This window comes from Larkinella ripae (assembly GCF_054780775.1).
The window spans coordinates 1-57,671 of record NZ_BAAGVR010000022.1 but is presented as its reverse complement, the minus strand read 5'-3'; the positions used below and the strand labels follow the sequence as shown (position 1 = coordinate 57,671).

Here is a 57,671-nt window from a genome sequence, read left to right as displayed (position 1 = left end):
ACGTCCCACAAAACCGGAAATCCCGACCAGGTCACCACCTGCGCTCCGATGGCCGGACCGGTAATCTGCGCAATCGCATACGTCATTGAATACAACGCTAGGTACTGCCCCCGGTTTTGGACTGTGGCCCGCTCCACCGTAAAAGACAGCATGAAAGGCATCGCCAGCATTTCGCCCAGGGTGTTGAATAGGACGCAGACAACGGCCAGAAAAACCCCGGAACCGGCGTTCAGCAGCAGATACGAAAAACCGACCAGCAACACGCCGATGGCAATAATCAGCACTTTCAGCCGGGCGTATTTTTTCTCGATGGTATACACCAGCGGCATTTCGATCAGCACGATCATCAACCCGTTCATCGTCATCAAAAGGCCAATGTGGCTTTCGTTCAGGGACAGAACCTGCTTGAAGTACAGCGGAATCATGCTGAACAATTGCCAGAAACCGATGGCAAAAAGCGTGGTGGCGACGGTGAATACCAGAAACAGGCGGTCGCGGTAAGGGGAGCGGGCTTTGGGTACCGTCAGGTCCGACGGATCCGGTGTCGGTTCGGCGCGATTCGGAACCGGCAGGAAAACCCGCAGCACAAGGGCGGCCACGATGCAGGTGATTCCGTCGAACCAGAACAAAAGCGGGTAGGCAATGCTGGCGAGATACCCGCCCAAACCGCCCCCGAGCGCCCAGCCGAGGTTAATGGCGAGCCGGTTGAGCGAGTAGGCGCGGGTGCGGTTTTCGGGGGTGCTGTAATAAGCCACCGCCGACGATAAAGCCGGGCGGAAGGTTTCGCCCAGCACCGTATAGACGAAAACAACCGCGCACATGGCGTAGAAACTTTGGGCGAACTGCAGGAAAATCAGGAAGAAACCCGAAATCAGCAGGCTCCAGAACTGAACCGGATAGAACCCCAGCCGGTCGGAAAGGCGACCGCCGAGAAACGTGCCCGCCAGTGCGCCGGTTCCGTAAACCGCCATCACCACCCCCGCATCCGTGACGCTGTAATGCAGGTGTTGGGTCAGGTACAGCGTCAGATATGGCAACACCATCGTGCCGCTGCGGTTGATGAGCATGACACCGCCCAGCAGCCACACCGGCGCCGGAAGTCCCCGGTACGCATCCCGATACAAACGCAAGCTACGGCCAATCATGCCGCAAAGGTCAGCCGTTGGCGGGAGATAAAAAAGAAGGATTGAGCGTAAGGAAACTTATTTTTTGGCCAGTTCCTGCAGGCGAATGTTCCGCCAGCGCACCTCCATCGGGCGCTGAACTTTGGTGCCGTGCACCTGAAGGGCGATGAACCCTTTGGTTTCGAGCGTGTCGGTGTAGTCGGTGGTTTTGACGCCGTTGAGGTAAATTTTTACGGTTTTGCCGACGGCTTCGATCCGGTATTTATTCCAGTCGAATTTCTTGAACGCCTGGCGACCTTCGGGATTGTTTTTCAGATCGACCAGCCAGCCGCGCCGGGCTTCGTCGTATAAACCGCCACTCCAGGCGCGGGCAGCCGGGTCAATCTCGGCCTGATACCCGTGCACCCGGCCATTTTTGAAATCCGGGCGGCTTTCGCTGCGAAACTGAATGCCGGAGTTCATGCCGGTATCCACTTTCACCTCCAGCTCCAGAATAAAATCGTCGTAATTTTTGGTCGTGCACAGAAAGGTATTCTGGGAGTTGGGTTTCGAAATGCCGACTACTTCGCCGTTCTCAATGCGGTAATCGTTTTTGACCTGTTCCCCGCGAATGGTCCAGCCGCTGAAGTCTTTGCCGTTGAACAGCTTGACCCACTGTTCTCTCTGAAAAGAACAGAAGAAGAGTGAAAAAGAAAGGGTGGTGAGGAGAAGGGCTTTTTTCATAAGTTCTGATGAGTTATTTCGCAGCGTTTGGTGAAGTAATAAAAAGAGAAGCGGAACCTCTGCTAAACTCCCTTTTTCTCTGTTAAACTCCGCGAAACAACTTTTTCTACTCAGTCCGGATTTACAAAAATCTTCGGATCGGTGATCAATTCCCGGTGTTCATCCAGAAATTGCTTGAAAAGCCGGATTTCTTCCAGTTGTTTTTCAATCGGATGCGTGAGCGAATAACTTTCGACGTACACGTCCTTGAAATCCGTGATCAGGTACTCCATCAGCCGGATGCCGCGTTTTTTCAGGGCGTGCAAATACAGATTCTGGTGGTTGAAGGTGTAGCGCGGGTGCTGGTACGAAGCCGTGGTTTTGATATCGACGGCTTTGAACTTCCCGATCAGATCGACGTACCCGTAGAACAGCACATCGTCGATTTCGTACTGACAATAGACCTGTGTTTCGACAATGGGCCGGGGCAAAAACCGCCGGAATTTTTCCAGGATTTCGGGGTTGAACCGCTCCTCGTCTTCGCCTTTCACTACGGCATCTTCAAACCGCACCCCGCGTTCCTGGGCCGCCGTCGTGGGGCTTGGCACGCGGTTGATGGTGTCGAGCAGTTGCTGCTGTGAGAAGTTTCCCCCGCTCAGGTAGCGGGAAAAAACATTCAGCAACGTTGGATAAAACCGGTATTTGATCATAGCTCCAGACCCTAATTCTTCACCACCAGCGTAACACCCAGCACGATCAGCAGCACACCCGCCAGCCGCCAGGCGGTCAAACCGTGTTCTTTAAACCCAAGCAAACCGTAATGATCGAGGACCACGGCCGCCAGCAACTGACCGGCCACGCTCAGGCTGAGCAGGTTGCCGGCCCCGATGCGCGGCACCGTGATGATGACGGTTGTGACGTAAATCGCGCCCAGCAGGCCGCCGGTCCATTTCCACCAGCTGATTTCCCGTAAGGCGTCGAACGTGGGCACGGGCGCACGAAGCACCAGACTCACCACGGTCAATACCAGAAAACCGGAACCGAACGAAATCAGGGCCGCCAGAATCGGATGGGCTACCACCTGCCGCAACTGCGAATTCACACCCGACTGCACGCTTGTGGCCACCCCAACCAGAAAGGCGAAAATGAAATAGATTAAATTCATAGAGAACGATGAATTATAAATGATGAATTATGAATGGGCGGGCGCAGAGAATCCATCGTTCATCATCCATAATTCATCATTACGTTTAGGGAACGTATGATTCCAGAACCGTCATGTCGCCGTCGGGAATAAGGGTGACCTGGGCGGTCGTCGCGGGAAGCAGCGCGCATTGCCCCATTTTCAGCGGGATGCGGTAGCCATCGCCGGTTTCGACCGTCAGCGAGCCGCCTACGCACACCAGAATGACGAACGAATCCAGGTGCGTATAATCGTGCAACACTTCCTGGTCGAAATTCAGGACGTTGGTAACAAAATAATCGCTGGTTACGGCATTGACGCTTTGATTCGGCTGCGGATCATACTGCGTTTTGTAATGGTCGTAAGGCTGGTAGTCGATGGCGTCGACGGCCAGTTCGGTATGCAGTTCGCGTTTCTGGCCCTTATCGTCCGTTCGGTCGAAGTCGTAAATCCGGTACGTGATGTCGGAGGTTTGCTGAATTTCGGCCAGCAGGATGCCTTTGCCGATGTAGTGAACCCGACCGGCGGGCAGGAAAAACACGTCACCGGCCGCCACTTTTTCGATGTTCAGCATGTCCATCAGCGTGTTGTCAGCCACGGCTTTCACGTACTCGTCCTTCGTCACTTCGCGGTTAAAACCGGAGTTGAGCGTGGCGCCTTCGTCGGCTTCGATGATGTACCACATCTCGGTTTTGCCGAAACTGTTGTGTCGTTCTTTGGCCAGTTTATCGTTTGGGTGCACCTGAATCGACAGATCGTCGTTGGCGTCGATGAACTTCACCAGCAGCGGAAATTCGTTGCCAAACCGCTCGTAAACGTGTTTACCCACCAGTTCTTCCTGATACTGCTCCAGCAATTCCCGCAGCGTTTTGCCCTGCAGCGGACCTTCGGCTACCACCGAGATGTTGCCGGCCACACCGGAAATTTCCCACGTTTCTCCACAGTTGGGCAGCGGTGAAAAGTCTTTGCCCAGCACGGTTTTTATTTTCTGACCGCCCCAGATTTTGTCTTTAAAAATGGTTTCAAACGTGAGTGGGTGAAGCATGATTTACAGGATTTGTTCCAACATTCGAATATACAACTCAATTCCCTGTTCAATTTCCCGCAAATAAATAAATTCGTCGGCGGTGTGTGAGCGTTCGGAGTGGCCGGGGCCGCATTTGAGCGAAGGGCAATTGAGCAGGGCCTGATCGGAGGTGGTGGGCGAACCGTAGGTTTCGCGGTTTAGCGACAAACCGGCCTGCACAATCGGGTGATCCAGCGGAATGCTCGACGGTTTGAGCCGGATCGAGCGCGGCTGCACCGTTGAACGAAGGTTCCGGCGCACGGTTTCAATAATTTCTTCGAGCGTATATTGCTCCGTCACACGGACATCGACGGTGAAGGTGCAGGTGTCGGGCACCACATTGTGTTGCGATCCGGCGTTGATGATCGTCACCGACAGTTTCACCGGTCCCAGCGTCGGCGACAGCTTTGGAAAGGGGTTGCTCGTCAGCCAGGCGATGTCTTTGATGGCGTAATAAATGGCGTTGTCCCCTTCGTCGCGGGCGGCATGGCCGGCTTTGCCTTTGGCCGTGCAGTCGAGCACCAGCAGGCCTTTTTCGGCAACGGCCAGGTGCATTTGCGTCGGTTCACCCACGATGGCGAAGTCGATGGGCGGCAGGTCGGGCAAGATCAGTTCCAGCCCTTCGCGTCCGGAAACTTCTTCCTCGGCCGTGGCCGCCATAACGATGTTGTAGGCCAGGTCTTTTTTGGGGTAGAAATGACAGAAAGCCGCCAGGAGCGATACCAGACAGCCTCCGGCATCGTTGCTGCCCAGGCCGTACAGTTTGCCGTCGCGTTCGAGGGGCTGAAACGGGTCGAGCGTCCAGGAAGCATTGGGCCTGACGGTGTCGTGGTGGGAGTTAAGCAGCAGCGTGGGCTTCGCCGGATCAAAATGGCGGTTGTGCGTCCAGATGTTGTTTTTGGTCCGTTTGAATGGGATGTTCTGCTGCCGGAAAAACTGCTCGATCACCAGTGCGGTGCGGTCTTCTTCACGGCTGAACGAGGGCGTTGCAATGAGCCGTTTGAGCAGGTCGATGGCCAGGTCGGTTTGTGTCTCCAACGAATACGCCGTTAGTTGTGAAATCATTACGTTTCTTCAGTTCTGTTACGGTATAGGCACTCAGGTACAAAAACCGGGCAGGTTTTTATCCCTCATAATACTTGATATTCAATTCCCGGAGGAATTTTTTAATGATGTCAACGTGAACACACTGGCCAACGTTCAAAAACGGGTAGTTCGACACGCGACTCTGGCGGCCGTTGACGATTACTTCGCGGTCTTCAATGTCGAAACCGAGGTGCAAATGGCGGGTTGAGCTCTGCATGCCGTAGATAATACCGCTGGTATCGAAAAGTGGGCCACCGCTCTGGCCGCGTAAACCGGGGGTGCTCATTTCAATGCCCACCACTTCGTTGTTTTCGCCCCGCAGGCGGGTGATGATGCCGTCGATCGGAAACCGGGGGGTGTTGCTGCGTCCATCGTTCGTCCACTCAATGTCGTCGAGCTCGGGATTGTAGCGGTAATTGGTAAATTCCGGGAACGGATAACCCAGTCGGCAAAGGCTCCGGCCCTGCTTGATTTTACCGCTGTCGCGCAGAAAAACCGCACAGGAGTTGTATTTAATCTGGTTGTAGCCCCGGAACTGAACGACCGCCAGATCCTGCGTGGGGTGAAGATGGTAGGTGATTTCGGAAAACTGATCGACCGAATTGACGAACTGGTTTTTGATGCGGATGATGCTTTCCCGGCGCAGATCGTATTTTTTTTCCAGCTCCTCCTGCCGACGGGTCTGGGTTCGATCCCGGGGAAGTGAACGGCGCTCCCCCTGAAATTTCATGTAATTCTGGTGGATGCTGTCCGAATTGATGAGTTGCTCGGCCACGTGTTTGCAGGTGATGGCACAGGCAAACTCGTTCACGAAAAACATGGTCGAACAGGCCGGAATCACTTCACTGCTACCATACCGCCGGACAATGGATAAAATAGGACGTACAAAAGGGTCGACCCGCTCGATGGCTTCAACAAACATAACTACGGAATAGTAAAACGGGAGCGCAAGATAGCAAATCCCGGCAGCTACAACTCCGATTTTTTATCGAGCAAACTCAGAAAATCCTCGAATCTTTCCCGGTAGGCCGCCCCAAGCGGTATTTTCGTCGAGCCCACCACAATATTCCGGTAGTTATAACTGGTGATTTTGGCCAGATTCATCAGGTAGGATTTATGAATCCGGAGAAATTTCTGCTGGGGCAGCAGTTGCTCCAGGTGGGAGATGATTTCGTTGACGACGATTACTTTCTGGTTGACGTATACTTTGCAATACGTACCGAAAGCCTGGATGTAGTCGATCGTGTCGTAATCGAAACGCTGCATCGAGTGCCCCACCTTTAAGAAAATGAACTCGCTTTCGACCAGGCTGTTTTGCCCCACCTGAACCCCCAACGCCCGGTGGACAGCTTTCGTAAACCGGTTAAAGGTAAACGGCTTGACCAGGTAATCCGCCACGTCGAGATCATAACTGTCGACGGCAAATTCGGTGTGGGCCGAGGTCACAATCACGGGCAGCTGCCTGGGAAAGTACCGCAGCAGCTCGAGTCCGTTCTGATCAGGCAAGTGCATGTCCAATAATATCAGGTCAATGGGCTGCTGTTGCAGGACAGTCATGCCGTCTTTTACCGTGTTGCAGATTTGGGGAGGCATAAAGAAGGGTAGTCTGGCAATATATTCTTCTAAAATAGCTACAGCCACTTCTGAATCGTCTACAATGAGACACTGACGTGATTTCATACGATGCGTTATAAAGCTGATCTCGCAGACGGATACTTTCGGTTACGATTAGTAAAAATAGGTAAACTACTTGTTTGCTCAAAAAATATACTGGTTAACAATTCACCCACTTAGGTTACGGTTTGAATATAAAGAGTTTGTATGGCAAAATATACTATTTGAACTGAAATATTGTCGATTTGTACTGTTTCAGACGATTTTAACCCGCTTAAGTCTGCTATTTGGCCAAAACGTGAGTATTTATACTCTTACTTGTTCAGTTGGTAACGTTAATGTATACGTTCGTGCGGTTATCAGTGCAGATTGGCTTATCTGGCGGGGAAATTGTGTTTAACAGTCACGTAAAATAAGTAACATCGCCGTCAGTTGCAGTCTGATAAAGTGAAGCCAACGTGGCCCGGTGTTACGGATCAGTACCTGACTAAAGCGCAATCAACTCGTAACGGTAATTAAACTCTCTCTGTCTGATGAAACGTACATTAAGGGACGAAGAACTCATTGTTTCCTACCTCTCCACCCGCCGGGCCGACTGCCTGGATGCGCTCTACAAGCGCTATGTAAACAAAGTGTATGGGAGTTGCCTGAGCTTTACCCGCGATCCCATCAAGGCCGAGGATTATACCCACGATATTTTTCTTCAGGTTTTCAGCAAGATCGACCAGTTTCAGGGACGCTCCGCCTTTTCGACCTGGTTGTTTTCGATTTCCCAAAACTATTGCCGGCAAAAAATACGGATTGCGAATCGGCTGGTTACGGTGGCACTCGACGAGGTTGACCTTGAAAATCTGCCGGATTCGGAAACGAACGATATCGCCCATACGATGCTGAATCAGCTGTCGGTGGTCATGGAAAAACTTTCGTCCGATAAGGTCGCGCTGCTCCAGTTGAAATACGTGGACAACATCGACATTACCGAAATTGCCCGGCAGTATAACATCAACAACAGCGCCGTCAAGATGCGGCTCAAACGCACCCGTGATCATGTCGTGGATGTTTACCAGAAGCAATTTATGGCGGACTGATTTGGCAACACTCTACTCATCCATCCGGACGATTTTGGGCTGAAACTGTCCTACGACATCGACCAGCCCGCGCTGGAACTGCATGACCTGGTTGATATCTTTGTAAACCATCGGCGCTTCGTCGACCCCACCGCCCAGGAGCGTAATCCCGTTCTGGTTCAGCACGTCCTGCACCTGCGACCACGTCAGGCTGTTTTTGGCGGCCGTCCGCGACATCCTTCGTCCGGCTCCGTGCGAGGCCGAATCGAGCGAACTGGCGTCCCCGCGTCCCCGGACAATAAAACCGGGTTGCGTCATGGAACCCGGAATGATGCCCAGAACGCCCTGACCGGCGGGGGTGGCGCCTTTGCGGTGGACGATCAGCTCCTGCGGTTCGGAACCCGGACCGGCGTGGTGTTCTTTCCAGGCAAAATTGTGGTGATTTTCCACCATCGCCAGCGGTTTTACGCCCAGCGCCTTCGCAATCTTGCCATGAATCTGGTGGTGGCAGGCCGAGGCATAATCGCCCGCCAGATTCATCGCCAGCCAGTATTGCTGCCCTTCCTCCGAGTCGAGCGACAACCACGCCAGGTGTTTGGCCTGACGGGGCAGGGGTGTTTTTTCCATCGCTACTTTGGTAAAATAGTTGGCAATGGAAGCGCCCAGCCCGCGCGAACCCGAATGCGACAGCAGGGCCAGGTACGTGCCAGCCGGAACGCCAAATTCGTTCCGGGCATCCGTAATGTCAGCAATCCCAAACTCGACAAAGTGGTTGCCCGAGCCCGACGTGCCGATTTGCCGGACGGCTTTGTCGTGCAGCCCCCGCAGCAGCGGCACCTGCCGGAATTCCGGCCGTTCGAGCACCTCATCGTCCAGCGGTTTGCTAAATTCCCGGCCCGCGCCGAAGAGCGTTTCGCGTTGCAGAATGTTTTTGAGTTTGCTGGTTTCGCTGTAGAGTGTATTTTCCGGCAGGTCAAAGATGCTCAGGCACATCCGGCAGCCAATATCGACGCCGACACCGTACGGAATCACGGCATTCCGGGCCGCCAGTACGCCCCCAATCGGCAATCCGTACCCCTGATGCGCGTCGGGCATCAGCGCCCCGGCCACCGTAACCGGCAGGCGCATGGCGATTTCCATTTGATTGATGGCCCCGGCTTCGATGTGATCGGCGCCAAAAACCGTGTATTCTTTCCGGTCTTCGCTGAGCGGGATTTCGTCGGGAATTTCGGGTTTGGTTTTTTCCACCAGCTCGGCCGCAATGGTGCCCAGCGTCTCGTTTTTGAGGTAATCAGCCGGTTTTTGCAACACGTTCGCCAGCACTTTCAGGGCTTCGGCCGGGGCCGTGTGCGTAAAGAATCGTTGCATCACGCTGATGGCAATGCTGATGACTTTTCCTTCCGGGTATCCGATTTTACGGAGATCCTTGCCGGTTAATTTTAGCTTCATGACTGCTGGGGATGGATCAGGGTAACGCCTTCTCGAACCGCTCGTACACCTGCCGATACCGCCGGTGACGGTCGGCATCCGGTTCGAACGTCTGGCCAAAACCGACCTGTCGCGTGGCGTCGACCAGGGAGGAAACCCGCCCGGTGGCCTTCATGGTTAACAAAACCGCGCCAATGGCCCCGCTTTCGTTGCTTTCGTTGAGCCGGACCGGAACGCCAAAAATATCCGCCATCATTTGCACCCAAAACGCGGATTGCGCAAAACCGCCGTTGGCGTGAATCACCCGGGTTGGGCCGGTATGCCGCGACAGAATCCGCTCGATCCGAAGCAGGTTAAACAAGACCCCTTCCAGCGCGGCCCGGACAAAATGCGCCCGCCCGTGCTGCCAGTCGACGTTCAGGAACGATCCGCGCACCCCGGCATCCCAGAGCGGGGCGCGTTCGCCCTGCAAATACGGCAGAAACAAAAGGTCGTCGGAGCCCGGCGCAACGGTTTCGGCTTCGGACAAAACCGCATCGGTTTCCGATTGGGTTAGTTTTTCCGACACCCATTGCAGGACATTCGCGCCGTTGTTGGTGGGGCCGCCCACGACGTAGTAGTTTTTATCGGTGGAGTCATCGACGTTCAGGATGTAACTGAACAACCGGCCCTGACCGTCGCGCAACGGGCGCTGAACCGTCCGCCGGATGGCCCCGCTCGTGCCAATGGTAATGGTCGTAACGCCCGATTCGATGGCTCCGGCTCCCAGATTGGCCAGACAGCCGTCCGACGCGCCGATGTAGAGTTTGGCGTTGACCAGGCCTTCGGTGATGGTTTTTGGGAGACGCTGACGGCTTAGTTGACTGGCGTAGGTCGTTGGCACCGGTTCCGACACCTGCTCGATCCGGATACCGGCATATTCGAGTGCGGGCAGGTACCATTCTCTCCGCTGGCTATCAAACAGGCCGGTGGCCGTGGCCATGGAATAGTCGATCTGGTAATGGCCGGTCAGTTTGTGCCAGATGTACTCTTTCAGCGAAATCCAGCCGGTGGCCCGGCGCAGCAGCCGCAGATCGTGTTCGCGAAACCAGGCCAGTTTGCACAGCGGAATCATCGGATGCAGGGGTGTTCCGGTGCGCTGGTAAATGTCCTTCCCCAGGGCCGCCTGTTCATGGCGCAGGAAATCCGCCTGTTTTTCGGCCCGGTTGTCGGACCAGAGAAGGGCGTTGGTCAGCGGTTTTCCGGCTTCATCGACCGCCAGGGTGCTGTGCATGGCCGAACTAAACCCAACGGCCTCAAGCTGTCCTTTCTGCTGGCTGACTTCCCGGCAAACTTCCTCCAGCACCTTCACCAGCTTGTTCCAGACCTCGTCGGCATCCTGCTCCGCATAACCCGGCTGTGGATGCAGCGTGGTCAGGGGCGCCGACGCCTGGGCGATGATGTCGCCGGTTTCCGGTTGAAAAGCAAGCGCTTTAACGTTGGTTGTGCCGATGTCGACGCCAAGAATGCAGTTGATCATAGGGAAGGGGCGGGCTGAGTGCCGTGCAAAGAAATGGGAAAAAAGATAGCGACCGAAACGGTTTCGGCCATTTTTTGAAAAACAAGCGGTTTTGTGATAAATTTGTTGGCGCTTTTTTTATACAATGTCTTTCCAGAGATCAATTTCGTTTTTTATCTTTTTGTGGGTTGGGTATTGGGTCGTCGCGTGCAACCAAAAACCGCAATCGAGCCTGCCAACAGAGCCTTCGGGCCTGGAGGGGCGGGAACTGGCCCAGAAATACTGCAACAACTGCCACGCTGTTCCCAGTCCGGATTTACTGGAGAAAGAGCTCTGGAAACGCAAGGTTTTGCCCCAGATGGCGCTTCGGATGGGCTTTTTTGCGGATTCGCTGTCGCCGTTCCGGCAGATGAGCGACCCCGACGAAATCGAGCGGGTGCTGCATTCCAGCGCTTTTGCCGACACGCCGATGCTCCATCCCGACGACTGGCAGAAACTGACGGACTATTACCTCCAGAACGCCCCGGACCAACCGTTGCCGCAGGCGCCCAAACCGGCGGTTTCGTACCAGTTACCCCTTTTCAAAATTCGTAAACCGGAACAGCCGGTCGATAATCTGGTGACCCTGCTGACCTACGAGCCGCAAACCCGGCGGATTGCCGTGGGGAGCCGGCGGGGAAAACTGGTTTTTCTGAACAATACCCTGCAACCGGTGGATTCGGTCGTCACCTTCAATCCGCCGTCCAGCCTGCGGGTGCGGGCCGACGGCAGCCTGGACGTGCTGACGATGGGCAACATGGATCCCAACGACCGGATGAACGGCGAATTGCTCCACATCACCCGAAATCCGGCGACGCAGAAGGTGGATCGGCGGACCTTGCTGACCAAGTTGCAACGGCCGGTTGAGGCTACCTACGCGGATTTGAACGGCGATGGCCGGGAGGATATTCTGGTGTGTCAATTTGGATTTTACCTGGGGCAACTCAGCTGGTTCGAAAATACCGGATCGGCCTACACCGAGCACGTTCTGGAACCGGTTCCGGGGGCGCTCCGAACCGTGGTGACGGATATGAACGGCGATGGCAAGGCCGACATTGTGGTGCTGCTGTCGCAGAGTGACGAGCAGGTGGCGATTTATAACAACGAGGGTGGAGGCCGGTTCTGGAAAAAAACCGTGTTGCGTTTTCCGCCGGTTTTTGGGTCGATTCACCTCGATGTCGTTGATTTTGACAAGGATGGCGATATGGATCTGTTGTACACCAACGGCGACAATGCCGATTATTCCAATTCACTGAAACGTTACCACGGCATCCGGCTCTTCCGAAACGATGGCAATTTCAAATTTAGGCAGGTTTGGTTTTACCCAATGTACGGGGCCATGAAAGCGCTGGCGCGTGACTTCGACGGCGACGGGGATCTGGACGTGGCCGCGATTGCATTTTTTCCGGATTTTTCGCAGAAGCGGCTGGAGAACTTTGTGTTTCTGGAAAACCGGGGCAAAAACCGGTTTCGGCCGAAATCATTTCCGGAAGCAGAACAGGGCTCGTGGCTGACGATGGATGCCGCCGACGTCGATCAGGATGGTGACGAGGACCTTCTGCTGGGCTCGTTTGCCTTCCGGGTCACGCCCACGCCGAAAGAGCTGCTGCAACGCTGGCGGCAATCGAAAGCCGGGGTGATTTTGCTGGAAAACCAGACGAAAAACCGGAAGTAAGGCTGGCCGGCACCCGGTGCCGGCCAGCCTTTGCAAAACCGGGATGTATTCGCTTACCACGAAATCGCTTTCAACCGAACGCCCTGCGGATTTTCGGCGTCGGATAATTTAAGGGCGGTTTTGCCGCTTTCCACCTGGTAATTCATGGCCTCCTGCTTCAGCTCATTGGGCCGGGCGTCGCGGTTGATGTTGCTTTTAGGCGCACAGGCGTAAAAACCGCGGTAGTTGCCACTGCTGGGCGTGATGACAAACGTGTGATCGGCTTCGTTGACTTTCACCGTTCCCTTGAAAAAGGTGTACGCTTCCGTTCGGCAATTGTAGCTGGTGGTGGAGTTGATGACGTATTCTTCGTAGGTGCCGTTGGCATGAAACTCAAAAACCAGGGCCTGTTCGTAGGCATTGCCGCTGTACTTGCCGGTATAATCCCAGAAGTTGGTGGGGGAGAAAATACCGTACGACCATTTGCCGACTAACTCGCTTGGGATTCGGCCCGAGCCACCGGACGGTTTTTCGCCGGTTTCGGGATCAATGCCAGCATTACTGCCTTTTTTGCAGGCCACGGAGAGGAGGACCAGCGCCATCAGCGCCAGAAAACGCATTTTCATACTGTTCAGTTGTTTTTGTTGTTGGTTCTTCTGTTTGCCAGAATGGGTGCAAAACAAGCCAAACAAACGCCGGGCGCCAAAAACCGGACTCCCCAATAAACCAAACCGGTACCTGAATTGACGAAAGTGGCGCCTGAATTGAAGCGGTTGAGATCTGGGACGTCGGGTCTGTTCAGCCCGACGCCGTCAATTCAAAAAAATAGCAACTTTTTTCAAAAACCACTAAGGGTAAAATTGTGCAATTAAGTCTTTGATTCGTTTTAGAGAACTTGTGCTAATGGCTACCTTTACTGCGTTGTCCCCTGATCCTTCACCCGACCCCTGGCCGGCGCCATCCGCAAACGGCGAAAAGCCGACGTCGGCGGTATCCGATTCGGAACTCTTTCTGCGAAAAGCCTTTGAACAGGAACCCCGCAAAGGCTTCGAGTTGCTGTTTCGGCAGTATTATACGCCCCTGTGCAGCCACGCCGTGCGGTTTGTGTATTCGCGGCAGCTGGCGGAAGACCTGGTGAGTGAGGTTTTTTACCAGTTTTACCGCTCCGAAGCGTACCGGAACGTTCATTCGTCGTACATCAGCTACCTGTTTACGGCGGTGCGAAACGAAGCCTACACCTACCTGCGCAAGGAATTTGGGAAAACCGACTCCATTGAGCTGGCGACCGAAAACCACCTGCCCGGCAACCAGCCGCTGCCCGATTCGGAAGTGCATTTCAACAACCTGTTCCTGGCCGTCAACGATGCCATCAGCCAACTGCCCGCCCAGTGCCGCCGGGTGTTTCTGCTGAGCCGGTTCGAGAACAGAAAATACGACGAAATCGCCACCGAATTGCAGATTTCGCCCCGAACCGTGGAGGTGCACATCTCCAAAGCCCTGAAACACCTGCGCCAGACGCTGCGGGACGAGTGGGCGATGCTTTGCCTGCTTCCTCTTTTTATCCAGTGAACTAAGGGAAAAACCGGCTCCCGGAGTCTCCCGTTCAAATTCCACGAAAATGAACCAATTCGTATCAAAACATACCCTGTTTTCCTATCTGGCGGGGCAGGCCACTCCGCTCGAAAGGCAGAGGGTGGAGGAGTGGCTGAAAAATCCGGCCAACACCGAAACCTTCCACGTCTGGCTGCTTGAGTGGGAAACGCGCTCCCTCCAGTTTACGCCGGATCCGGAAGCGGCTTTTGCGAAACTGACGCACCGCCTGGATCAGCCCGAAACGCCGAACGCAGCCGATGAGTCGGCCCCGGCGCCCAAACCGCTGTTGCGCCTGTGGAACTGGAAACCGTATCTGATGGCGGCCACGGTTTTGCTCACGCTGGGGCTGCTAACCATTTTCCTGAAAAACCGGCTCCTGTACCAGACCTACCAGACGGTTTCGGCGCAGGAACAAACCATCCGGCTCGAAGACGGAACCGATGTGAAGCTGAAAGCCAATTCGGCCCTGCACGTGCCGCGCTTTGGGTTTCAAAACGACGTTCGCGAAGTCCTGCTAACGGGTGAAGCCAGCTTCTCGGTGACGCACAAGCAGAATCACCAGCGGTTTGTCGTCAAAACCTCCGACCAGTTTCAGGTGGAAGTGCTGGGCACCGAATTTACGGTGTACGCCCGGAAACGGGGAACCAAAGTGGTGCTTGATCGCGGAAAGATCCGGGTCGATTATAAAACCGCCACCAAAAAGCAGCAGCTGATCATGAAACCGGGTGAGGTGGTGATGCTGAGCCAGCGAGGAACGATTCAGTTGCGGAAACTGGCGCCCGTCAGGATGCTGGCTGAAGAGGAAGAGCACCTGTTTCTGTTCCGCGACACCTCGCTCTGGGAAGCCTGCTACCTGATTGGCGAACATTTTGGCAAGAAAGTGGAGATCGCCGACGATTCGCTGGCGCACCGCACCATCTCCGGTAACTTCCGCGTCCGCACCGCCGACGATCTGCTGGAACTGCTGACGGCCACCTCCAGTCTCCACATTGATTCCACCGGAAATACGCTCCTTCTAAAAGATAATTGATTGTTCCGACCCTTTTCTTACGAATAAACCAATGAAAAAAACGATTTACCACTTGAGTTTCCTGGCGGTTGCCCTGACGGGGTACCCGGTTAGCGGGTTTAGTCAGACGCTGGCTTCGGCGCAGGCCGTGCAGCGCCCGGCGAACCGCGCTGTGCAGGCGCAGCTGAAAACGATTCTTCTGGATTTGCAGCGCCATTACCGGGTCGAAATTGTGTTTGAAGACCGGCTGATGGTGGGCCGCAACGTGCCGGCAAACGCCCTGAATCTGAATGCCTCGCTGGAAAAAAACCTGACCCACCTGCTGAAAAACACCGGTTTACGGGTCCGGAAAATCCGGAAAGACACCTACGTCATCGTTGAAACGCAACGCGAAAAACCGGATGTATCGAGCCGCAGCGATGAGGCCACCGAACCGGCGGCTTCGGCCACGGTTCCCGGCGACCGAACCAACCTGAACGCACCGGAACCGACCGCAGCCCCCGTAGCCGAAGTGGCCGACATCAGCATCAGCGGTACCGTCACCGACGAAACCGGCTCGGGCTTGCCGGGCGTGAGCGTGGTTCTGAAAGGCACGACGCGCGGCACTACCACCGACGGCAAGGGGTTTTACCAGCTCACTATTCCCGACGAGAATGCGGTTTTGGTCTTCAGCTTTGTCGGCTATCTTTCGCAGGAAGTAACGGCCGGTAAACGCACGGCCGTCGATGTAAAGCTGGAAAACGATACCAAATCGTTGTCGGAAGTGGTCGTGGTGGGCTACGGAACGCAGAAAAAAGTAAACCTGACGGGGGCGGTTTCGTCCATTTCCAGCGAAGACATTGTGCGTCGGCCCGTCGGTCAGACCTCGGCGGCCCTGCAGGGTCTGATGCCGGGTGTGACCGTAACCCAGCGGTCGGGGCGGCCCGGGGGCGATGCCGGTTCGATTCGGATTCGCGGGGTTGGGACGTTGGGCAACTCGGACCCGCTGGTGCTGATCGACGGAATTGAAGGGTCCATGAACAGCATTGACCCCAACCTGATTGAGTCGGTTTCGGTGCTGAAAGATGCGGCTTCGTCTTCCATCTACGGATCGCGGGCGGCCAACGGCGTGATTCTGATTACCACCAAACGGGCCAAAGGCGACCGGATTTCGGTTAATTACAACAACTACGTGGGCTGGCAGACGCCGACAAATCTGCCCAAAATGGCCAACGCCATCGACCACATGCTGCTGACCAACGAAGCGTACGTCAACGTGGGTCGCGCGCCCCTGTATTCCGACGATCTGATTCAGAAATACCGCACGGAAGGCCCCAACAACCAGGATCTGTATCCCGATACCGACTGGCAGAAAGAGGTATTGACGGGTTCCGGTCTGCAACAGAGCCACTTCGTCAGCATCAACGGTGGGAGCGAAAAAATCCGGTTTCTGACCTCCGTGGGGTATTTTGATCAGAAGGGCGTTATTGAAAATGCCGCCTTCAGACGCTTCACGCTACGGAATAATGCGGACATTCAGCTTTCCAGGAAATTTAGCGCCCGCGTTGACCTTCAGCTGGTGGCGGCTACCACGATCGAGCCGGGTCGGGAGTCGGAATCGGTGTTTCACTGGATGAACCGGATTCCGGCCAACCAGGCCGGGATTAACGCGAACGGAAGCTGGGGGGAAGGCTGGAACGGCGATAATCCCATTGCCATGTCACGCGATGGAGGAACCCGAAAGAACAACAGCCCGTATGCGTTTCTGAACGCTGCGCTGACGTATAAGCCGACGTCCTGGCTGACGGCGGAACTGGCTTATTCGCCTAAATACGCGCTCTCGATCGATAAAAATTTCAACAAGGCCGTTCAAACGTACAAACCCGATGGAACGCTGAGCTTTCTGACACCGGCCCGCACGACCCTGACCGAATCGGATAGCCGGGCCCTGTACACCACCCTGCGCGGAACAGTGACCTTAGACAAAGCGTACGGCGATCACGGCTTGAAGATATTGACCGGTTTTTCCCGCGAAGATTACCGCAACGACTACATATCGGCCTACCGGGAAGGCTTTTTATTGCCGGACTACCAGGTGCTGAACGCCGGAAACTCGGACATTCAGCGGAACACGGGCGGAGCCGCCGAATGGGCGTTGCAGTCGGTTTTTGGCCGGATCAACTACGATTACAAACAGAAATACCTGCTCGAAGCCAATGCCCGGTACGACGGCTCATCCCGGTTTGCCAAAGGACGCAAATACGGTTTTTTTCCGTCGGTGTCGGCGGGCTGGCGGATATCCCAGGAAGCGTTTATGCTGCCGCTTTCGGATGTCATCAACGAATTTAAAATCCGGGCTTCGTGGGGGCAGCTGGGCAATCAGCTCATTGGCAATTACCCCTTTATGTCGTCCCTGCAATTTGGGCCGTATGCCTTCAATAAGCAGATTGTCAACGTCGTAGCGCTCAACACGCTGGCAAATGCGGATATTTCCTGGGAAACGACGCAGATGACGGATATTGGTCTGGACATGACCCTGTTCTCCAACCTGTCGATCACCGCCGACTATTTTTCCAAACGGACCAGCGACATTTTGCTGGCCCTGGATATTCCGGCCATCATCGGCCTGGGAAAACCGTCGCAAAACGCCGGTATTGTGGATAACAAAGGCTGGGAACTCGGGATCAACTACCGGGGAACGGTTCGGGATTTCCGGTACGATGTCGGCTTCAACATTTCGGACGTCAAAAACACCGTGGTCGATATGCGCGGGGTTGACCTGACCGGGCTGACTGCCAACCGGGAAGGCCATCCGTTCAACTCGCTTTTTGGCCTTCAGGCCGACGGTTTTTTCCAGACGGCGGACGAAGTGGCCGCCCATGCGCAGCAGTTTGGGGTGGTCAAGCCCGGGGATATCAAATACCGGGATCATAATGGCGACGGCATCATCAACGCCGATGACAACGTCGTTTTCGGAAATACCATCCCGCGCTTTACCTACGGAAGCACCTTGAACGGATATTACCGGGGATTCAGCCTGAACATTGTTATTCAGGGCGTTGGCAAAGCCGATGGCTATCTGAACGAACAGGGCATCATGCCGTTTTTTCTCGGCGGGACGGTTCAGGAGCAGCACAAAGATCACTGGACGCCCGAAACCCCCAACGCCACCTTTCCCCGGCTGGCCTTCAGCGAATCCAACAACGAGCGCAACTCGAGCTTCTGGATGCGGAACGCGGCCTACCTGCGGCTGAAAAACATTCAGATTGGCTACAGCCTGCCGTCTGTTCTAACCAAGAAAGCGGGCATCAGCAACGTGCGGGTTTTTGCCAACGGACAGAACCTGCTCACCTGGGATAAATTCTGGGACGGGTATGATGTCGAATCGCCGGTTGGCACTGGCCGGAGCTATCCGCAGGTCAAAATGCTCAGCGTTGGCCTGGATGTCAGCTTCTGAAAACCGCTGGCGTTTCCGTTTATTTTTCAACTGAACCAAACGAATGAAAAAGATACACTACTGGTTTTTATCCGCGTTCCTGCTCCTGAGCACCACCTCCTGCGAGGATTACCTGGAACGCTATCCCCTGGAAGGTCCGGCCGACCAGTCTTACTTTGCCAACGCCAGCGAACTGGAACTGGCCGTCAATGGCTGTTACAAAGGCATGAACTTTCACCCCAGCGACGGCATGCCGACGCAATTGCTGCTCGACGTTTGCACCGACATCAACTGGGACCGCAACAACAGCGCCTGGCAGCAGATTGGCAAGGGTGCCCACGACAGCAACAACGGGTTTGTGCGGACGGTCTGGAATGAGTCCTACAAGATCATCGGCCGCTGCAACTTCATTCTGGATAACATGAATAAGCTGGAGGGCAAAATGGACGCTACCCTCTACGCCCGGTATCAGGCCGAAGCCCGGTTTATCCGCGCTTACATGTACGGCTACCTGATCGAATTGTTCGGTGGGGTTCCGCTGGTTACCAAAATGCTGGGCCTGGCCGACGCCCAGATTCCGAAGAGCACCCGGGAAGAAAGTGCCGCTTTCGTCATGAACGAACTGGACGAAGCCGCCAAGGCCCTGCCCACCAGCTACGACGCCCGAAACACCGGCCGGGCCACCCGGCAGGCAGCTTTGGCGGCCAAGGCCCGGACGGCGCTGTACAACGAAAAATGGGAGGTGGCGGCCACCGCGGCCAAAGCCGTGATGGACCTGAATGTAAACAAACTGCACCCCAATTTCGGCGAACTGTTTTCGTACCGGGGGCAAACGTCCAGTGAGATTCTTTTCTCGTTGCAGTATCTGAAAGGAACGCTGTCGCACAGCACCCCGCAGAACTTCCTGTCGCGGAATGCCCAGGGCGCTTCCAACAAAGTGCCGGGGCAGAGTCTGGTCGATTCGTATGAGTGCACCGACGGTTTGTCGATTGACAAATCGCCCCTGTATAACCCGAAAGATCCGTTCAAAAACCGCGACCCGCGACTGGATTTTACGATCGCTGTGCCGGGTTCCAACTATTTCAACTTCAAGTTCGAAACCCACAAGGACAGCGTCAAAACCATCAATTACACCACCGGCGCCCGCATCGACAACCAGGATGCCATCCACGCGTTTGCCACCTACACGGGCTATTGCTGGCGGAAATACACCGACCTGACCGACAAAGACGACCGCAGCAACTCCGAGCTGAACATCATTCTGATCCGCTACGCCGAGGTGTTGCTGACCTACGCCGAAGCTAAAATTGAAGCCAATCAGATCGATCAGTCGGTCTATGACGCCATCAATGCGGTGCGCCAACGGCCAACGGTCAATATGCCCGCCATCAAAACCGGCAAAACGCAGGCCGAACTTCGGTCCATTATTCGCAAGGAACGGAAGTATGAACTGGCCAATGAAGGCTTTCGGTTAATGGACATTCGGCGCTGGAAACTGGCGGAAACGCTGCTGAATGGCAGTTACCTGGGCCGGATTCCGAATGGCCTGCTGGCTACGGCACCGGTGATCGATGCCAACGGAACGCCGGATTACAGCACGGTTCCCAACCGGGCCGCCATGCGGGTCGTCGAAGTCCGGATTTTCAAGCCCAGCCGGGATTACCTGTGGCCGATTCCGTACATCGAAACCGTAACGAACAAGGCGCTTGTGCAGAACCCCGGCTATTAAAAACCGCAACCTCCTAACCATGCCTACAACCCGACGCCACTTTTTGAAAGTTTCTGGTCTGAGTGGTCTGGCCCTCACCGCCGGACTCGCCGAACTCCACGCCAGTGCGGGCTCCCCGCTGGCCGAAAACGAATACGATCTGGTCATTGTCGGCGGAACGCCCGGTGGCATCATGGCCGCCGTAGCCGCTTCCCGACTGGGGAAAAAATCGCTGATTCTGGAACGAACGGCCCACATCGGCGGCTTGCCCGCCAACGGCCTGGGTGCCACCGACATCGCCACGCGGGGCGCGACCGGCGGTTTGTTCCTGGAATTTGTCCAGCGCATCAAGGCCTACTACGTTGAGAAGTACGGTGCTGATTCGCAGCAGGCGCAGGACTGTGCCAATGGGTATCATTTCGAGCCGTCGGTAGCCGCCAAAATCTTTGATGGCTTCTTGAAAGACAGTCCGAACGCGACGGTGTTGACGATGCGGCAGTTCGACTTTGAACCCGAAAATCTGACAATTCAGCAAAACCGCATCCGGAGCATTCGGGTCACTGACCGGAAGACGAAAAAGACCGAGACTTACCAGGGGCGGTTTTTCATCGATGCCACCTACGAAGGCGACCTGATCGCGGCTGCGGGCGTCCCGTTTTTCCTGGGCCGCGAGGGCAAGTCGGACTACAACGAAGTGGGTGCCGGGCGGGTGTATAAATACTGGGCCGGACCGGAAGGCGAGGGTTCGACCTTTCAGGGCGACAACGCCGTGCAGTCGTACAATTACCGCCTTTGCCTGACGAATGATCCGAAAATCCGGGTTAAAATCCAGAAACCGGCTCGCTACAACCGCGCGGAATACGTCTCGCTGATCAACGACGTGAAAACCGGGCAGTATACCGGCGTCGCCATGTCCAGACTCACGGATACCCAGAAGGCCGAAAACGAGCGCCGGATCAAAGCCGGGTTACCGCCCGACCTGCCCTTAACGCCGAAAGGCATTGCCTGGCTGACGAACATGGTGAAGCTGCCCAACGGCAAGAACGACGGCAACAACCAGCACCACGCCTTTCTTTCCACCGATTTGCCGGAAGAAAACTGGCCCTACCCGACCTCCGGCTGGGAATGGCGCGACCGCTTCGCCGTTCGGCTGCGGGAGTACACGGAAGGCTTGTTTTATTTTGCCCAGAACGACCCCGAACTGCCCGACTGGTTCCGGAAAGAATGCGCGGCCTGGGGCTGGGCCAAAGACGAATACACCGACAACGGGAATTTTCCGCGCCAGCTGTACGTACGGGAAGGTCGTCGGATGAAAGGCAAATACATTTTCAAGGCGCAGGATGCGCAACCCGTCAAACCGGGCGGGCGACCTCCGCTCCACACCGACAGCATCACGGCCAGCCATTACGCGCTCGATTCGCACGCCGTTCGGAAGCGGGAAACGGGCCGGATTCACCTCGACGGTTTTATCAGCTACCCGTCGGCGGTCTACACGGTTCCGTTTCGGGTGATCGTGCCGGATTCTCCGCTGGAAAATCTGCTGGCGCCGGTTCCGGCTTCGGCCACGCACATCGGTTTTTCGACGCTGCGGATGGAGCCCTGCTGGATGGCGCTCGGCCAGGCGGCCGGAACGGCTGCGGCCCTCTGTGTGCAGAAAACCCAGTCGGTGCACGAACTGTCGGTGCCGGACCTGCAAAAATCGCTCTTGCAGCAAAAAGCCATTCTGGTGTATAGCAAAGGCCTGGCGGTTTCCGATCCCGATTTTGAAGCGAACCAACTGGCGGCTTTACAAGAAAAATAAGTTTAAAAAAGTTGTTTTGCAGAGTTGAGCGGAGGGAAACACCGTTAGGCGGAGCCTCTGCGTAACTCCGCGAAATAATAATCGGCTAAACCATGCGATCCATCCTCACAATCTGTCTCAATCTACTCCTTTTGACCTCCGCCATTGCCCAGCAGCAGGTCGATATCTGCGTCTACGGCGGCACGTCCGGGGGCGTCATTGCGGCCTACACTGCCCGGAAAGCGGGAAGAACCGTCCTGCTGATCGAACCCGGCAAACACCTCGGCGGCATGACCTCCGGCGGCTTGGGCCTGACCGACATCGGCAACAAATACGCCATCACCGGCATCGCCCGCGATTACTACCGGCGCATCGGCCAGCATTACGGCAAGTTTGAGCAGTGGATTTTTGAGCCGCACGTCGCCGAAAACCTCTTCAACGACTACGTCCGGCGCGGCAAAGTCGACGTGCTGCTGTCGCACCGGCTGGCGGGTGTCAAGAAAACCGGCGGGCAGATTCAGGAAATCACGCTGGAAAATTCCGGAAACCCGTCGGCGAAACGGACGGTGCGGGCCAAAATGTTCATCGATTGTTCGTACGAAGGCGATTTGATGGCCAAAGCCGGGGTTTCCTACTTTGTGGGCCGGGAAGCGAATGCGAAGTACAACGAAACCATCAGCGGGGTGCAATTGATGACCGGCCACCAGCTCCCCGACGGCATTGATCCCTACAAAACGCCGGGCCAGCCGGAATCCGGACTGGTGTGGGGGGTTAGTCCGGCGAAACTGGAACCCAACGGAACCGGCGACGGCAAGGCCCAGGCCTATAATTACCGCATCTGTCTGTCGTCCGATCCGGCCAATCAGGTGCCGATCACGCGTCCGGCGGGCTATGATTCCACCAGATTCGAACTGCTGGCCCGGCTGATTGCCGCGCAGCCGAACCGGCGCACGCTCAACGATTATTTCATCTGGAGCGGTATGCCCAACAAAAAAACCGATATCAACAACCGCAACGGCTTTTCGACCGACATGATCGGCATGAATTACGAGTACCCGGACGGCAGCTACGAGAAGCGGGCGCAGATCATCCGCGATCACGAGCTGTACACCAAGAGCCTGCTGTATTTCTTCGGCCACGATTCGCGGGTGCCGCAGGAGCTGCGGGAACAGATGCTGAAGTGGGGCTATCCGAAAGACGAGTATACGGATACCGGAAACTGGTCACCGCAACTGTACGTCCGGGAAGCGCGCCGGATGATCGGCGCGTACGTGATGACGCAGGCCAACTGCCAGGGAAAGGAAGTGGTCACCGATGGCGTAGGCATGGCCGCTTACACGATGGATTCGCACAACATCCAGCGGATTGTGATCGAGAAAAACGGCCAGAAAATGGCAAAAAACGAGGGCAACGTGGAAGTGGGCGGTTTTGGGCCGTATCCGATTTCGTACCGCGCCCTGATTCCGAAAGAAACCGAGTGCCGGAATCTGCTGGTGCCGGTTTGTTTATCGGCCTCCCACATCGCCTACGGGTCGATTCGGATGGAGCCGGTTTTTATGGTGCTGGGCCAATCGACGGCTCTGGCGGCTGCCATGGCCATCGACGCGAAAACCAGTGTGCAGAAAATCGATGTCGCCAAACTCCAGCAGCAACTGAAAACCGACCCGCTGGCCGACGGCAGCACCCCCGAAATTCTGGTCGATAACGAAGACAAAACCCGGACGGCAGCCACCGGTTCGTGGCGGCTGGAGAACAAGACGAAGGGCGGGTACGGGCCGTCGTACCTGGTCTACGATGGAGCCGGCCCGGAAACCGCGTCGGTGCGGTTTACGCCGGAGGTGCTCAAGAGCGGTAAATACCGGATTTACACCTACTTCCCGCGGCTCGCCAAAAGCACGTCCGAACTGGACATCACGGTTTCGGACGGCAAAACCAGCAAGTCCATTCCCATCAAACCGGCGGAGATTGTGGTCGTTGGGCAAACGACCGGCGAGTGGGTTTCGCTGGGCGAATACGAACTGCCCAAAGGAAAAACCGCATCGGTGGCAATTGCGGTCAAACAGGCCGACGGCCCGACGGTGGCCGATGCGGTTTTGTTCGTGCCGGCGTTTTAAGTTGAACTAGGTGAACAAAAAAAGCGCACGGCAAGGCTGTGCGCTTTTCGGTCTATAAACACTACACTTTCAGTAAATTGCTTGATTGACTGGGGCGCTCAGGGCTCCGGCGTCAGAAAAAATTTGCCGCTGATCGGCACGGCGTGGTTCGGACAATCGACGGCCGGATCGTCTTTCATCAGGCTACCGGAAAACGTACCACGGACCCGTTTGCCTTTTACATACTCCTCAATAACGACCGAACCGTTCATGATCTGAATACCGCGCTCAAGATCACCAGCGCAGGCATAATGGGTCCGGTAGGCGTAGTCGCCCTGGTTGTAATGGCCGGAACTGATGCCGGTTGCGGTTTTGAGCGGATTGCCAAACGGAAAGGTTCCGGTGCTGTTGCCGGCGATGGAGAACGACAGGTAATCGTCTTCGCGGTCACCGGCGCTGATTTCCCAGACGCTACCGCTGCCCGCAACCAGACTTACGTTGGTGTAGACGCGGGTGGGGTTACCATCAAAGTTGACTTCCACGTAACTGTTTCCGACGAAAATTTCCTGAACAAGAATGAGCTTCTTCGGGCTTTTCTGAAACGTAATTTCCGCGCTGACCGTCACCCGAATCCGATCTTTCCCGGTTTTGGGAGCTACATAAAAAATATTTTTTGGCGACTGCGATTTTGTTAATTCACCGGCACCGACCAGCGACCATTTCACCTCTTTTAGTCCGCCAAATTTATCGTCGGCCACTTTCTGAATAGCATCGTCTACAAGGAAATCTTCCCAGATTTGCAGGCTCATGGTTTCACCGTACTGGACGAATTCGGTCTGCGTTCGTCCACCAGAAACAAAAAAGAAGCTTTCCAGGTAGGCAATTTCGTAGGCGCTCCAGTCGCTAAAATGGGGCATGGGAACGCTGATTTGCTTTGTTTGGGTATGGACCTGCACCCCCAAAACGTTGTGCCAGATTTTGTCCGTGCCCTGGTATGCCACCTTCAGTACGTCCGCGTCGTTGGCCGAAACCAGTTCGTCGGTGTAGGTAAACGTCAGCGTGGCCGGTTTTTTAAACTGCAAACCGTCGGGCGAAAACCGGTAGGCCCGGCCGATTCCATTGGGTGCGTGGTTGGTGATCGGCTGAATCGTGATGTTCGTTGCTTCGCCGACGGCCCCCGCCGGTATAACCAGCTGCACTTTTCCGTCAGCGGAGGCAATCTGACCGCCTTCCGGCCCAATCGTTTTGCTGACCAGACCGGCCAGGGGCCGGCCCACCTCGGTAACGGTTCCCGTGCCGGTTTCCTGAGCGGGCGGTGCCGGCTTAAGCGGGTCAATGTTCGGGTCCGTTTTGCAGCCAATCAGCGAACTGATTACGGCAAAACCGATGAGGATATACGGTGCGATTTTCATGGTATTTCCGTCTCCACGGCCGGCCCCCCTGCGCGGCCCGGCCGTGGGTATGAATTAATTGAGGGAGTGGAAGAATTGGTAGAGCGAAGCCAGTTCCTGGTCGGTATACTGCGCCGTCATTTTCCAGGGCATATTGTCGTTGTCGATCTGGCGGCCATCGGGCGTCTTGCCCGTCCGGAGCACCGTCCTAAACTGCTGCTGCGTCCATTTGCCGGGATTACCGGTTTTGGTCAGGTCGGGAACGGGCGGAAAACCGGGTGCCATGGGTTCCCCGCCTTTGAAGGTAGGCCGGTGGCAGCCGCTGCACGAAATCGCCAGGTACTGGCCCTGCGCAATTCCTTCCGTGGAGTCGGCTTTGGCAATCATCGGACGCTCGTGGTCAATTTTCTCCACCGACAGCAGCGGAAATTTGTCGAGGTACGTCAGGATTTTGGAAACCGGTCCCAGGTCGTTGGCGGGCAGTTCGTTATCGACCGCCGGAAGCTGCTGGCAGTAGGTAATCAGCGCGCCCAGGTCCTGTTGAGAGAGCAGCGTGGTTTCGTGCGAGGGCATGAACAGCAGCGGCCGGCCGGCGCGGGTAACGCCGTGGCGCATCGCCATCAGCCAGTCGGCCGTTTGGTAATCGGCCGGCAAACCGCCTTTTCCTCTGGTCAGGTTGGACGAAACCAGCCGGCCGAGGGCCGGATCGTCGGCCATGATTTTGCCTTCCATTTTTGAACCGTGGCAGTCGACGCAGCCCTTGATGACGGTCAGGTGTTCCCCGCGCCGGACCGCAGCCGTGTCGGTCGGAACGGCCAGCGACTCGCTGGGGAAGCGGTACGGTTTTTCAACCCGCTGGTTGATGTTGCTGGCGATGAACAGGTAGCCGATCAGCAGCAGGGCCATAAGCGAACCCAGCACCAGGCCGGTCCATTTTAAGATTTTGCGTAGCATGTTCTTTGTAGTTGTTGTTGGAGTTGAAAACCGGGTGTCGCTTCTGACGCGCCGAATTCCGATACAAAAATCCGTTCTCGGGCGCGATTTGTGCCTACGCAAAACGGATAATAAGCTACGCGAAACGGTTTTCAATTCAGGCGGCACGACAGTAGAGGAACGCCCGTCGGGCGCTTTACTCCGGAGCAACTCTCATTTTGATCCGTTCATGATTCTCGATCTTTTTTCTTTGCAGGGCAAAACCGCCCTCGTCACCGGGGCCAAACGTGGCATCGGGAAGGCTATGGCCCTTGCCCTGGCCGAAGCGGGCGCTGATGTCATCGGCGTGTCGGCCACCCTCGAAGCGGGCAGCGAAGTGGAACAGGCCATTACCGCGCTGGGCCGCAGATTTTACCCGTTTCCCGTCGATTTTACGGACCGCACCGCCGTGTATACCTTTCTGGAAACCGTCCGCGACGAATGCCCGCCCATCGATATTCTGGTCAACAACGCCGGCAACATTCGCCGGAAACCGGCCGTCGAACACCCGGATGAATACTGGGACGAAATCATGGATATCAACCTGAACACGCAGTTTATCCTGAGCCGCGAGATCGGGCGGGAGATGCTGGCGCGGGAGGTCGATTTCAACCGAAAAATCATTTTTACGGCTTCGCTGCTGACGTTTCAGGGCGGTGTGACGGTGCCGGGCTATGCCGCCAGCAAAGGGGCCATCGGCTCACTGACGAAGGCACTGGCCAACGAATGGGCCTCGAAAGGCATCAATGTCAATGCCATTGCGCCGGGCTACATTGCCACCGACAACACGGCGGCTCTGCGGGCCGATACCGACCGCAACCCGGCTATTCTGGCGCGCATTCCGGCCGGGCGCTGGGGCGAAGCCGGCGACTTGCAAGGCGCCGTGGTGTACCTGGCGTCGCAGGCATCCAACTACGTGCAGGGCACCATTCTGACCGTCGACGGCGGCTGGATGGGGAGGTGATTTTTCGGTGTACGGTATGCGGTTTTCGGTATGCGGTTTTCGTCGGAGCGGTGTGGCTCTCTGCGTATCAAAACCGTGAATTGAATAATGAATACTGAATATTGAATAACGAATACTGAATATTGAACAATGAATAACGAAAACCGGATACCGTAAACTGAAAACCGTAAACTGAAAACTGAAAACCGAAAACCGTATACCGAAAACCTGTAAACATTTGCCCGGATTTGGAGTTATGAATGGAAAACAAACCTCACCATCATGAACCCGAACGAGCAAAACGATAATCAGGAAGCATTTGACCCGCAGGCGCGGGATGATAAATATTATTCCAGCAATCCTTACCAGCACGGAACCTCCGATTATGGAAAACCGAGTGAAGGTGTTGGAGCCGGGGAAGGGCGCGTGACGGCGAACGATCAGAGCGACACGACCAACGAACTGGTTGGAAACGCCGAAGCATTCCGGGGCAGTCACGAACACGAAAACCGCCCCGACAGCCACGGATCGTTCCAGGAATGGGACGTTGACCCGAACGTAATCGCCGAAAACCGGCACGACGCAGCTACGGCACCGGACAGTGTCGAGAGCGGTTTGCCGAGCAGCATCGAAGGACTGCCCGATAATCCGTCGGATGAAGCGCTGTTTGTGCGGAAGGGGGCCACGTACCTGGAAGAAGGCGACGATCCGTCGGAAAGCTACGACCCGCATCACATGGGGTATGGCAATGGCGAAGATACTGAGCAGAAAGACAAGTCGTAAGTGTTAGTTGAACCAAAGTGAAAATGGCCTGCCGGGAACGACAGGCCATTTTTTTTGGCCCGGTTACCGGGTCAAAAACGGCTTATAATTCCGAGGGCAGCCGCTGCGTCAGCTGGCGGCTGTCTTTCACAAAATGCGAAAAATCGACGTACCCGGTTTCTTCAAACGAATACTGGCTGCCGAATTGCCGGTAGCGTTGCAGGGCGGTTTTGAACCGAATCAGTTTCTGACAATACTTGGGCGAATACCCCAGGGCCGCCGTAAAATACCGGTGTAAGGACGGATACGAAACGCCCAGTTCGCGGCTAATCCGGTTCAGGTGAATGGGTTGGTTCCGATCGAATTGACCAAACCGGCGCAGCGCCGTCTGAACCAGCCAAAACCGGTAATCCGGATCGAAACGGCGGAAGTGCTGCCCCAGAAACGACTCCATAAGTTGGGTCCGTTCCCGAAACGAGCGGGCGGTTTGCAGCCGTTCTTCCAGGGAGTTCGGGCGCAGAAAAACCGCCCGCTCCTCGTTGGCATTTTCGACTTCCTGACCCGCAATCCGGAACAGCCGACCCAGAATACCCGGTTTAAATTTGACGTAAAATTCGTGAATTCCGGCGGGGTAAATCGAAGTATGCAGCTCGGTCAGGTTGCCAAAAAACCGGGAGCCCTGCACGGTTTTGATCGCGCCATTTTTGGGGTTGATGGAAAGCCAGCTTTGGGCGTGCAAACTGATCGTCAGCAGGTTCGACAGGCTGGGCAAGGCGTTCAGATACAGTGGATTGGCTAAGGTCGCCGGTTGGTTGATTTCGAAGTAATAATCGACAAAAACCGCCAGGGCCGGACTGGGATACGCCAGCCGGAAATGCGGTTCGGCTTCGTTTTCGTAAATCACCCGCCCTTTGTTCATGACACCAGCCGGAACAGCCATTCGACCCCCAGACCGGTGATCAGAAACCGTTCTTTTTTATTTTGCAGTAGGTGCTGCGTCCAGTCCACAAAACCGCCGTCGCCAATTTCAACGTCCTGATTCTGAACGGTAATCAAAACCTTGTACTGGATTCCCTGGTAATACTGGTTTTCCCGGCCGGGCCGGGTTTCTGTTTCAATGACGAGGTCTGGCCGAAGCTGGCGGAGGTGGTCGCTGACGCGCTCCAGCATCCGGCCGTCGCGGTCGCGCTGAATCAGTTTGAACCGCAGGGTGTTGATTTGCAGCGTATCCCGCAACACGGTGGTCATCACGGCCAGGTGTTCGGCCAGGCTGTCACTTTCAAATTGAAAACCGCCCGTGTCGCGTCCCGACGAGACCAGACAGCCGATTTTGAAATGCTGCGTGTGGCCCGCAACCGCCACCTGCGGGGTCCGCAGGTGCCGCTGAATGCTGCTGAACCGCAGTTGGTCGGTGGGCGAGTCCGGTTTCCACTGCCCGGTTTTTTTCAGATCGGCCGCGTGCAGCGCCAGGGCGTTGGTGGCGTCGGCCAGTACTTCGGTGCCGCGCAGGGCCGACAGGATTTTTTTCTGATCGGCCGTGGCCACCACTGAACACGACCCCAGCGGAGCCACCGGCGACAGTTCGACGGGCTTAAACTGAAAGGTTTCAAAAATCTGCAAGAGCCGGTTTTCCAGTTCCCGCAAGCCCATCACGGGGACGTCGGCCGGTTTGACGAACCGGTTTTTCTGGTACTGTTGCAGCAGACCCGCCGGCGAAAGGCGTTGGGTCTGGCGGTCGTAGACTTCGAGCAGCAGCGAGTTCAGTTCCGAGGGCGTCAGTTCGTCCGACAGGACGTGCAGCAGGTCCGGCCGGTTGATGCGTCGCAGGATTTTTTCGGCGATGGTCATGGCAGCAGGGCGGCTAGTTTCGCTTCGTCAATCAGGCTGTAGCGGTATTCGTCCAGAATCTTCCCGTCTTTGTAAACGGCCGCCCGCTGAATGATGTCCAGCCGGAAACCGTTCTTTTCCAGCACCCGCATCGACGGTTTGTTATGCGCAAAAATGCCCGCAAAAAGCCGGATCAGTTCCGTGTTGGCGAAGGTATACTGGATCAGGTGCCGGATGGCCGCGGTGGCGATGCCCCGGCCCCAGTAGGGTTCGCCCAGCCAGTAGCCGATTTCGCCCGACAGCCGGTGAACATCCGTTTGCATCACCACGCCCGCGACCCCGGCAAATTCGCCCTCCACATAAACGCCAAAAACCAGTCCGCTATCCCCTTTCTGAGCCGTTTCAACGAACCATACCGCATCGGCCAGGGTGTACGGATGCGGCATGCGGTCGCGCAGGTTGAGCCAGAGGGCGCGGTTGTTGGCCAGGTGGGCGATGGGTTCGGCGTCGGCGGTTTTCAGGGGGGCGAGGGTGATGCCCGTGCCGCAGGAAATTTCGATGGGTACCTTCATAACCGTAAAGTTGGCGGGAGTTTCGGGCTGTTCGGGTGTAAAATTCTATCAATCTTTTTAAAAACGTATTTTGTAGCAGCTTTTTACCAAAAAAGTTGGTGCAACCGCCCCGGTTTTCTAATATTGTTCTGTTGTAAGTGTACAGCAAAAAATTTGACCTCAAATCTATTTTTATGAAAATTTCGCTCAGCATAATGACCCGCGTGGTCTTGTTGGCTCTGGTTCTCAACGTGTTAAACCTGGTTCCGTCCCAGGCAACGGGTCCCAAAAAGGGAAAATGGGTGAAACTGTTCGATGGCAAGTCGATGGCGGGCTGGCATAATTACCTGAAACAGGGGCAGCCGGTTTCGGACAAATGGCAGGTTGAAGATGGAGCCATTACCCTGGCCGGCCGGGGCGGGGGCGACCTCGTAACCGACCAGGAATACACCAACTACGAGCTGGAACTGGAGTGGAAGATTTCGGAAAAAGGCAACAGCGGCATCATCTACCGCGTTCATGAAGATCCGAAATTCCGGTCTTCGTACAATACCGGGCCGGAAATGCAGGTACTTGACAACGAGCGCCATCCGGATGCAAAAGCGGGGAAAAACGGAAACCGCACTTCCGGCTCGCTCTACGATCTGCTGCCGCCTTCGGATTTCTCGGCCCAGAAAGTGGCCGGCGAATGGAACAAGGTCCGGCTGGTGGTCAACAACGGAACGGTGCAGCATTACCTGAACGGCAAGAAAGTGGTGGAGTACAAAACCAGCGGTCCGGAATGGGAAAAGATGGTGAGCGAAAGCAAATTCAAAGGTTGGGAAGGCTTTAACAAATACGATACCGGCCGCATCGCCCTGCAAGACCACGGCGACAAAGTATGGTATCGGAACATCCGGATCAAAGAATTATAGGTAATGTCGAATCGTGAACACTGACTAACGAATATCGAAGTAGTCCAATTTTATTTCGATATTCGTTAGTCAGTGTTCAATATTCATTATTTTCTTCCTCATGAAATCTCCTTCCCGCCGTTCGGCCCTTAAAACACTGGCCGGGACCGCCCTGACCTTTTCTGTTATCGACTCACTCGCTGCCCAGATGGAAGCTACCGAAAAAACCGCCTTTCCCCCGTTGAAAGGCCGCATTAATCACTCGGCCTGCAAATGGTGCTACGGCAAAATTCCGCTGGAAGATTTTGCCAAAGCGGCCAAAGAAATTGGTCTGACCGGCATTGACCTGCTGGGACCGAACGAGTGGCCCGTGGTGAAAAAATACGGCCTGACCTGCTCGATGGCGCAGGGGGCCGGCAAAGGCATCAACGACGGTTTCAACGACCCGAAATTTCACGACGAACTGGTGGCCAGCTACGAAGCCATTTTTCCGAAACTGAAGGAAGCCGGGCTGACGCAGGTGATCTGTTTTTCGGGGAACCGCCGGGGCATGGACGACCAGAAGGGGCTGGAAAACTGCGCAGTGGGCCTGAAAAAGCTCATGAGCAGCGCCGAAAAACACGGCGTGACGATGGTGATGGAACTGCTCAACAGCAGAGTCGATCACAAAGACTACATGTGCGATAAATCGGCCTGGGGCGTCGAACTCTGCAAAGCGGTGGGTTCGGAGCGATTCAAGCTGCTGTACGATATTTACCACATGCAGATCATGGAAGGCGACATCATCCGGACCATCCGGCGCGATCACCAGTATTTCTCCCACTACCACACGGGCGGCAATCCGGGCCGGAACGAAATCGACAACGGGCAGGAACTCTACTACCCGGCCATCATGCAGGCCATTGTCGATACCGGTTTCAAAGGCTTCGTGGCGCAGGAATTTATTCCCAAGCGCGACCCGCTGACTTCGCTGCGCGAAAGCATTCAGATTTGTGACGTGTAGCTACACCGACGGATTTTGGTCCGTACAGGAACGAAAAAGGCTCCCCTGCGTACAGGGGAGCCTTTTTTTACGGCTAATCGCAGAGCCGGCAGGAGCGGTTTTGGCCGGTTTTTTACAGGGATTCGGTATGGATTATTTTGCCGGAACGTAGGAAATAAACCGCTGCACGTCCGTTGCGGGCAGTACGCCGACCTCGATCTGACGCACCACCACCTGCCGACCACTGCGGATCTCGAGAAAATAGGTGCCGGTTTTCATGCCTCCAAAATCAAACTTGCGCCAGTGGCTGGCCGGGGTTCTGGTCAGCGACTCGTGGTACAAAACTGCATTGCGGGCGTCTTTCAGCCGGATTGTGACCCGTTTGGGCTGACGGACCGCCAGCATCAGGTTGATTTTTTCCTGCTGTCCCAGAAACATGCTGATTTCAAAGGCACTGCGGTCCGAATTTTCGTCACCGGCCGGGCTGGACTGGGCCTTGGACAGGGGGATGAGCAAGCCAAAAAACAGGGTCATTAGTACTTGTTGGGTGATCGTTTTCATGAGGGTGTTGTTTCGTTTCGGGACAAAGGTGCAGCGTTTGGGAATATGAACAAAACGAATTATTTTTGTCGAAATCATGAATTTTGTTCATCATGGAAATCCGGCATCTTCAAATGGTTCGGGAGGTGGCAGCCTGCGGGAATCTGACCAAAGCGGCCGACCGACTGTACCTGACGCAATCGGCGCTGAGCCACCAGCTGAAGGAAATTGAAGGGTTTTTCAATACGCAGCTCTTTATTCGGGACAAAAAGCAGATGCTGCTGACGGATGCCGGTGCGGTGGTGCTGGAAGCCGCCGAGAAAATCCTGAAGGAAGTGGCCGAAACCAAAGCCCGGGTGAAATGCCTGACCGAAAAAGACGCCGGGCAGGTGCGGCTTTGCACCGAGTGTTACACCTCCTACCACTGGCTCTCGGGTTTTCTGCGCGAATACCGGGACCTGTATCCGAAAGTCGATATTAAAATCGAAATAGACGGCCGGCATCACCCGACCAACCACCTGCTGGACAACAAAATTGACGTGGCCATTCTGGAAGATGCGTCGAATCCGAAGTTCCGGTACACCCCGCTTTTTCAGGACGAATTTGTGGTCGTTATTGCGCCCGATCACGCCTGGGCGGGTCGCAGCTGGGTGGAAATAGCCGAATTTGCGGACCAGAATTACATCATGTACAACATTCCGGATGAGGAAAGCACCAATTTCAAGATGCTGTACAAGAACAGCCGCCCGCCGAGGCTCTATAAAATGACGCTGACGGAAGCCATTCTGGAAATGGTGAAAGCCGGCATGGGCGTGGCGGTTTTGCCAAACTGGGTGGTACGGCCTTACCTGAAATCCGGCGAGCTGGCGGCCGTTGCGCTGACCCGGCAGCGGATGCTGCGGACCTGGTATGCCGCTACGCTGAAAAACAAGCAATTACCGCCGTATACCGAAGCGTTCATTGAAAAGCTGGCGTCGTACATGAAAGAGCTTGACGGCTATGCGGTTTCGTGCGACAAGTAGTACCGGCCGGTTTTCCGGCCCCGGTTTTTGATTTAATTACGGTTTTTTAATCAACCTGAATGGCATCTTCTTCTCTGGATTCGGCCCCGCTGCCCCGGCGGCTGGGCTTGTTGCAGGCCACGGCTCTGAACATGATCGACATGGTCGGCATCGGGCCGTTTGTGGTGTTACCGCTGGTCATCCAGATCATGGGCGGGCCGCATTTTTTGTGGGCCTGGATTCTGGGGGCGGTTATTTCGCTGATCGACGCGCTGGTCTGGTCGGAGCTGGGCGCGGCCTATCCACAAGCCGGAGGGAGTTATAATTTCCTGAAAATTGCCTACGGCGAAAAACGCTGGGGCAGGCTGCTGTCGTTTCTGTATGTCTGGCAAACCATGATTCAGGCTCCGCTGGTGGTGGCGTCGGGGGCCATCGGTTTTGCGCAGTACGCATCCTACCTGGTTCCGCTGGAAGACTGGCAGCGCAAGGCGGTTTCGGGGGGCGTGGTGATCCTGATTACGCTGCTGTTGTACCGCAAAATTGAGTCCATTGGCCGCATCAGCATTCTGCTGTGGGTGTGCGTGCTGGCCACGCTGGGCTGGATCATCTGGGGCGGTTTAACGGGCGGACAACAGACGGTTTCGCTGGCCTTGCCCTCGGGCGAATCGCTTTCCGGACTGTTTGGCGCCGGTCTGGGAATTGCGTCCGTGAAAACCATTTACTGCTACCTGGGCTATTACAACGTCTGCCATCTGGGTGGGGAAATCCGGAATCCGTCGCGCATCATTCCGATCAGCATGCTGATCTCGGTGGTCGGCATTGCGGGTTTGTACCTGGCGATGAACTGGAGCGTGGTGAAAGTCATTCCCTGGCAGGAAGCGCAGCACAGCGAGTTCATCATCAGCGCGGTTATTGAGCGGTTGTACGGTACGCAGGCGGGTTCCATCGCCACCTTCATGGTGCTGATCGTGGCGTTTTCGTCCTTGTTTGCGGTTTTGCTGGGTTACTCGCGGGTTCCGTACGCGGCAGCCGCCGACGGCCAGTTTTTCCGCGTCTTCGCCAAACTGCACCCGACCCGGCAGTTTCCCTACGTTTCGCTCCTGTTTCTGGGCGGTTTGGGCTTTGGCTTTAGCCTGCTGTTCCGCCTGTCCGACGTGATTACGGCCATTCTGGCGATGCGAATTGTGGTGCAGTTCATCGGTCAGGCCATCGGACTGCTGGTGTTGCACCGCCGGAAGCAAACCGGCTCGTTTCCGTTCCGAATGCCACTTTATCCGATTCCGGTTTTGCTGGTCATTGCCATCTGGACATTCATTTTTATTTCAACCGGCTGGACGTTCATGTTATCCGGTTTAACGGTCATCGCCCTGGGCATCATCGCGTTTCTGATTACGGCCAACATCCGCAAACAGTGGCCGTTTGAAGCGGCTGATCCGTCCGCCTGATGCCCACAGGGAGCCCGGCAATTCGTCGCAAACCACCTGCCCTATTGTCGCAAATGCCCATGGTGCCGGAAACGAGTCTGCTTTACCTTTGTATCACACGACAACCAGCCGATAACCATGAGCAACAACCGCCAGCAGGTACTCTTTATCCAAGGAGGAGGAAGTCAGGAAGATCACGAAGCCGACCAAATCCTCGTTGATTCGTTGCAGGAGATTTTAGGAGCAGCGTATGCGGTTCAGTATCCGCGCTTACCCAGCGAGTCCGTTCCGGATTTAGGCAGGATGAAGCAGATTGGCGACGAGATTGCGCGGGTCAGGGAGGACCTGATTGTGGTCGGACATTCCCTGGGCGCTTCCATGCTGTTGAAATACGTTGCCGAAAACGAAGTCCCGAAAACGGTTACCGCCCTTTTTTTACTTGCTACCCCGTTTTGGAGCGGTGCGGAAAAGTGGAAAGAAGGATTTAAGCTCCCGGAAAATTTTGCTGATCAGCTACCCAAAGATGTCCCCATTTTTCTTTACCACTGCAAAGATGATGACGAGGTGCCGTTTGAACACCTGGGCATTTACCGCCAGAAACTTCCGTGGGCGACTTTCCGCGAGCTAGCCAGCGGAGGGCATCAGCTGGACAACGACCTCACGGTGGTGGCGAAGGATATCAAATCGTTGTAGAAAGCGAAGCGCCGTTGCCGGGCTAATCGCGGCCCGAAACCCGCCGACCCGGTTTCGCTGGAAAGGGGTCGGTTTTCTGCTACTTATTAGCTTCCTCAAAGATTCTTTTTTACAATTCCGGTTTTTAAACATTCCTCCGGCGTTTCTGAAATTATTGAGTCTTAACTGGTGTATTGATGACAGACGTAAACGGATAGAAACCGTCGGCTTTCTGACGGGCTGGCAGCGGTGCTATCGCTGTCGGTAGTGCTTGCCCGGGCTTTCATCTCCTTAATTTCCCATGTCCCCAAAAAGGTATTTCTTTCTGATTCTGATTTTAGGCAGTTTAACGGCGTTGGGGCCGTTTTCGATTGATATGTATCTGCCGGGCTTTCCGGCCATTGCAAAGGATCTGCATACCACTGCGGCTAACGTATCGCTTTCCCTGTCCGGTTTTTTCATCGGCATTTCCGTGGGACAGCTGCTCTACGGTCCCTTGCTCGACCGGTTCGGACGGAAAAAACCGTTGTATTTCGGACTAACCGTCTACATTCTGGCATCGGCAGGCTGCGCTTTCACGGCGAGTATTGACGGACTGATCGTTATGCGGGTCATCCAGGCCATCGGGAGTTGCGCGGCTGCGGTGGCCTCGGTTGCCATGGTGCGGGATTTATTTCCGGTGAAAGACAATGCCAAGGTGTTCTCCCTGTTGTTGCTGGTGGTGGGCGCGTCACCGATGATTGCACCAACCGTTGGGGGCTACGTTACCGCGGCCTTCGGGTGGCAAACCGTCTTTGTCATTCTGATGGCAATGGGAATTGCCATTCTGATCGCCGTATTTTTCTGGCTGCCGGCGACTTACAAACCCGATCCGTCGATCTCGCTGAAGCCCCGACCGATTCTGCTGAACTTCTGGAAAGTACTGCGGGAGCCGCAGTTTTACACCTACGCCTTCACCAGCGCCATTGCCTTTTCGGGCCTGTTTGCCTACGTTTCCGGCTCGCCCATTTTGTTCATGGAAGTGTTTCATACCGATGAAAAAGTATACGGATGGATTTTTGCCCTGCTTTCCGTCGGCTTCATCGGATCCAGTCAGGTGAACACCCTCCTGCTTCGGCGCTACCAGAGCCGGCAGATTGTCAATGTGGCCTTAACGGGCCAGGTGATTATTGCCCTCACGTTTTTATTGGTAGCCCTGAGTGGCGGACTAACGCTCCTGATTACCATCGTTTTTCTGTTTCTGTTTCTGAGCTGCATTGGCTTTACCAACCCGAATGCCGCAGCGTTATCGCTGGCTCCCTTTGTCAAGAATGCCGGCAGCGCTTCGGCTTTGATGGGTGCCTTGCAAATGGGAATGGGCACGCTGATTTCCATTTTCATCAGCCTTTTCGAAGTACCTTCGGCGCTTCCGATGGTGCTCGGGATGGCCGGTTCCGCAACCCTGGCCCTCCTGGTCCTGGTGACGGGGCAACGAAGGATCGTCGCGCCGGTTGAAGTTCACCAGGACGCCGATTCAGCCTTGATGCATTAATTATTCCCCGTTTAAAACCGCCACCACCTGGGCGGTTTTTGGGTGCGATACGGACTTTCAACGCAGGCTGTGCAACCCGCGGGCGACGGAAGGGGAGGAGGGTTCACAATCACGTCCGGGAAGGTGGGCGATTGGGTCCGGTCAACGTAGAGCGGACGAATGGTCATGGCGGAAGCCCCGAAATACCCCAGCACCAGTTCATCCGGATTCCCAACGCGGCTCAGGTTGCCCACGAGGGTCGCCGGCGCAGCATCGAACAGACCCCCGCTGTTCTGAATCATATCGTTCAGGGCGGACAGGTACTCATACGCTTCTTTGGTCAGCGACTGCTGCTCAATTTCCGCGTAGTAAACCGTGTAGCTGGTGAACGGCGCCCGCAGAATGGGCCGCCGGCTAATGCGGTTTCCGTTGACGGCTTTATCGCTGGCGATGTTGACCAGGTTCTGGTAGCGCACGATATCCCAGCACCGTTCGCAGCAGGCGACCCCGTATTCCAGGTAATTCTGACACCCTCCGCAGGCCGGAATTTTAACGGTTGTGCAATAAACCGGATGTTCGTAATGGACCCAGCTCCAGCGGTAGTAATCGTCGGGCGTGGCCGGATCTTTCAGATCCAGGTAAACATCAAAGCCTTTGTCGTACGCATCGGTACCGAACTTTACTTTCTGGGAATATTCGACGTGCAGGGAGTCGATGGGCACGATCGGACGCAGCAATTCCGTGCGGGATTGGTAGGTCCGGCCATCGGCAAGCTGGATGTGAAGCTGATACGTCCGGCCAGCGGTGCCCCGCCAGCTTGAGTCGGGCTGGTAATAACCGGGTGAGGTTTCGCTGAAAACCGTTCGCTGGCTGGTCTCATCCGTGACCGAAATCGTGGCGTTCTGGACCAGATAATTTAAGGATACCGCCGTGTATTCGGCCGTCAGACTGAGGGCAATCCGGCTCCGACTGGGCTGGTCGGTCACCAGTCCGTCCACCACCAGCGCCGGTTGCAGGGTCCGCGTATCGGGATTGATCGGCGTGATACACTGGCAAAGCACCACCGCAAGGACGAAAGAACAGAGAATGGGAAGACGTTTCATCCTGGTGGGAGTTACAGCTTAAAATTATACGTCAGCGACGGTATGGCCGAGCCGAAAATTGACAATTTGTTGGCGTCGCTGGGCGCATAACTGCTAAACCGGTAGAAAACCGAGTACGCATTTTTCCGGGCGTAGAGGTTATAGACCGAAAAGGTCCAGCTATACCAGTAGCGGTTTTTCCGGGCCGGGTTTTTCTCCCAGGTCAGCGAGAGGTCAAGCCGGTGGTAATCCGGAATGCGTTGCTGGTTGCGATCGAGGTAAACCGGCAGCGTAATCAGGTTATTGACGCGGGCCTTCGCGTACGGCACCGTCAGGGGGCGGCCCGTGCTGTAGGTGTAATTGGCCGAAAACGTAAACGTCAGGGATGGCCGGTAGATGGCCAGCAGATTCACCGAATGCGGTTTGTCGAAGTTCGCCGGATACCAGTTTCCGTTGTTGATCCGCTCGCTGGCGGAGGGGCTGTCAACCCGCAGGAAAGTCCGCGTGAACGCATAACTGACCCAGCCCGTTAAAAATCCCCGGCTTTTTTTGACCATCAACTCCAGCCCGTAAGCCCGGCCCCGGCCCTGCACCAGATCCGTTTCGGGCGTCGGATTGAGTACTAATTTCGCGCCGTCGCGGTAGTCGATGGCATTCTGGCTTTGCCGGTAATAAAGTTCTGCCGAAACCTCGTAAAGGTCATTTTGAAAATTCCGGAAGTATCCCGCCGTCACCTGATCGGCGATCTGGGGTTTGATGTGGCTGTCGCTCAGTTTCCAGCGCGAGGTGGGCAGGGCGGCCGTGGTATTCGTCACCAGTTGCAAGTACTGGCGCGTTCGGGTGTACGCAAATTTCAGCGAACGGTCGGTCCGCAGCGCCCAGCGCAGGGCCAGCCGGGGTTCCAGACCGCCGTACGGTTGGGCCACTGCACCCCGACCGACGGCTTCCTGATCGATCAGCGTTTCGGGACGGCGCGGCCCGTTGGGCGCATACGTGCGCCGGGTCGTTGGCCCCTGAAAAAGAAACAGAGAGTAGCGAATACCCGCCACGAGCGACGCTTTCTCGCTGAACGTGATTGCATCTTCGGCGTAAAAACCGGCTTCCAGACCCTGCTCGGTGGGCAAGGTCACGGGCAGAACATTCGAAACCGGGCCGGGCGTCAGGGTGTTGGGTTGTAAACGGTACTGCGTCGCCTGAAGGCCGACTGATGCCTGGTGGCGGCCGGACTGGTAGTTGATTTCTGCTTTTCCAATGGTGGACAGGAGTTCCGACTGCAACCGAAACCGGTTGCTGGAATCGGGAACGCTGGTGGCCGAGCGGTAGCGCGAAACAACGGCGGAAAGGTTCATGGTCAGCCGGTCGCTGAACGTGTGCGTCCATTTCAGCGAACCGTTAGCCGTCTGGTAATCAAAGCCGGTTTGCGAAGCCGACACATCAACCGCCAGCAGCGAATCCGAGGGCAGCAGCATCCGGTCGTCGCTGACGTATCCTGACAGATAAACCGTGTTGCGCTCGTTCGGCAAAAATTTGAGTTTGCCCGTAAAATCGTAAAAACGGGCTTTAACGTCCCGGATACCGCCCGGACCCAGCTTGAACAGAAAGTCGTTGAGCGCCAGCCGGGCATCGGCCAGAAAGGTTAGTTTGCGGCCGGCAATCGGGCCTTCGGCGCCCAGCCGGTTGGAGATCAGGCCGATACCGCCACTGAGCCGGATTTTTTCAGGGTCCGGTTCTTTCGTTCGAACATCGAGGACGGCCGATGTTCGGCCCCCGTAGCGGGCGGGCATACTGCCTTTTTGCAGCGTTACATCGCGCACGGCATCCGGGTTGAACACCGAAAAGAACCCCATCAAATGCGAGGAATTGTAAATGGGAGCGTCGTCGAGCAGCACCAGGTTCTGATCGACACTGCCACCCCGGACATTGATGCCGGTTGCCCCTTCGCCCACGGTCACGACCCCCGGTAAGAGCAACAGACTCCGCACGACGTCCACTTCGCCCATGAGGGCGGGCATTTTAAGGATGTTCTGGATGGGCAACTGCGTGACGCCCAATTCCACTTTCTTGACGTTGCGGTCCGGCGACTCGGTTTTGACGGTTACTTCGTTCAGGAGTTGCGTGTCGGGCGATAGCGCAATGTTGTTCAGCGTGTGATTGGGCGGTACGGTTATTTTCTGTTCCACCCGCAGATAGCCCAAATGCGTCACCAGGAGGGTGTAGGTACCGTCGGCAACGGTCAGCGTGTAGAAACCGTCGCGGTCGGTGGTCGTGCCCCGGCGGGTTTCCGTGATAAAAACCGATGCGCCACCAACGGGCTTGCTGGTTTCCTTTTCGCGCACGTAACCGGAAATAACGCGGGAAAGCGGGGATTGGGCAAAAGCCAAAACCGAATGAAAAGCTAAGAACAGTCCGGGCAGCAGGGACAGTCCCAACGTGCGTAGACGTATCACTATGCAGCAAGGGTTTAGATCGTATTACAAGGTATCGATAAAGGATGGATTTGCAATATGATGCGATTTTTTTGAAGTATTTCGAAGGCAATTGATCGGGCTTACGTATATTAAGCAACCTTTTCTTGGTGACCGCATCCCTGCCCTGACTCTTTCGTTGCTTGCTCATGAAGTTTCTGCCCCTTCTCGCTCTGCTCTTCCTGACCGGGGGGAGGGTTTTGAGCCAGGCTCCCGTTCGTATCGACCGCTTACCTCCGGAAGGGATTGTCCTCAATCACGGATGGCAGTGGCAACCGGGTGATAATCCGGATTGGGCCAGGGCAAATGTCGATGATCGGCACTGGCCGGCGATTGACCCCAGCCAGAACATCACCGAATTGCCACAAATCCAGCAAACTCCCATTGGCTGGTTGCGGCTTCATCTTCAGATCGATTCGGCCCTGACCCGTCGGGTGATCAGTATGCTCGTTGACCAGCAGGTAGCTTCCCAGATCTACCTGAACGGACGGCTCATCGGTCAGTTTGGCCGGGTGAGCGCCAATCCGGCCCAGGTCGAAGCCTACAACCCATCCGGGGCGGATCAGGCGCTTTGGCAAGCCACCCACTTCCAGCTGGATGCTCAGCCCCGCCAGGTGCTGGCCGTACGCTTCGCCCGACAACCGGCGATTCCGTACCTGAAATTTTGGGGCCAGCCCATTCCCTTTTTGCTCATCAAGCTCCACCAGGCCGATCAGCGGAACCAGGATCGGCTCGACAGCGTGGGGAATTTTGACGTTACGTTTTTGGACTTCTTCAAAGGGGGGTTGTTTCTGATTCTGGCCCTGCTGCATCTGCTGTTTTACAAATGGTATCCCGCCCAAAAAGTGAATGCCTGGTTTGGCCTCTACTGCCTGTTTGGCGCCTGGGCCTATCTGAATCAGCCGCTTATCTACCAGTTTGTGCACCGTGTGCCGCTGCGAATGCAGGCCGCCGTTGGGCAACTGGTGCTGTTCTTTGCGACGCATCTGGCCTTTCTGGGAGCGGTTTATACCATATTTGAGAAACGCATCGGCGTTTTGTTTTACACCGCCCTGGTGGTCTTTAGTGGGTATGTTGTGTTGTTCACCCTTCAGGTCAAAATGCCCGATGGGCTGAGTATTCTCTTGGCCCTCCTGCTGACCGATGTGCAGTCAACCCGGTTGCTGTTGCTGGCCGCCCGAAAACGGGGCCCTGAATACTGGATTCTGACGGCGGGGGCGATGGGTTTCATTGTCTTTCTGATGGCCTATCTGTCCGTTCCGCTCTTACCGGTAAGTCCCTATACCAAACACATCCTGCTGCATGTGTTTTATAACCTGAGTACGCTCAGTTCCCCGGTCAGTGTCACCCTGTTTCTGGCCCGGCGGTTTGCGCAAACCAATCACACCCTGGCCGAAAAGCTGTTGCAGGTCGAAGCCCTGTCGGCTCAGACGCTGGCTCAGCAGCAGGAGAAGCAACACCTGTTAACGACCCAGAAGGAGACTCTTGAACAGCAGGTCAGCAGCCGCACGGCTCAACTCAGCCAGTCCCTGAACGAGTTGAAAGCAACACAGGCGCAACTGATTCAGAAAGAAAAACTGGCCAGTTTAGGGGAACTGACGGCGGGCATCGCCCATGAGATTCAAAACCCGCTGAACTTCGTCACGAACTTCTCCGAGCTGAGCGGGGAACTCCTCGAGGAGCTTAAAGAAGAAGCGGCTGCCGGACGTCTGGTAGATGTACTGGCCATTGCGGGGGATTTGAGCACCAACCTGGAAAAAATCCATCATCACGGGCAGCGGGCCGACCGCATCGTCAAAGCCATGCTCGAGCACAGCCGCACCAGCACGGGCGAACGCCAGCCGACCGATCTCAACGCCCTGGCCCAAGAATATCTCAAACTGGCTTACCACGGTCAACGGGCTAAAAATAAAGACTTTAACGTTCAGTTAATCACCGAGTTTGACGCTGCTCTGGGCAACGTCCATCTGGCGCCCCAGGACATGGGCCGGGTGCTGTTGAACTTGTATAACAACGCTTTCTATGCCGTGCAGCAGAAGCACAAAACGGCTCCGGCCAGCTACCAGCCTGCGGTTACGGTGAGCACCAGCCGACAGGAGAAATTGGGGGGCCGGGTGGTCGAGATCCGGGTCAAAGACAACGGCACGGGAATTCCCGACAGTGTGCTGCAGAAGATCTTTCAGCCGTTCTTTACCACCAAACCCACGGGCGAAGGAACCGGTCTGGGTTTATCGCTCAGCTACGACATCATCACCCAGGGGTATGGCGGCAGTCTGGCGATAGAAACCCGGGAAGGGGAAGGAACCCTGGTAACGATTCAATTACCCCTTAGCTGATCAGTACAATTCGTTCAACGAGTGCTTTAAAAAGAGAAACAAAACCACTTTAGACAAAATGAAAATCATAAAAACCTGGACAAACCGCCGGTGTCTTTCCCCATTGAAAGCGGGCTTGCTACTCTTCATGGTAGGAAGCGGTTTTGCCGTTGATGCCCAAACCGTTCCCAGACCTGCAGCCGGAAGTGGAATCGGCCGGTTATTCCCGGCTGCAACAAAGGATGACAGCGTAGGGTTCGTCCCTATTTTTGACGGCAAGACGTTGAATGGGTGGGATGGGGATACCAAATTCTGGCGCGCCGAGAATGGCCTACTCATTGGCGAAACTACCCCGGAAAAAGTGGTGAAGGAAAATAATTTTCTGATCTGGCGCGGAGGCAAAGTAAAAGACTTTGAAATAAAATTTGATTTTAAAATAAACGGAACCAACAGTGGAATGCAGTATCGTAGCACCGAGCTGCCTGAGGTTGGAAAATGGATTCTTAAAGGCTATCAGGCCGATCTGGATTTCACCAATCTGTTTACCGGCAATGTGCACGAAGAAAGGGGAAGAACCGGCCATGTGGTCTTAGCCAGACGGGGTGAAGTGACGCGGGCGGTGAACGGACCCGCCTTTAAAGCCGTGGCCAAGATTGCTGATCCGGCCATGCTACGGGGCGTGGTTAATGTTAACGGGTGGAATTCCTACCACATTATTGCCCGGGGGCCCATCATGATCCACATCATTAACAATCAGCTCATGAGCGTGTGCATTGATGAAGATACGAAAAACTTTGTGCCCGAAGGATTGCTCGGGTTTCAGATGCACGCTGGCCCACCCTTCATCGTCCAATACCGCAATATTCTTTACAAAAAAATCTAGTCCGAACAACCAACTCCGGGTCCTGGGCGTGATGAGTACCAGCTACTGACATCTTGGTTTGCCGATGAAACCGTGTTTCTCTGTTTTCCGTCCCGATCCTGCGGTGGCACAGGCTTACCGTCGGCACCTAAACCGGATCAGGACCTATCCGGCTGAACATCGACGGGATGAACCGGTCGACCTTCGGGAAGAAATTGCTTATACCCAGTCCTTTATCTTTCTGACCGAGTTACTCTGTTCCCAATCCTGGTCCGTTCACCTGCCCACTGAGGTTGAACGTAACGGGTATTGGCTTTTTCCCTTTACCCTCCAAACTCTATTTGAAAACGTTTTACGCCAAAACCGGGTAGCCGTTCTGGAGTCGGCAATTGAGGTTCGGATCTGGCCGGGAGAACAGAACGGGGAAGAAGGCGGGAAAGCGGCCTGTATGGCCACTGGTGGTCCGTATTTGTCATTCATCTGCACCTGGAGCGGGCGGCAATCCTCCAAAACCGTTCACCCGGATGAAGACATTCGGGCGGGTCTGGCCGGTATCCGGCAACGCTATGGTCAGCTTACCAGCCGACCGGTTTTGATGCAGCAGAACGAACACCAGATGCGGGTGCAAATTCCGCTGCTGAGCGGGGAGTTTCGCTATTTGTAACGGTATGTCTTAAAAGCCGTATGGGTTTATAAGGGGGTGTGTTCGGGGCAGTCCAACCGGAGCAGGTCCACTTCCAGGGGAATTTGCAGGAGTCCGCAGTAATGAATCCGCCCATTGTACTGATAGTGCAGACAGGTCTTGCACATGCGTTGAACCGTGATCAGTCCGCGCTGGTGAAGCTGATCGATCAGCGTAAATAAACTTTCATAAAGCGCCGTCTTTTGCCCGGCTTCCAACGGGCCGACCAGCTGGCTCAGGATGTTGGCGAAATTTCCGGTCTGATCGACGATTCGATGGCCCGACGGGGTTAACCGCAGGCTGTGGCTCCGGCTGTCAAGCGGATCGGTTATGCGTTCCACCAGGTCTTTCTGGGCCAGGATTTTGACGGCATCGCTGATGGTCGGTTTGGTTAGGTTAAACTCCGCGGCCAGATACCCGATTTTACACTTGGTTGCGTCGTGCGCGGCCAGAAAGAGAAGCAATTGAATTTGAATCGGGCTTAAACCGGTTTGGCGGCTCTGTTGCCAGAGCAGCACGCGGAACACCTCACCAATCCGCTCCAGTCCCGCAACAATCTTGGCATCGACCGAGCTGTTTTGCTGGTTTAAGTTAAAGACGGAATCCTTCATTCAACAATCACGGGTTTAACCAGAAAACGCGTGGTTCTCCCCACGGGACGAAAACCGGGTCCCTGCTCAGCCCGAACCAGGGAGCTGCGCAGCGGTTGGGAGAACGGCCCTTGGAGCAAAAGTAACGACCAGCGCATTCAGGGTAATGAATTCGTGAAGTTCGGTAAAATAGTGGACTTTCGCGTATGACCGGTTTGGGTCCAGCGGGGGCAGCTAGGACTTCAACGAGCGGGAACCGAATCCCGGCGCATGGGATGGATGAACCAAAACGACATGTCATTTTGAAAACCGCATCAGCCGTTCTGTGACGACTGATGCGGGCAAAACCGGCTTATTTTTTGACCACGGTAAAGGGCAACGACAGCTTACCCGATAAGACGCCGTAGACGGTGTAGACGCCCAGCATGGGTTTTTCGGCTGCACCATGGTGGGTTTCGCTGGCTCCGTGCGACGCATGATGCATTTGCAGGTAACAGGTGACGGCATCGAACCGGAAAGTGGTCTGGTGCTTGATTCGGTAGGCCGGAATGGCTACCCGAATGGTTTGGCCGGCGGTAACCACCCCGTAGCCCGGTGAATCGAAATAGAGGGGGACGCCCGGTGCCGTTTTGGGCAGCACCACCGACTGGTTTTCCCGGCGAAAGGCTTTGACACTCAGGCCACCGGGTACTCGCTTGTCTTCCTGAAGAACGACCCAATGGGGATGCCAGACCAGCCCGTCGTTGTCAAAATTACCATCGTTGTTTTCGTCCCAGAGCGGGGTGTCGTCCATATCCGGATGCGAAGTGAGCGCCAGCGCCACTATGCCCTCGGTGGGCGAGAAACCCACATCCTGCGGCTTGAGCGTGGTCGGAAAAACGTACGCCAGCACGGGCGCTCCGTGGGTGCCGCCGGCCGGTTTTGGTGTGGTGCGCCCCGCCTGACCACGGACCTGCATGCTCATGACCACCATATCCAGGTCCGACTGATAGACGGCCTGGGTTGCGGTAATCTTGAAATCGTCGTTGTTGTAAGCCGCACCCGGCTGGTCGGCTTGGGCCAGTGCCAGACCCGACGAAAGGATCAGCGTAGGCAGGAGTGGAAGGAATGAAAGGTTCATAATTGGATGATCGGTTTTACTGTGTGAGGGGATAAAAGGGGGCATCAGGCCCGTTTAGTGGCAGCCTTGCATCTCGATGATGTAAAAACCGTGTTCGGCAATGCTCGACTGAATCGCTTCGGTTGCCTGCTCGATGTGGCAGAATCGGCATTCCCTGGCCGTTAGCGGCTGCCCCGCCTGGCCTTTTGTCGTGAGGTAGGTCTGGCCATACTGGTGAATGGTGGCTTCGCTGGTTAGCGTGGACGGCACCAGAATATCGAAGTGCATCACCGACCCGTCGGTCCGGGTCACATAGGTATCATAAACGGAAACGTGCATGGTTGACAGTTAATTTTTAGTGGTTGAAATTCGTGCGGGTAGATGGAGCGGATACAGTTGATGTCTGTTCATCTTCTGAAGCGTTTAAGTACGTCACAAATATAGTTAGGAATCCTAACTATAATGACTGTGCTCTTATATTCTTTATCAATCGCTCATTGATGAAATCGATCAGGCACTTCTATCCGATTGATAATCAATCTTAATGCCTTGCTTCCCGCCGGAATTTTCGCTTCGGGCAACGCAGCGAAGTCCAGTCGCAAGACGCTCAGGAATGGGCCATCACCCGAAATCCGGGTGGTATGGATGAGGCTGTGCGCTGCGAATCCCGGTATTTTCTGATTTCCCGCCAGTCAACGGGCGCTCGAAAGGAAGCCCGGTCCCTTCGGGCGGGCGAATAAGAATACGCTCACCGCAGGGCCAGTATGGTCACAAAGGAGCAAAGCAGTGAAGAGCAGATCCGCAGCAATCTGGACAAGTTCCGGGAACGGATTCGGCGGCCGGCACCGCTGGATTTGACTTACTCCGCTGTTGAATCCGGCAAAACCGTAATTCGGCCCCGCCAATGCTCGCGGCTGTACACCCGCTGAAAGGGCCAGTTCTTGAGCCGAAGCGCAAAGGGCGTGTAGGCATGGGCATCTTTCGCGCTGCTTTCGAAATACAGATCGTCGTCGGTCAGCAGCAGGCCGGTGTACTGTTCGGCGGTTTTCAGGGTCAGGTCGGCAAACGGCAACTCTTCCACCCGCCCGGTTTTGGCGTCCTTCAGTTCGTCTTTCAACAGCCGGGCGCCCGGCACCCGGTCGGTTTTTCGGACTTGTGGCGTGTAGGCACCCTCGGCCACCGACAACGCGTAGTCGAGGTATTGCTTCAGCGCTTTCGGACCTTCGTTGGCGGTATTTTCGACCGAAAGCTGCTGCGGGTAAATGCTCGTCACCACGTAGACCCGTTCGCGGGCGCGGGTTACGGCCACATTCAGCCGGTTTTCGCCCCCTTTGGCATTCAGACTCCCGAACTGAGCCGACAACCGTCCGCGCGCGTCGGGTGCGTACCCAATGGAGAAAATGATCACATCACGTTCGTCACCCTGCACGTTTTCGATGTTTTTGACAAAGGTGGCTTCGGTGGACGCGGCTGCGGATTGGCGGGCCACGCCGTTGTAATCTGCCGTTATATCGGTCGCAGATTTTAAATCCGTCGTAGCAAGCTCGGCCAGCGTGCGTTCTTCCAGCAATTCCTGAATCAGTTGCTGTTGCTGAAAATTGAACGTCACCACGCCAATGGATCGGCCCGGCAGCTCGTCTGTGAGTTGATCGATCAGTTCGACCACGGCGCGGGCTTCGGTTTCGTTGGTGTTGTTTTCCCAGGTTCCTTTGACATTCAGATACCGGATGGCGGGTTCCCGGCGGTTGAGCTGGTGGAAGTCGGGGAGAAGGTAAAGCGAATTCTTGTAAAAAAGCCGGTTTGAGAAATCAATCAGGTCAATGGAACGGCTGCGGTAGTGGCCCCGCAACTGCGTCTGCGGAAAATAATGCGTCGCCAGATCGAGCAGCGATTCCACTTCCAGTTCCACGGGCGTTTCGTCGTTCGGGGCGGTTTCAAACCGGATGCGGTACAGGTCGCTCGGCTGCAACTGCTTGCTGTCGCCGGTAATAACCACCTGTTTGGCGCGGTAAATGGCGGGAATGCCGTTCTCGGCAAAACACTGCGAGGCTTCGTCGAAAATCACCAGATCGAACAAATCCGGTTTCATCGGAAAAATGGCCGACACGGATTCCGGCGACGCCATCCAGCACGGTATCAGTTGAAAGACTTCGTCCGAAAACTGTTCCACCAACTTCCGAACCGGCCAGATGTTGCGTTTTTTGGTGGCCTGATGGTTCAGGTCGCGGTACGTAACGAGGTTGTTCAGGCGGTTGAACGCCAGGTTCTGGTACGTCCGTTCGCGCAGTTTAACCAGCAGAATCTGGCGGCTCAACGTCTGTTTTTTCTGAACACTTTCCTGGAGCGTGGTTTCTAACTGGTTGATTTTTAGGGAAGAAACGCCCCGCAAGATCGGGTTCTGGGTTTCGAGGTGTTCGATCCAGGCCAGGTGCAGGCTGTTCAAAAACCGCTCGACGGACAGGGGCTCGCCCAACCGCTGCACTATATCCCGTTCCGAAACCGTAAATCCTTCTTTCAGGCGATCGGCTTCGATCATCAAATCCACATCCTGTTCCAGCGATTGAATCAGCGGGGCGGTTTGGGCCGGGTCGTGCCACAGCCGCCGGATCTGCGTTTCACTCAGAAACGACTGCCATTGAGTCCGTTGCGTGGCTACCTGACGGCCGGTTTCCAGCAATTGCCGGGCGGTTTTTGAGAAACTTTCGACGGTTTCGAACCGGGCCTCGGACCATGGAGCCAGCCACGAAATACCGTTCAACCGGCGAACGGCGTCGAGCGCCTGCCGGGTCAGCCGGATGGTCTGCTGCGCATTGTCGGCCGAAACCTCCTGCTGAATCGTTCGCTCAATCTGCTGCCGGAGCAGTTCAAACCGAATCCGGCGCTGCACTTTTTCCAGCAAAACCGGCAGGGTTTCGTCCGAAAGCGGCAGGCCGTTGGCGGCTGCGAGTTGCTGCAAACCGGTTTTGTCTTTGCTGAACAAGCCCCAGACCGTCCGCCCGACCAACGACGACCGGCTTTGGATGGCCTCCTGCAAGCGCTGGGCCGTGTTGGGCAAATCGCTGACCGACCGGCTTTTTTCAATGCCGTTGCCGCCCAGGCAGTCGCTCAGTTCGTGTTCCATTCGTTCCAGTTCTTCCGGCGCGGCCGTCAAAAGCGGGTGCTGCGCTTGTTGCTGCAACCGCCGAATCCACCGCCAGCGCGACGCCGACGGCTCGGCGTCCAGAAAGGTGAGCAAAGCGTTGGTTTCCCATTCGTCTTCCTGCACGGTTTGCCAGTCGGCCAGCGAAAACCGGCGGCTGGTCAGCGCCTGCGCCGGTTTCGTTACGGATTCCACAAAAACCGGCAGCTCATTCAGTATTTTCCGGAGCGCGGGAACCTGGCTAAACGAAAACTGGGCAAACGAAAGCCGGTCGGCCCACGGATGGTCAGGACCCAGCCGATCAAGGTACGCGCCGTATTCCCGAAGTTTCTCCTTAAAACCGCCGACGGAATCGGGCCGAAACTGGGTGTATAAATCGTCGATGGGAATCGTGGCTGCCGTTGGATCGCTGGTCAAATACAACTGCTTGACCGACACGCCCGCTTCGGTTTCGTCAAACAGCGCGTCTTTGAAGGCTTGTAACTCGGTCAGTGTCTGGTCGATCCGGCGGCTTTCCTGATCAAAATGGCGTTCGAGCAAAATGGCATCCAGACCGTAGTTCTGCTTCCGGTAGTCTTCGACGCGCTCGATTTGTCCGGCGAGCTGGTCGTACAGCGCTTTGCGGTCGTTTTTGAAATCGTGAATCAAGGCCGAAAAAGGCTGCATGCCGACCTGCCGCAGCCGCTCGTAGACCACGTCCAGAGCCGCCCGTTTCTGGCAAACCAGCAAAACCCGCTTGCCCTGCGCGGCAAAATCGGCCATCAGGTTGCCAATCAACTGCGATTTTCCGGTGCCCGGCGGCCCCTGCACCACCATCGACTGCCCGGTTTTGATGCGCCGAATCGCTTCCTCCTGCGACGCATCAATGGCGAGGGGCGTATGGAGATTTTCTTCGCGAATGGGCGGGAGCGGAGGAGGGACGAAAGGAAGAACGGAAGAAAGGGGAGAGTAAACCGTTTCGTCCTTTTCTCCTTGCCATCCTTCCTCTCCTTCCAACAATGTTTCATAATCCGGCACCAGGTACGAACCGGCTTGGGGGAAAATGCCCAGCACCGCTTCGGGATACAGTTTGAGTTCGCCGGTGCGTTCGAGATTGTCGAGGTCGGTTTTCTTCAGGATGTTGAATCCCTTCAGCTGATCCGTGAAAAGCTCCTGGTTGAAGTTGATCTCTAACGGGCTGGCTTTCAGCCATTCGTAAAGCTGGGTGCGAAAAACCGTAGCATCCCTGTCGTACTCGTCCAGCGTATGTTCCAAAACCGTATCGGGCAGGATGTACTGGTTGTAGTAAGCATAGGCCATCAGGAAGCTGCGGTTGAGCGTGATGGACTCGTCGGGCCGACGCACCAGCAGCCATTTGTTGCCCTGTTGTTCGAGGTGAACCGGGAAGAAGGCCAACGGGCCGTGAATCACCGTGCCGTCGGCGAGTTTGCCCCGTACGAACGGATAGCCCACGTACAAATCTTCCGAACCCCGTTCGGCTTCGATAAACCGGTCGGTTCGGGCAATTTTCCGCAGCTTTTTACTGACTTCGTTGCCTTTTTCCAGCCGGGGGTCGAGCACATCGCAGAGCGGAATGGCCGGCCGCCGGGCGATCAGCTGCCGGACCAGTTCGAACGACGGTTTGTTGTCCAGAAAATCCGTCTCGTGCAGATCCAGAAACTGCTCGGCGGGCAGACTCGTCAGCAGCAGCGAACGGTTGCGGCTGCTGAGGTTGGTCAGGCGTTTGAGGTAAGCTTTAAGAACGGATTGGGCTAATTGCATCGTTGTTAAACCTGCACTTCTTCGGGTTGCTTCTTCTTTTCCGGAATCAGCCAGGACGCCACAATACTAACGCCCAGAATGGTCAGAATGACATAGAGCGAGTAAACCGTCTCAAAACCAACGGATTCCAGCCAGCTGTGGAAGATCATTTTCAAACCGATGAACGTCAGCAAAACCGCCAACCCGGTTTTCAGGAACCGGAACTGGTTCATGATGCTCGACAGGAAAAAGAACATCGACCGCAACCCCATGATGGCGAAAACGTTCGAGAAAAAGACGATGTACGGGTCTTTGGTGATCGAGAAAATGGCCGGAATCGAGTCGACGGCAAACACCAGATCGGTGAAGGCAACGACGATAACGACGATGAACAGCGGGGTGACAAACAGCTTGCGGTCGGTTTTCCGGCGGACGAAAAAGTGGTCGATCACGTTCCGGCGGTAGACGTTCAGGTACTTGGCCGAGAGCTTCACCACGGGGTGGTTTTTCGGTTCCATCTGCTGGTCTTCTTCCTTCTCAAAAAACAGCTTGACGCCGGTGTAGACCAGAAACGCGCCGAAGATGTAGATGATCCAGTCGAAGCGCTGCAAAAGCGCCGAACCCACGAAGATGAAAACAAACCGCAGGATGATGGCCCCCAGAATACCCCAGACCAGAATTTTCTTGTAGAATTTCTGGCGCACGCCGAAGGACGCGAAAATCATGATGAACACGAAGATGTTGTCGGCCGACAGCGAATATTCGACCAAATAGCCGGTGATGTATTCCAGCGCCATGTTGTTCTGGAAGATGGCGAGACTGGCCTCAAAATTTCCGGGAATCAGCGTAAGGTGGTCGGCGTAGCGGCTGCGGATTTCTTCCAGCCGCGCCATGTCGGTGATGCCGTGGACGAGGTAGCCGAAATTTTTGATGAAAAAGTAAAACGCAACCGACAGGGCCACCCAGACGGCACTCCAGGTGCCGGCCTCCTTAAAACTGACGATATGGCTTTTCTGCTTGGTAAACGCGCCCAGATCAAAGGCCATCACCAGCAGAACGAAGATCGAAAAACAGGTAAAAAATATGGTTTCGTAACTCATGAGTCGAAAAACAACTAAAATTTGCGTGATAGGATGATTTAATCGCAACCACCTGAGTTGGGTTTGGCACAAATTTCGCCAGACGATCAGATAGTTGTAGGACCAAACAAAATCGTTTGTGAACCAGACTGCAATATACTGCTAATCAGTAACAGGTTATGATTTCGGTTGATTCCTTATTTTTGCAAATATGTACCAGAATAAGAAAGTTGTAATTGTGTTACCCGCTTACCGGGCCGCCCTGACCCTGGAACGCACGTACCTCGAAATACCGTTCGATATTGTCGATGAGGTTATTTTGGTTGATGACGCCAGTCCGGACAATACCGTTGACGAAGCTAACCGGCTGGGGATCCGACATGTTATCTGTCACGAAAAAAATAAAGGGTACGGCGGTAACCAGAAATCCTGTTACCGGAAGGCGCTGGAATTGAAGGCCGACATTGTGGTGATGCTCCACCCGGATTATCAGTATACGCCGAAACTGATTGTGGCGATGGTCAGCCTGATCGGGAATGAATTGTATCCGGTGGTGTTTGGCTCCCGGATTCTGGGCAAAGGCGCGCTGAAAGGGGGCATGCCGCTCTATAAATACGTCGCCAACCGGTTTCTGACGCTGACGCAGAATTTTCTGATGAACCAGAAACTATCGGAATACCATACGGGCTACCGGGCGTTTTCGGGCGAGGTGCTGCGGAACCTGGATTTTACGCACAATTCCGACGATTTTATTTTTGACAATGAGATGATTGCCCAGATTTTTCAGAAGGGCTACGACATTGCCGAAGTGACCTGCCCAACGAAATACTTCAAAGAAGCCTCCTCCATCAATTTCCGGCGCAGCAGCATTTACGGTTTGGGCGTGCTGGGCGTCTCGATCCGCTACCGGCTGCACCGCTGGGGTATTTGGCGGTGGAAGGTGTTGTCTTGAACAGTTGAAGGGTCCGGAACCTGGATTCCGCAGATTCAGGGATTCACTGGGATGTAAAAAATTAGATTGCGGCAGCTAATCCTAGTGAATCCTGTAATCGGTGTAATCCGGGTTCCGGACGAACAATCTCCAGAATCATCGACTCCAGGGTGAGTCCCGGCCCGAAGGCGCAACTCAGAATGTTCCCCGCTCCGGAATCCGTCCGCAGGTGGTTTTGAATTTCTTTCAGGACAAACAAAACCGTGGCCGACGACATATTTCCGTATTGCCGCAACACGTCGTAGGCAAAGCGGTTTTCGTGGGGATCGATGCCCAGCTGCTGCTCAATCACCTCCAGAATTTTGCGTCCGCCGGGGTGCATGGCGTAGTACGTGATGGCTTCGATGGCCAGACCGCTGTGTTCCAGCAGTCGGGAAAGGGCTTTGCCGATGCCCTGCTGAATCACCGTGGGGACTTCCGACGTCAGCGTCATTTCAAAACCGTGGTCGTTGATGATCCAGCCCATGTCCTTTTTGCCGTCGGGTAAGAGGTCGCAGAAAAACGTCCGCATTCGGAAGGCAGGGAGCGGTTTTTGGCGATCGGGTTGGGCTTCGACCAGCACAGCCGCAGCGCCGTCGGCAAACAGGGCATTGGACAGCAGCTGGTCTTCGTCGGGTTTTTTCTGAAAATGAAGGGTACAAAGCTCCAGGCAGACGATCAGCACACAGGCCGCCGGATCGGCCCGGACAAAAGCGTCGGCGGTTTTCAAGGCGTTAAAAGCGCCGTAACACCCCATAAAATTAATGGCTGTGCGGTGAATGGTTGTCGGCAGTTGCAGGGCTTCGATCAGGTCGATGTCCAGCCCCGGCGCGTACATGCCCGTACAGCTCACCGTAATCAGGTGGGTGGGCTGAACCGCCGGTTTTCGGTGGCTGGCCAAATCCTGAACAGCCGCCAGTGCCAGCGGCAGGGCTTCCGCCCGGTACCGTACCATGCGTTGCCCAACGGTTGGAAACGGTTCAAGATCAGGCGTGTTCGGAAAAAATGTATATTGACCCGCCGACGCGCCGTAGTCGGGCAGGACCGAATGCCGCCGGTCGATGCGGGTCAGGCGGTAGAGCGCCTGCAACTTGCGCCGATTTCGTTCGTCGAACCGGAGGGCTTCCGCCATAAATGAAGCAATTTGCAACTGCGAAAAACCGTACGACGGTACGGCCGTGCCAATGGCGGTAATGTAGCTATCCATGTAGTCCAGTTCCTTATCCCGGCGCAAACCGGTCCGTCTCAATCCACTCCTATAACCAACGCTTCGTTTTTATGTTAGACTTCCGATGATGAAATCAATTTTAACTTCCCTGGTATGACCTTTCGGACCGTCTGGCTCCATTTGCGGGTGCCGTTTTCGTTTTTTCTGCTGCCGGTTTTTTTGTTTGCCCTGTCGCAGTCGTCGGCGCTCCGTCTGGGAACGCTGGCGTGGGGGCGGGTTGCGGTTATCTGGGCGGTTATTCACCTGTTGCTCTACCCGGCCAGCAATGCCTACAACAGCTATTTTGACAAGGACGAAGGCAGCATTGGCATTCTGGAAGCGCCCCCGCCGGTTGATAAAACGCTTTTTTACGTAGCCTGGGCGTTGGATGGGCTGGCAATCCTGATCGGCTTCTGGATCGGCTGGCCCTTTGTTGGCTACCTGCTGATTTACGGTTTTATTTCCAAGGCCTACAGCCACCCGGCCATTCGTTTAAAAAAATACCCGGTTTTGAGCTGGTTGGTGATTGGCCTGTTTCAGGGCGGTTTTACGTTTCTGATGACTCTACAGGCGCTTGACCAGTTGCCAATTCTGGACCTGACCAAAAACCGCCTGTTGCTGGCGGCCCTGCTTTGCACGCTGAACCTGCTGGCGGTTTACCCAATTACCCAGATTTACCAGCACGAGGAAGACGGCCGCCGGGGTGACCTGACGATGAGCCGTTTGCTGGGAATACGCGGAACGTTCCTGAACGCCATGATCTGGTTTGTGCTTTCGCTGATCGGGTTTTATTGGTATTTCGACGGGCAGCCGGTTTTCTGGCTGTTACCGGGTTGTTTGGCACCGGGGGTGGTTTATTTTGGGCTTTGGTACCGCCGGGTGCATCAGGATAAGGGGGAGGCTACTTTTCGGTCGGCCATGACGATGACGCTGCTGTCGGGCACGGGGCTGAATGTTTTCTTTCTTTTTTTGCTGATTTTAACCGATTCATAATCAGAACTGAACCGTATTTATGGAGGCTGGTGGCAAATTTTTTTCAGGAAAGTACTTGCCAAACGGCACAGAGCCCTTATATTTGCATCCACAAAACGCCAGGGCAATGGCGTAAAACGCGAAAGTAGCTCAGCTGGTAGAGCGCGACCTTGCCAAGGTCGAGGTCGCGGGTTCGAACCCCGTCTTTCGCTCCAAAGCACCCTTGTGGTGCTTTTTTTGTAGAATGCGGTCCCACCGCGCCGGGATGGCGGAATAGGTAGACGCGCAGGACTTAAAATCCTGTGGGCAGTAATGTCCGTACGGGTTCGATTCCCGTTCCCGGTACAAATAATACCTTGCAAAGGTCTGATATTCAGTAACTTGCAAGGTATTTTGTTTTCTTACTGTAACAGTACTGAAACAATTTAGGAGTTTGTTTATTTAGCTGTAATTTTTTAGCCCCTTTTCAGCTTGACAATCCTCTGTGGAGTAGCTAAACTTGCTTAAAAAGCTAACTTCTTATGACTTCATATTGGCCCTCATTTTTTCATTTTTATGAATATTTGCTTACTAACGAAGGGCGCGATAATTATATATCTAACTATCTTTTTGATTCTACCAATTACTTTGATTCTGAAGAAGATCAGCCAGAGTACGACTTCGAAAAGCATACCATTCTTGTTAAGCTAAGAGGTCATAAATACGGCGAAGATGAGTTAGGGCATGTGTTTTCTCTAGACATCTATGTTCGTGAAGAAGCAAAGCAGGTTGAAGCAAAAACTATTGAACGTATTGACGAGGAATTTCAAAAGTTATTTTCTGAAGAAGATTGTATAATTCAAATGCCACTATTATTGGCGTACTTGTTTGATTTAATTAATAGGACTCGGAGCTCACCATTCAGCTATAAAAAATCATTACTTAGTTCACTTGAACGAATTTTTTGCCATTTAAGACTGACCTATCGTCCATCCATTTCTTTTCTGTATGTTAAGAATGAAAACCCACAACTAAGCAATGATGATATTGAAATGGAGGATTCTGATAGTGTACGAAAGATCACTTTTAAATTAGAATCATTAATTAGATCAGATTTCGCAGTGGAGTTATATCATGCCCTTATTAAGAAAAATTTAATAGATAAAGAGTCTAAGGAGACCAATTTTAAGAATATATTTTTGGGATTTTTTAATGAAAAGATAGTTTGGACGAGTCATCTTTATTTATTACGTCACCTGATTAGAGAGTTGATTAAAGTTGGTTTTATTGTGGATAAGGACAGGTGGGAAGCAACCGTTAGTTCGTTTCGAACACCAAAGTCTGATTTAACAATAGATCAGCTCCAGCGCGCGAAGGATCCTGAAGATGAAAACCGATTAGATCGCGTCAACTCGATTGTGACAACTTTAAGGGGGTGTATGCCTAAAAAACTTGGTGATGGTAATCCTACCACTCCGAATAAAAATTAAAAAATCTGTAAGTAATCCATAGTCTAAAATCTATTCAAGGCCATTTGGAAACCCCATTTGGCCTTTTTCTTTTCCTACCAACATTCTACGTAGAAATCCTACTCACAATCCTGACTCCCTGTTTCCAATAAGTTTGAACCATTCTACAGCACGAAGCTGTGCGAATTAAATCAAACAAATATGAATATCGAAGTATTGACTAAGCCCGAACTGGACGGCTTAGTTAAGAACCTGGAAACTCTAATTCGGGAGGCCACACGAAACACCCCCTGCGGTGACTAACGCATTTATGGCAACGAAGACTTATGCAAGCTGCTCAGCGTGAGCAAACGATCTCTTCAGAACTGGCGCGATGAGGGCTTGATCGAATTTAGTCAGATCGGCCATAAGATCTACTACACCCAAAGGGCCGTTGTCTTAGCCCCTTATTAGTTGGACAGATTTTCCAAAATGGTTGTGTCGTATTGCATGGC

Annotated in this window: 48 protein-coding genes and 2 tRNA genes (1 of these 50 running past the window's edge); 25 read left to right on the top strand and 25 right to left on the bottom strand. The window is 54.9% G+C overall.

Annotated elements, in window-relative coordinates; translation table 11 throughout:
• From ACYVHX_RS13080 to ACYVHX_RS13045, 8 genes are all read right to left on the bottom strand, one after another.
• Window positions 1–1,145, bottom strand: the 5' portion of a protein-coding gene (locus ACYVHX_RS13080) for an MFS transporter (protein WP_460672095.1). The gene continues 103 nt to the left of window position 1, outside the view; 1,145 of the gene's 1,248 nt are visible here — the first part of the coding sequence; it begins with the start codon at window positions 1,143–1,145; its stop codon lies beyond the left edge, outside the window.
• A 57-nt stretch (window positions 1,146–1,202) separates the two neighbouring features.
• Entirely contained in the window at window positions 1,203–1,847 is a 645-nt protein-coding gene (locus ACYVHX_RS13075; protein WP_460672094.1) for a 3-keto-disaccharide hydrolase, read from the bottom strand.
• A 110-nt stretch (window positions 1,848–1,957) separates the two neighbouring features.
• The gene (locus tag ACYVHX_RS13070) at window positions 1,958–2,536 is read right to left on the bottom strand and encodes a PD-(D/E)XK nuclease family protein (RefSeq protein WP_460672093.1); all 579 of its coding nucleotides are present in this window, start codon (window positions 2,534–2,536) and stop codon (window positions 1,958–1,960) included.
• Between the two features lie 11 nt (window positions 2,537–2,547).
• Window positions 2,548–2,991: a DMT family transporter gene (locus tag ACYVHX_RS13065; RefSeq protein WP_460672092.1), complete on the bottom strand. Its 444-nt coding sequence runs from the start codon at window positions 2,989–2,991 to the stop codon at window positions 2,548–2,550.
• A gap of 85 nt (window positions 2,992–3,076) precedes the next feature.
• On the bottom strand, window positions 3,077–4,054 hold the full coding sequence (locus ACYVHX_RS13060; protein WP_460672091.1) for a type I phosphomannose isomerase catalytic subunit: 978 nt from the start codon (window positions 4,052–4,054) through the stop codon (window positions 3,077–3,079).
• Window positions 4,055–4,057: 3 nt separating this feature from the next.
• Entirely contained in the window at window positions 4,058–5,140 is a 1,083-nt protein-coding gene (locus ACYVHX_RS13055; protein WP_460672090.1) for a M20 family metallo-hydrolase, read from the bottom strand.
• A gap of 58 nt (window positions 5,141–5,198) precedes the next feature.
• Complete coding sequence (locus tag ACYVHX_RS13050; protein ID WP_460672089.1) at window positions 5,199–6,083, bottom strand: trypsin-like peptidase domain-containing protein; 885 nt, start codon at window positions 6,081–6,083, stop codon at window positions 5,199–5,201.
• Window positions 6,084–6,130: 47 nt separating this feature from the next.
• Window positions 6,131–6,841 (bottom strand): LytR/AlgR family response regulator transcription factor, encoded by a 711-nt coding sequence (locus ACYVHX_RS13045; protein WP_460672088.1) that lies wholly within the window; start codon window positions 6,839–6,841, stop codon window positions 6,131–6,133.
• A gap of 467 nt (window positions 6,842–7,308) precedes the next feature.
• On the opposite strand from ACYVHX_RS13045, the gene ACYVHX_RS13040 reads away from it, so the two are divergent.
• A complete protein-coding gene (locus ACYVHX_RS13040) occupies window positions 7,309–7,863 on the top strand; it encodes an RNA polymerase sigma factor (RefSeq protein ID WP_460672087.1) in 555 nt (184 codons plus the stop codon).
• A gap of 12 nt (window positions 7,864–7,875) precedes the next feature.
• Here ACYVHX_RS13040 and ACYVHX_RS13035 read toward each other — a convergent pair whose 3' ends face one another.
• Together ACYVHX_RS13035 and ACYVHX_RS13030 are read right to left on the bottom strand one after the other, a co-directional pair.
• The gene (locus tag ACYVHX_RS13035) at window positions 7,876–9,291 is read right to left on the bottom strand and encodes an RtcB family protein (RefSeq protein WP_460672086.1); all 1,416 of its coding nucleotides are present in this window, start codon (window positions 9,289–9,291) and stop codon (window positions 7,876–7,878) included.
• 16 nt (window positions 9,292–9,307) lie between these two features.
• Window positions 9,308–10,789 carry a gluconokinase gene (locus ACYVHX_RS13030; protein WP_460672085.1) on the bottom strand — a complete coding sequence of 494 codons (1,482 nt, stop codon included), beginning with the start codon at window positions 10,787–10,789 and terminating at the stop codon, window positions 9,308–9,310.
• A gap of 124 nt (window positions 10,790–10,913) precedes the next feature.
• On the opposite strand from ACYVHX_RS13030, the gene ACYVHX_RS13025 reads away from it, so the two are divergent.
• Complete coding sequence (locus tag ACYVHX_RS13025) at window positions 10,914–12,482, top strand: FG-GAP repeat domain-containing protein (protein WP_460672084.1); 1,569 nt, start codon at window positions 10,914–10,916, stop codon at window positions 12,480–12,482.
• Window positions 12,483–12,535: 53 nt separating this feature from the next.
• Here ACYVHX_RS13025 and ACYVHX_RS13020 read toward each other — a convergent pair whose 3' ends face one another.
• Window positions 12,536–13,087 (bottom strand): hypothetical protein, encoded by a 552-nt coding sequence (locus ACYVHX_RS13020; RefSeq protein ID WP_460672083.1) that lies wholly within the window; start codon window positions 13,085–13,087, stop codon window positions 12,536–12,538.
• Between the two features lie 277 nt (window positions 13,088–13,364).
• On the opposite strand from ACYVHX_RS13020, the gene ACYVHX_RS13015 reads away from it, so the two are divergent.
• From ACYVHX_RS13015 to ACYVHX_RS12990, 6 genes are all read left to right on the top strand, one after another.
• Window positions 13,365–14,030: an RNA polymerase sigma-70 factor gene (locus ACYVHX_RS13015; protein WP_460672082.1), complete on the top strand. Its 666-nt coding sequence runs from the start codon at window positions 13,365–13,367 to the stop codon at window positions 14,028–14,030.
• Between the two features lie 49 nt (window positions 14,031–14,079).
• Entirely contained in the window at window positions 14,080–15,084 is a 1,005-nt protein-coding gene (locus ACYVHX_RS13010; protein WP_460672081.1) for a FecR family protein, read from the top strand.
• Window positions 15,085–15,115: 31 nt separating this feature from the next.
• Window positions 15,116–18,499, top strand: a complete 3,384-nt coding sequence (locus tag ACYVHX_RS13005; protein WP_460672080.1) for a SusC/RagA family TonB-linked outer membrane protein — start codon at window positions 15,116–15,118, stop codon at window positions 18,497–18,499.
• A 43-nt stretch (window positions 18,500–18,542) separates the two neighbouring features.
• Complete coding sequence (locus ACYVHX_RS13000) at window positions 18,543–20,207, top strand: RagB/SusD family nutrient uptake outer membrane protein (protein ID WP_460672079.1); 1,665 nt, start codon at window positions 18,543–18,545, stop codon at window positions 20,205–20,207.
• 19 nt (window positions 20,208–20,226) lie between these two features.
• Window positions 20,227–21,987 carry an FAD-dependent oxidoreductase gene (locus tag ACYVHX_RS12995; protein ID WP_460672078.1) on the top strand — a complete coding sequence of 587 codons (1,761 nt, stop codon included), beginning with the start codon at window positions 20,227–20,229 and terminating at the stop codon, window positions 21,985–21,987.
• A 92-nt stretch (window positions 21,988–22,079) separates the two neighbouring features.
• Complete coding sequence (locus ACYVHX_RS12990) at window positions 22,080–24,080, top strand: FAD-dependent oxidoreductase (protein ID WP_460672077.1); 2,001 nt, start codon at window positions 22,080–22,082, stop codon at window positions 24,078–24,080.
• 98 nt (window positions 24,081–24,178) lie between these two features.
• On the opposite strand, the gene ACYVHX_RS12985 is transcribed toward ACYVHX_RS12990, so the two are convergent.
• Window positions 24,179–25,471: a hypothetical protein gene (locus tag ACYVHX_RS12985; RefSeq protein ID WP_460672076.1), complete on the bottom strand. Its 1,293-nt coding sequence runs from the start codon at window positions 25,469–25,471 to the stop codon at window positions 24,179–24,181.
• 54 nt (window positions 25,472–25,525) lie between these two features.
• Entirely contained in the window at window positions 25,526–26,404 is an 879-nt protein-coding gene (locus tag ACYVHX_RS12980) for a c-type cytochrome (RefSeq protein ID WP_460672075.1), read from the bottom strand.
• A gap of 208 nt (window positions 26,405–26,612) precedes the next feature.
• On the opposite strand from ACYVHX_RS12980, the gene ACYVHX_RS12975 reads away from it, so the two are divergent.
• Together ACYVHX_RS12975 and ACYVHX_RS12970 are read left to right on the top strand one after the other, a co-directional pair.
• Window positions 26,613–27,386 (top strand): SDR family oxidoreductase, encoded by a 774-nt coding sequence (locus ACYVHX_RS12975; RefSeq protein ID WP_460672074.1) that lies wholly within the window; start codon window positions 26,613–26,615, stop codon window positions 27,384–27,386.
• Between the two features lie 261 nt (window positions 27,387–27,647).
• On the top strand, window positions 27,648–28,148 hold the full coding sequence (locus ACYVHX_RS12970; protein WP_460672073.1) for a hypothetical protein: 501 nt from the start codon (window positions 27,648–27,650) through the stop codon (window positions 28,146–28,148).
• An 82-nt stretch (window positions 28,149–28,230) separates the two neighbouring features.
• On the opposite strand, the gene ACYVHX_RS12965 is transcribed toward ACYVHX_RS12970, so the two are convergent.
• Genes ACYVHX_RS12965 through ACYVHX_RS12955 form a run of 3 tightly spaced genes read right to left on the bottom strand, consistent with a single transcriptional unit; the run spans window position 28,231 to window position 30,526 of the window.
• A complete protein-coding gene (locus tag ACYVHX_RS12965; protein ID WP_460672072.1) occupies window positions 28,231–29,067 on the bottom strand; it encodes a hypothetical protein in 837 nt (278 codons plus the stop codon).
• The gene (locus ACYVHX_RS12960) at window positions 29,043–29,975 is read right to left on the bottom strand and encodes a hypothetical protein (protein WP_460672071.1); all 933 of its coding nucleotides are present in this window, start codon (window positions 29,973–29,975) and stop codon (window positions 29,043–29,045) included. Before ACYVHX_RS12960 ends, ACYVHX_RS12965 begins: the two co-directional genes overlap by 25 nt.
• On the bottom strand, window positions 29,972–30,526 hold the full coding sequence (locus ACYVHX_RS12955) for a GNAT family N-acetyltransferase (RefSeq protein WP_460672070.1): 555 nt from the start codon (window positions 30,524–30,526) through the stop codon (window positions 29,972–29,974). Before ACYVHX_RS12955 ends, ACYVHX_RS12960 begins: the two co-directional genes overlap by 4 nt.
• 173 nt (window positions 30,527–30,699) lie before the next feature.
• Between ACYVHX_RS12955 and ACYVHX_RS12950 the strand changes: the two genes are divergently transcribed.
• Both ACYVHX_RS12950 and ACYVHX_RS12945 read left to right on the top strand, forming a co-directional pair.
• Window positions 30,700–31,419 (top strand): 3-keto-disaccharide hydrolase, encoded by a 720-nt coding sequence (locus ACYVHX_RS12950; RefSeq protein ID WP_460672069.1) that lies wholly within the window; start codon window positions 30,700–30,702, stop codon window positions 31,417–31,419.
• Window positions 31,420–31,519: 100 nt separating this feature from the next.
• Window positions 31,520–32,401, top strand: a complete 882-nt coding sequence (locus ACYVHX_RS12945) for a hydroxypyruvate isomerase family protein (protein WP_460672068.1) — start codon at window positions 31,520–31,522, stop codon at window positions 32,399–32,401.
• Between the two features lie 132 nt (window positions 32,402–32,533).
• Here the strand turns inward: ACYVHX_RS12945 and ACYVHX_RS12940 are convergent, their stop codons facing one another.
• Window positions 32,534–32,941, bottom strand: coding sequence for a hypothetical protein (locus tag ACYVHX_RS12940; RefSeq protein WP_460672067.1), 408 nt, complete (start codon window positions 32,939–32,941; stop codon window positions 32,534–32,536).
• Window positions 32,942–33,033: 92 nt separating this feature from the next.
• Between ACYVHX_RS12940 and ACYVHX_RS12935 the strand changes: the two genes are divergently transcribed.
• The 4 genes from ACYVHX_RS12935 (at window position 33,034) to ACYVHX_RS12920 (ending at window position 37,548) form a co-directional block, all read left to right on the top strand.
• Window positions 33,034–33,942: a LysR family transcriptional regulator gene (locus ACYVHX_RS12935; RefSeq protein WP_460672066.1), complete on the top strand. Its 909-nt coding sequence runs from the start codon at window positions 33,034–33,036 to the stop codon at window positions 33,940–33,942.
• A gap of 59 nt (window positions 33,943–34,001) precedes the next feature.
• Window positions 34,002–35,366, top strand: a complete 1,365-nt coding sequence (locus ACYVHX_RS12930; RefSeq protein WP_460672065.1) for an APC family permease — start codon at window positions 34,002–34,004, stop codon at window positions 35,364–35,366.
• 117 nt (window positions 35,367–35,483) lie between these two features.
• Window positions 35,484–36,038, top strand: coding sequence for an alpha/beta fold hydrolase (locus tag ACYVHX_RS12925; protein WP_460672064.1), 555 nt, complete (start codon window positions 35,484–35,486; stop codon window positions 36,036–36,038).
• Window positions 36,039–36,318: 280 nt separating this feature from the next.
• Window positions 36,319–37,548, top strand: a complete 1,230-nt coding sequence (locus ACYVHX_RS12920) for a multidrug effflux MFS transporter (RefSeq protein ID WP_460672063.1) — start codon at window positions 36,319–36,321, stop codon at window positions 37,546–37,548.
• Window positions 37,549–37,559: 11 nt separating this feature from the next.
• Here the strand turns inward: ACYVHX_RS12920 and ACYVHX_RS12915 are convergent, their stop codons facing one another.
• Both ACYVHX_RS12915 and ACYVHX_RS12910 read right to left on the bottom strand, forming a co-directional pair.
• Complete coding sequence (locus tag ACYVHX_RS12915; RefSeq protein WP_460672062.1) at window positions 37,560–38,630, bottom strand: DUF4249 domain-containing protein; 1,071 nt, start codon at window positions 38,628–38,630, stop codon at window positions 37,560–37,562.
• An 11-nt stretch (window positions 38,631–38,641) separates the two neighbouring features.
• Complete coding sequence (locus ACYVHX_RS12910; protein WP_460672061.1) at window positions 38,642–41,056, bottom strand: TonB-dependent receptor; 2,415 nt, start codon at window positions 41,054–41,056, stop codon at window positions 38,642–38,644.
• 167 nt (window positions 41,057–41,223) lie between these two features.
• Between ACYVHX_RS12910 and ACYVHX_RS12905 the strand changes: the two genes are divergently transcribed.
• The 3 genes from ACYVHX_RS12905 (at window position 41,224) to ACYVHX_RS12895 (ending at window position 44,915) form a co-directional block, all read left to right on the top strand.
• On the top strand, window positions 41,224–43,410 hold the full coding sequence (locus ACYVHX_RS12905) for a sensor histidine kinase (RefSeq protein WP_460672060.1): 2,187 nt from the start codon (window positions 41,224–41,226) through the stop codon (window positions 43,408–43,410).
• Between the two features lie 58 nt (window positions 43,411–43,468).
• Window positions 43,469–44,272, top strand: coding sequence for a 3-keto-disaccharide hydrolase (locus ACYVHX_RS12900; protein WP_460672059.1), 804 nt, complete (start codon window positions 43,469–43,471; stop codon window positions 44,270–44,272).
• A gap of 103 nt (window positions 44,273–44,375) precedes the next feature.
• Complete coding sequence (locus tag ACYVHX_RS12895) at window positions 44,376–44,915, top strand: hypothetical protein (RefSeq protein WP_460672058.1); 540 nt, start codon at window positions 44,376–44,378, stop codon at window positions 44,913–44,915.
• Between the two features lie 26 nt (window positions 44,916–44,941).
• Here ACYVHX_RS12895 and ACYVHX_RS12890 read toward each other — a convergent pair whose 3' ends face one another.
• The 5 genes from ACYVHX_RS12890 to ACYVHX_RS12870 all read right to left on the bottom strand — a co-directional run bounded on the left by ACYVHX_RS12890 (window position 44,942) and on the right by ACYVHX_RS12870 (window position 52,601).
• Complete coding sequence (locus ACYVHX_RS12890; protein WP_460672057.1) at window positions 44,942–45,544, bottom strand: MarR family winged helix-turn-helix transcriptional regulator; 603 nt, start codon at window positions 45,542–45,544, stop codon at window positions 44,942–44,944.
• Between the two features lie 331 nt (window positions 45,545–45,875).
• The gene (locus tag ACYVHX_RS12885) at window positions 45,876–46,643 is read right to left on the bottom strand and encodes a hypothetical protein (protein WP_460672056.1); all 768 of its coding nucleotides are present in this window, start codon (window positions 46,641–46,643) and stop codon (window positions 45,876–45,878) included.
• A gap of 54 nt (window positions 46,644–46,697) precedes the next feature.
• Window positions 46,698–46,961 (bottom strand): DUF2024 family protein, encoded by a 264-nt coding sequence (locus ACYVHX_RS12880; protein ID WP_460672055.1) that lies wholly within the window; start codon window positions 46,959–46,961, stop codon window positions 46,698–46,700.
• A gap of 520 nt (window positions 46,962–47,481) precedes the next feature.
• Window positions 47,482–51,522, bottom strand: a complete 4,041-nt coding sequence (locus ACYVHX_RS12875) for an AAA domain-containing protein (RefSeq protein WP_460672054.1) — start codon at window positions 51,520–51,522, stop codon at window positions 47,482–47,484.
• A gap of 5 nt (window positions 51,523–51,527) precedes the next feature.
• Entirely contained in the window at window positions 51,528–52,601 is a 1,074-nt protein-coding gene (locus ACYVHX_RS12870; RefSeq protein WP_460672053.1) for a TerC/Alx family metal homeostasis membrane protein, read from the bottom strand.
• Between the two features lie 190 nt (window positions 52,602–52,791).
• On the opposite strand from ACYVHX_RS12870, the gene ACYVHX_RS12865 reads away from it, so the two are divergent.
• Window positions 52,792–53,532, top strand: coding sequence for a glycosyltransferase family 2 protein (locus tag ACYVHX_RS12865; RefSeq protein ID WP_460672052.1), 741 nt, complete (start codon window positions 52,792–52,794; stop codon window positions 53,530–53,532).
• A gap of 61 nt (window positions 53,533–53,593) precedes the next feature.
• On the opposite strand, the gene ACYVHX_RS12860 is transcribed toward ACYVHX_RS12865, so the two are convergent.
• On the bottom strand, window positions 53,594–54,757 hold the full coding sequence (locus tag ACYVHX_RS12860) for a type III polyketide synthase (protein WP_460672051.1): 1,164 nt from the start codon (window positions 54,755–54,757) through the stop codon (window positions 53,594–53,596).
• A 114-nt stretch (window positions 54,758–54,871) separates the two neighbouring features.
• Here ACYVHX_RS12860 and ACYVHX_RS12855 point away from each other — a divergent pair, with 114 nt between their 5' ends.
• From ACYVHX_RS12855 to ACYVHX_RS12835, 5 genes are all read left to right on the top strand, one after another.
• Complete coding sequence (locus ACYVHX_RS12855) at window positions 54,872–55,750, top strand: UbiA family prenyltransferase (protein WP_460672050.1); 879 nt, start codon at window positions 54,872–54,874, stop codon at window positions 55,748–55,750.
• Between the two features lie 118 nt (window positions 55,751–55,868).
• Window positions 55,869–55,944, top strand: a tRNA-Gly gene (locus ACYVHX_RS12850).
• Between the two features lie 44 nt (window positions 55,945–55,988).
• Window positions 55,989–56,074, top strand: a tRNA-Leu gene (locus ACYVHX_RS12845).
• 176 nt (window positions 56,075–56,250) lie between these two features.
• Entirely contained in the window at window positions 56,251–57,198 is a 948-nt protein-coding gene (locus ACYVHX_RS12840; RefSeq protein ID WP_460672049.1) for a hypothetical protein, read from the top strand.
• A gap of 285 nt (window positions 57,199–57,483) precedes the next feature.
• Entirely contained in the window at window positions 57,484–57,630 is a 147-nt protein-coding gene (locus ACYVHX_RS12835) for a helix-turn-helix domain-containing protein (protein WP_460672948.1), read from the top strand.
• Window positions 57,631–57,671 lie beyond the last annotated feature (41 nt).

Bases quoted from the DNA above. Each gene is read 5' to 3' on its own strand.
- ACYVHX_RS13015 (WP_460672082.1), top strand. From the start codon at position 13,365: ATGGCTACCTTTACTGCGTTGTCCCCTGATCCTTCACCCGACCCCTGG.
- ACYVHX_RS13075 (WP_460672094.1), bottom strand. From the start codon at position 1,847: ATGAAAAAAGCCCTTCTCCTCACCACCCTTTCTTTTTCACTCTTCTTC.
- ACYVHX_RS12955 (WP_460672070.1), bottom strand. From the start codon at position 30,526: ATGAAGGTACCCATCGAAATTTCCTGCGGCACGGGCATCACCCTCGCC.
- ACYVHX_RS12985 (WP_460672076.1), bottom strand. From the start codon at position 25,471: ATGAAAATCGCACCGTATATCCTCATCGGTTTTGCCGTAATCAGTTCG.
- ACYVHX_RS13060 (WP_460672091.1), bottom strand. From the start codon at position 4,054: ATGCTTCACCCACTCACGTTTGAAACCATTTTTAAAGACAAAATCTGG.
- ACYVHX_RS13055 (WP_460672090.1), bottom strand. From the start codon at position 5,140: ATGATTTCACAACTAACGGCGTATTCGTTGGAGACACAAACCGACCTG.
- ACYVHX_RS12880 (WP_460672055.1), bottom strand. From the start codon at position 46,961: ATGCACGTTTCCGTTTATGATACCTATGTGACCCGGACCGACGGGTCG.
- ACYVHX_RS12960 (WP_460672071.1), bottom strand. From the start codon at position 29,975: ATGACCATCGCCGAAAAAATCCTGCGACGCATCAACCGGCCGGACCTG.
- ACYVHX_RS13010 (WP_460672081.1), top strand. From the start codon at position 14,080: ATGAACCAATTCGTATCAAAACATACCCTGTTTTCCTATCTGGCGGGG.
- ACYVHX_RS12975 (WP_460672074.1), top strand. From the start codon at position 26,613: ATGATTCTCGATCTTTTTTCTTTGCAGGGCAAAACCGCCCTCGTCACC.
- ACYVHX_RS12925 (WP_460672064.1), top strand. From the start codon at position 35,484: ATGAGCAACAACCGCCAGCAGGTACTCTTTATCCAAGGAGGAGGAAGT.
- ACYVHX_RS13065 (WP_460672092.1), bottom strand. From the start codon at position 2,991: ATGAATTTAATCTATTTCATTTTCGCCTTTCTGGTTGGGGTGGCCACA.
- ACYVHX_RS13000 (WP_460672079.1), top strand. From the start codon at position 18,543: ATGAAAAAGATACACTACTGGTTTTTATCCGCGTTCCTGCTCCTGAGC.
- ACYVHX_RS12990 (WP_460672077.1), top strand. From the start codon at position 22,080: ATGCGATCCATCCTCACAATCTGTCTCAATCTACTCCTTTTGACCTCC.
- ACYVHX_RS12855 (WP_460672050.1), top strand. From the start codon at position 54,872: ATGACCTTTCGGACCGTCTGGCTCCATTTGCGGGTGCCGTTTTCGTTT.
- ACYVHX_RS12905 (WP_460672060.1), top strand. From the start codon at position 41,224: ATGAAGTTTCTGCCCCTTCTCGCTCTGCTCTTCCTGACCGGGGGGAGG.
- ACYVHX_RS13020 (WP_460672083.1), bottom strand. From the start codon at position 13,087: ATGAAAATGCGTTTTCTGGCGCTGATGGCGCTGGTCCTCCTCTCCGTG.
- ACYVHX_RS12920 (WP_460672063.1), top strand. From the start codon at position 36,319: ATGTCCCCAAAAAGGTATTTCTTTCTGATTCTGATTTTAGGCAGTTTA.
- ACYVHX_RS12875 (WP_460672054.1), bottom strand. From the start codon at position 51,522: ATGCAATTAGCCCAATCCGTTCTTAAAGCTTACCTCAAACGCCTGACC.
- ACYVHX_RS12860 (WP_460672051.1), bottom strand. From the start codon at position 54,757: ATGGATAGCTACATTACCGCCATTGGCACGGCCGTACCGTCGTACGGT.
- ACYVHX_RS12930 (WP_460672065.1), top strand. From the start codon at position 34,002: ATGGCATCTTCTTCTCTGGATTCGGCCCCGCTGCCCCGGCGGCTGGGC.
- ACYVHX_RS12885 (WP_460672056.1), bottom strand. From the start codon at position 46,643: ATGAACCTTTCATTCCTTCCACTCCTGCCTACGCTGATCCTTTCGTCG.
- ACYVHX_RS13070 (WP_460672093.1), bottom strand. From the start codon at position 2,536: ATGATCAAATACCGGTTTTATCCAACGTTGCTGAATGTTTTTTCCCGC.
- ACYVHX_RS13040 (WP_460672087.1), top strand. From the start codon at position 7,309: ATGAAACGTACATTAAGGGACGAAGAACTCATTGTTTCCTACCTCTCC.
- ACYVHX_RS12965 (WP_460672072.1), bottom strand. From the start codon at position 29,067: ATGGCTGTTCCGGCTGGTGTCATGAACAAAGGGCGGGTGATTTACGAA.
- ACYVHX_RS12980 (WP_460672075.1), bottom strand. From the start codon at position 26,404: ATGCTACGCAAAATCTTAAAATGGACCGGCCTGGTGCTGGGTTCGCTT.
- ACYVHX_RS12970 (WP_460672073.1), top strand. From the start codon at position 27,648: ATGAACCCGAACGAGCAAAACGATAATCAGGAAGCATTTGACCCGCAG.
- ACYVHX_RS12950 (WP_460672069.1), top strand. From the start codon at position 30,700: ATGAAAATTTCGCTCAGCATAATGACCCGCGTGGTCTTGTTGGCTCTG.
- ACYVHX_RS13005 (WP_460672080.1), top strand. From the start codon at position 15,116: ATGAAAAAAACGATTTACCACTTGAGTTTCCTGGCGGTTGCCCTGACG.
- ACYVHX_RS12915 (WP_460672062.1), bottom strand. From the start codon at position 38,630: ATGAAACGTCTTCCCATTCTCTGTTCTTTCGTCCTTGCGGTGGTGCTT.
- ACYVHX_RS13035 (WP_460672086.1), bottom strand. From the start codon at position 9,291: ATGAAGCTAAAATTAACCGGCAAGGATCTCCGTAAAATCGGATACCCG.
- ACYVHX_RS12945 (WP_460672068.1), top strand. From the start codon at position 31,520: ATGAAATCTCCTTCCCGCCGTTCGGCCCTTAAAACACTGGCCGGGACC.
- ACYVHX_RS13050 (WP_460672089.1), bottom strand. From the start codon at position 6,083: ATGTTTGTTGAAGCCATCGAGCGGGTCGACCCTTTTGTACGTCCTATT.
- ACYVHX_RS12890 (WP_460672057.1), bottom strand. From the start codon at position 45,544: ATGAAGGATTCCGTCTTTAACTTAAACCAGCAAAACAGCTCGGTCGAT.
- ACYVHX_RS12870 (WP_460672053.1), bottom strand. From the start codon at position 52,601: ATGAGTTACGAAACCATATTTTTTACCTGTTTTTCGATCTTCGTTCTG.
- ACYVHX_RS12900 (WP_460672059.1), top strand. From the start codon at position 43,469: ATGAAAATCATAAAAACCTGGACAAACCGCCGGTGTCTTTCCCCATTG.
- ACYVHX_RS12940 (WP_460672067.1), bottom strand. From the start codon at position 32,941: ATGAAAACGATCACCCAACAAGTACTAATGACCCTGTTTTTTGGCTTG.
- ACYVHX_RS12935 (WP_460672066.1), top strand. From the start codon at position 33,034: ATGGAAATCCGGCATCTTCAAATGGTTCGGGAGGTGGCAGCCTGCGGG.
- ACYVHX_RS12995 (WP_460672078.1), top strand. From the start codon at position 20,227: ATGCCTACAACCCGACGCCACTTTTTGAAAGTTTCTGGTCTGAGTGGT.
- ACYVHX_RS13025 (WP_460672084.1), top strand. From the start codon at position 10,914: ATGTCTTTCCAGAGATCAATTTCGTTTTTTATCTTTTTGTGGGTTGGG.
- ACYVHX_RS13030 (WP_460672085.1), bottom strand. From the start codon at position 10,789: ATGATCAACTGCATTCTTGGCGTCGACATCGGCACAACCAACGTTAAA.
- ACYVHX_RS12865 (WP_460672052.1), top strand. From the start codon at position 52,792: ATGTACCAGAATAAGAAAGTTGTAATTGTGTTACCCGCTTACCGGGCC.
- ACYVHX_RS12840 (WP_460672049.1), top strand. From the start codon at position 56,251: ATGACTTCATATTGGCCCTCATTTTTTCATTTTTATGAATATTTGCTT.
- ACYVHX_RS13045 (WP_460672088.1), bottom strand. From the start codon at position 6,841: ATGAAATCACGTCAGTGTCTCATTGTAGACGATTCAGAAGTGGCTGTA.